This window comes from Streptomyces chattanoogensis (assembly GCF_001294335.1).
Lineage (GTDB): Bacteria > Actinomycetota > Actinomycetes > Streptomycetales > Streptomycetaceae > Streptomyces > Streptomyces chattanoogensis.
In genome coordinates this window covers 57,672-113,766 of record NZ_LGKG01000101.1, presented here as the reverse complement: position 1 = coordinate 113,766, position 56,095 = coordinate 57,672, and the positions used below count along the sequence as shown (strand labels likewise).

At 68.5% G+C, this 56,095-nt stretch carries 50 protein-coding genes, 10 pseudogenes and 1 riboswitch (2 of these 61 only partly in view); of the genes and pseudogenes, 19 read left to right on the top strand and 41 right to left on the bottom strand.

Features of this window, described 5'->3' with window-relative positions; translation table 11 throughout:
- The 5 genes and pseudogenes from ADL29_RS40845 to ADL29_RS12260 form a co-directional block, all read right to left on the bottom strand.
- A pseudogene (locus tag ADL29_RS40845) lies at window positions 1-144 on the bottom strand (RidA family protein); its annotated part reaches 185 nt to the left of the window's first position; the annotation flags it as partial.
- A gap of 482 nt (window positions 145-626) precedes the next feature.
- On the bottom strand, window positions 627-1,049 hold the full coding sequence (locus ADL29_RS45130) for a hypothetical protein (RefSeq protein ID WP_107094947.1): 423 nt from the start codon (window positions 1,047-1,049) through the stop codon (window positions 627-629).
- Between the two features lie 359 nt (window positions 1,050-1,408).
- The gene (locus ADL29_RS46555; protein ID WP_425424229.1) at window positions 1,409-2,086 is read right to left on the bottom strand and encodes a hypothetical protein; all 678 of its coding nucleotides are present in this window, start codon (window positions 2,084-2,086) and stop codon (window positions 1,409-1,411) included.
- A gap of 690 nt (window positions 2,087-2,776) precedes the next feature.
- Entirely contained in the window at window positions 2,777-3,451 is a 675-nt protein-coding gene (locus ADL29_RS12270; RefSeq protein WP_053923699.1) for a TVP38/TMEM64 family protein, read from the bottom strand.
- 1,218 nt (window positions 3,452-4,669) lie between these two features.
- Entirely contained in the window at window positions 4,670-5,464 is a 795-nt protein-coding gene (locus ADL29_RS12260) for an oxidoreductase (protein WP_053923799.1), read from the bottom strand.
- 591 nt (window positions 5,465-6,055) lie between these two features.
- Here ADL29_RS12260 and ADL29_RS12255 point away from each other — a divergent pair.
- A pseudogene (locus ADL29_RS12255) lies at window positions 6,056-6,741 on the top strand (sulfatase-like hydrolase/transferase); the annotation flags it as partial.
- A 160-nt stretch (window positions 6,742-6,901) separates the two neighbouring features.
- On the opposite strand, the gene ADL29_RS12250 reads toward ADL29_RS12255, so the two are convergent.
- From ADL29_RS12250 to ADL29_RS12180, 16 genes are all read right to left on the bottom strand, one after another.
- Window positions 6,902-7,801 carry a TauD/TfdA dioxygenase family protein gene (locus ADL29_RS12250; protein ID WP_053923696.1) on the bottom strand — a complete coding sequence of 300 codons (900 nt, stop codon included), beginning with the start codon at window positions 7,799-7,801 and terminating at the stop codon, window positions 6,902-6,904.
- 65 nt (window positions 7,802-7,866) lie between these two features.
- Window positions 7,867-8,235, bottom strand: a complete 369-nt coding sequence (locus ADL29_RS12245; RefSeq protein WP_053923695.1) for a 4Fe-4S dicluster domain-containing protein — start codon at window positions 8,233-8,235, stop codon at window positions 7,867-7,869.
- On the bottom strand, window positions 8,232-9,824 hold the full coding sequence (locus tag ADL29_RS12240) for an FAD-binding protein (protein WP_053923694.1): 1,593 nt from the start codon (window positions 9,822-9,824) through the stop codon (window positions 8,232-8,234). Before ADL29_RS12240 ends, ADL29_RS12245 begins: the two co-directional genes overlap by 4 nt.
- Window positions 9,821-11,179: an LLM class flavin-dependent oxidoreductase gene (locus ADL29_RS12235; RefSeq protein ID WP_053923693.1), complete on the bottom strand. Its 1,359-nt coding sequence runs from the start codon at window positions 11,177-11,179 to the stop codon at window positions 9,821-9,823. Before ADL29_RS12235 ends, ADL29_RS12240 begins: the two co-directional genes overlap by 4 nt.
- Window positions 11,180-11,216: 37 nt before the next feature.
- Complete coding sequence (locus tag ADL29_RS12230; RefSeq protein WP_053923692.1) at window positions 11,217-12,143, bottom strand: ABC transporter permease; 927 nt, start codon at window positions 12,141-12,143, stop codon at window positions 11,217-11,219.
- Window positions 12,140-12,997, bottom strand: a complete 858-nt coding sequence (locus tag ADL29_RS12225; protein ID WP_053923691.1) for an ABC transporter ATP-binding protein — start codon at window positions 12,995-12,997, stop codon at window positions 12,140-12,142. Before ADL29_RS12225 ends, ADL29_RS12230 begins: the two co-directional genes overlap by 4 nt.
- 2 nt (window positions 12,998-12,999) lie before the next feature.
- Complete coding sequence (locus ADL29_RS12220) at window positions 13,000-14,085, bottom strand: ABC transporter substrate-binding protein (protein ID WP_053923690.1); 1,086 nt, start codon at window positions 14,083-14,085, stop codon at window positions 13,000-13,002.
- A 289-nt stretch (window positions 14,086-14,374) separates the two neighbouring features.
- A complete protein-coding gene (locus ADL29_RS46550) occupies window positions 14,375-14,458 on the bottom strand; it encodes a putative leader peptide (RefSeq protein WP_388262187.1) in 84 nt (27 codons plus the stop codon).
- Between the two features lie 144 nt (window positions 14,459-14,602).
- Window positions 14,603-15,727 carry an LLM class flavin-dependent oxidoreductase gene (locus tag ADL29_RS12215; protein ID WP_053923689.1) on the bottom strand — a complete coding sequence of 375 codons (1,125 nt, stop codon included), beginning with the start codon at window positions 15,725-15,727 and terminating at the stop codon, window positions 14,603-14,605.
- On the bottom strand, window positions 15,724-17,133 hold the full coding sequence (locus tag ADL29_RS12210; protein ID WP_053923688.1) for an NtaA/DmoA family FMN-dependent monooxygenase: 1,410 nt from the start codon (window positions 17,131-17,133) through the stop codon (window positions 15,724-15,726). The genes ADL29_RS12215 and ADL29_RS12210 overlap by 4 nt, the downstream gene beginning before the upstream one ends.
- A gap of 17 nt (window positions 17,134-17,150) precedes the next feature.
- Window positions 17,151-18,401, bottom strand: a complete 1,251-nt coding sequence (locus ADL29_RS12205; protein WP_053923687.1) for an LLM class flavin-dependent oxidoreductase — start codon at window positions 18,399-18,401, stop codon at window positions 17,151-17,153.
- Window positions 18,402-18,481: 80 nt separating this feature from the next.
- Window positions 18,482-19,069, bottom strand: coding sequence for a flavin reductase family protein (locus ADL29_RS12200; protein ID WP_078970923.1), 588 nt, complete (start codon window positions 19,067-19,069; stop codon window positions 18,482-18,484).
- Window positions 19,070-19,082: 13 nt separating this feature from the next.
- Window positions 19,083-19,820, bottom strand: a complete 738-nt coding sequence (locus ADL29_RS12195) for a GNAT family N-acetyltransferase (RefSeq protein ID WP_053923686.1) — start codon at window positions 19,818-19,820, stop codon at window positions 19,083-19,085.
- A 129-nt stretch (window positions 19,821-19,949) separates the two neighbouring features.
- Window positions 19,950-20,975, bottom strand: a complete 1,026-nt coding sequence (locus tag ADL29_RS12190) for an ABC transporter substrate-binding protein (RefSeq protein ID WP_053923685.1) — start codon at window positions 20,973-20,975, stop codon at window positions 19,950-19,952.
- Between the two features lie 54 nt (window positions 20,976-21,029).
- Window positions 21,030-21,794, bottom strand: coding sequence for an amino acid ABC transporter ATP-binding protein (locus ADL29_RS12185; protein WP_053923797.1), 765 nt, complete (start codon window positions 21,792-21,794; stop codon window positions 21,030-21,032).
- Window positions 21,795-21,865: 71 nt separating this feature from the next.
- Window positions 21,866-22,915 carry an amino acid ABC transporter permease gene (locus ADL29_RS12180; RefSeq protein WP_053923684.1) on the bottom strand — a complete coding sequence of 350 codons (1,050 nt, stop codon included), beginning with the start codon at window positions 22,913-22,915 and terminating at the stop codon, window positions 21,866-21,868.
- A 341-nt stretch (window positions 22,916-23,256) separates the two neighbouring features.
- A riboswitch (SAM riboswitch) is annotated at window positions 23,257-23,364 on the bottom strand.
- A gap of 265 nt (window positions 23,365-23,629) precedes the next feature.
- Here ADL29_RS12180 and ADL29_RS12175 point away from each other — a divergent pair.
- The 5 genes and pseudogenes from ADL29_RS12175 to ADL29_RS12165 all read left to right on the top strand — a co-directional run bounded on the left by ADL29_RS12175 (window position 23,630) and on the right by ADL29_RS12165 (window position 28,335).
- Window positions 23,630-24,308, top strand: a pseudogene (locus ADL29_RS12175) (GntR family transcriptional regulator).
- 62 nt (window positions 24,309-24,370) lie between these two features.
- Window positions 24,371-24,517, top strand: a pseudogene (locus ADL29_RS44065) (4Fe-4S dicluster domain-containing protein); the annotation flags it as partial.
- Window positions 24,483-24,677: pseudogene (locus ADL29_RS45125) on the top strand (ABC transporter substrate-binding protein); the annotation flags it as partial. The pseudogenes ADL29_RS44065 and ADL29_RS45125, both read left to right, overlap by 35 nt.
- A 527-nt stretch (window positions 24,678-25,204) precedes the next feature.
- A complete protein-coding gene (locus ADL29_RS12170; RefSeq protein ID WP_053923683.1) occupies window positions 25,205-26,881 on the top strand; it encodes an NAD(P)/FAD-dependent oxidoreductase in 1,677 nt (558 codons plus the stop codon).
- Window positions 26,878-28,335, top strand: a complete 1,458-nt coding sequence (locus ADL29_RS12165) for an ATP-binding protein (RefSeq protein WP_053923682.1) — start codon at window positions 26,878-26,880, stop codon at window positions 28,333-28,335. Before ADL29_RS12170 ends, ADL29_RS12165 begins: the two co-directional genes overlap by 4 nt.
- A 103-nt stretch (window positions 28,336-28,438) precedes the next feature.
- Here ADL29_RS12165 and ADL29_RS46825 read toward each other — a convergent pair whose 3' ends face one another.
- The 7 genes and pseudogenes from ADL29_RS46825 to ADL29_RS12135 all read right to left on the bottom strand — a co-directional run bounded on the left by ADL29_RS46825 (window position 28,439) and on the right by ADL29_RS12135 (window position 35,023).
- A complete protein-coding gene (locus ADL29_RS46825) occupies window positions 28,439-28,792 on the bottom strand; it encodes a hypothetical protein (RefSeq protein ID WP_470622140.1) in 354 nt (117 codons plus the stop codon).
- 84 nt (window positions 28,793-28,876) lie between these two features.
- A pseudogene (locus tag ADL29_RS46820) lies at window positions 28,877-29,455 on the bottom strand (GMC family oxidoreductase N-terminal domain-containing protein); the annotation flags it as partial.
- A 1,007-nt stretch (window positions 29,456-30,462) separates the two neighbouring features.
- Window positions 30,463-31,863: a carotenoid oxygenase family protein gene (locus tag ADL29_RS12155; protein ID WP_053923681.1), complete on the bottom strand. Its 1,401-nt coding sequence runs from the start codon at window positions 31,861-31,863 to the stop codon at window positions 30,463-30,465.
- Window positions 31,860-32,495 carry a TetR/AcrR family transcriptional regulator gene (locus ADL29_RS12150; protein ID WP_053923680.1) on the bottom strand — a complete coding sequence of 212 codons (636 nt, stop codon included), beginning with the start codon at window positions 32,493-32,495 and terminating at the stop codon, window positions 31,860-31,862. The genes ADL29_RS12155 and ADL29_RS12150 overlap by 4 nt, the downstream gene beginning before the upstream one ends.
- Before the next feature lie 157 nt (window positions 32,496-32,652).
- Entirely contained in the window at window positions 32,653-32,844 is a 192-nt protein-coding gene (locus ADL29_RS12145; protein ID WP_157878471.1) for a hypothetical protein, read from the bottom strand.
- A gap of 99 nt (window positions 32,845-32,943) precedes the next feature.
- A pseudogene (locus ADL29_RS12140) lies at window positions 32,944-33,216 on the bottom strand (transposase); the annotation flags it as partial.
- A 433-nt stretch (window positions 33,217-33,649) separates the two neighbouring features.
- Window positions 33,650-35,023, bottom strand: a complete 1,374-nt coding sequence (locus ADL29_RS12135) for an alpha/beta hydrolase family protein (RefSeq protein ID WP_245689342.1) — start codon at window positions 35,021-35,023, stop codon at window positions 33,650-33,652.
- A gap of 325 nt (window positions 35,024-35,348) precedes the next feature.
- Here ADL29_RS12135 and ADL29_RS12130 point away from each other — a divergent pair, with 325 nt between their 5' ends.
- Window positions 35,349-35,795, top strand: coding sequence for a hypothetical protein (locus ADL29_RS12130; protein ID WP_053923676.1), 447 nt, complete (start codon window positions 35,349-35,351; stop codon window positions 35,793-35,795).
- Between the two features lie 12 nt (window positions 35,796-35,807).
- On the opposite strand, the gene ADL29_RS12125 is transcribed toward ADL29_RS12130, so the two are convergent.
- The 3 genes from ADL29_RS12125 to ADL29_RS12120 all read right to left on the bottom strand — a co-directional run bounded on the left by ADL29_RS12125 (window position 35,808) and on the right by ADL29_RS12120 (window position 37,628).
- On the bottom strand, window positions 35,808-36,314 hold the full coding sequence (locus ADL29_RS12125; RefSeq protein ID WP_211274299.1) for a YkvA family protein: 507 nt from the start codon (window positions 36,312-36,314) through the stop codon (window positions 35,808-35,810).
- Window positions 36,299-36,658, bottom strand: coding sequence for a hypothetical protein (locus tag ADL29_RS44510; RefSeq protein ID WP_211274298.1), 360 nt, complete (start codon window positions 36,656-36,658; stop codon window positions 36,299-36,301). Before ADL29_RS44510 ends, ADL29_RS12125 begins: the two co-directional genes overlap by 16 nt.
- Before the next feature lie 244 nt (window positions 36,659-36,902).
- Complete coding sequence (locus tag ADL29_RS12120) at window positions 36,903-37,628, bottom strand: TetR/AcrR family transcriptional regulator (protein WP_053923675.1); 726 nt, start codon at window positions 37,626-37,628, stop codon at window positions 36,903-36,905.
- 95 nt (window positions 37,629-37,723) lie between these two features.
- Here ADL29_RS12120 and ADL29_RS12115 point away from each other — a divergent pair, with 95 nt between their 5' ends.
- From ADL29_RS12115 to ADL29_RS12105, 3 genes are read left to right on the top strand one after another with little or no spacing between them, the layout of a single operon-like run.
- Complete coding sequence (locus ADL29_RS12115) at window positions 37,724-38,074, top strand: darcynin family protein (RefSeq protein ID WP_053923674.1); 351 nt, start codon at window positions 37,724-37,726, stop codon at window positions 38,072-38,074.
- Complete coding sequence (locus ADL29_RS12110) at window positions 38,071-38,517, top strand: COX15/CtaA family protein (protein WP_053923673.1); 447 nt, start codon at window positions 38,071-38,073, stop codon at window positions 38,515-38,517. The genes ADL29_RS12115 and ADL29_RS12110 overlap by 4 nt, the downstream gene beginning before the upstream one ends.
- A gap of 11 nt (window positions 38,518-38,528) precedes the next feature.
- Complete coding sequence (locus ADL29_RS12105) at window positions 38,529-40,076, top strand: multicopper oxidase family protein (protein ID WP_053923672.1); 1,548 nt, start codon at window positions 38,529-38,531, stop codon at window positions 40,074-40,076.
- A gap of 196 nt (window positions 40,077-40,272) precedes the next feature.
- Here the strand turns inward: ADL29_RS12105 and ADL29_RS12100 are convergent, their stop codons facing one another.
- Complete coding sequence (locus ADL29_RS12100) at window positions 40,273-40,845, bottom strand: hypothetical protein (RefSeq protein ID WP_053923671.1); 573 nt, start codon at window positions 40,843-40,845, stop codon at window positions 40,273-40,275.
- A 271-nt stretch (window positions 40,846-41,116) separates the two neighbouring features.
- Window positions 41,117-42,025 carry a ferredoxin reductase domain-containing protein gene (locus ADL29_RS46545; RefSeq protein ID WP_425424228.1) on the bottom strand — a complete coding sequence of 303 codons (909 nt, stop codon included), beginning with the start codon at window positions 42,023-42,025 and terminating at the stop codon, window positions 41,117-41,119.
- Between the two features lie 151 nt (window positions 42,026-42,176).
- On the opposite strand from ADL29_RS46545, the gene ADL29_RS12090 reads away from it, so the two are divergent.
- Window positions 42,177-42,779: a hypothetical protein gene (locus ADL29_RS12090; protein WP_053923669.1), complete on the top strand. Its 603-nt coding sequence runs from the start codon at window positions 42,177-42,179 to the stop codon at window positions 42,777-42,779.
- 196 nt (window positions 42,780-42,975) lie between these two features.
- Here ADL29_RS12090 and ADL29_RS46250 read toward each other — a convergent pair.
- Window positions 42,976-43,241, bottom strand: a pseudogene (locus tag ADL29_RS46250) (Tn3 family transposase); the annotation flags it as partial.
- A gap of 155 nt (window positions 43,242-43,396) precedes the next feature.
- Between ADL29_RS46250 and ADL29_RS12080 the strand changes: the two are divergent.
- Complete coding sequence (locus ADL29_RS12080; protein ID WP_053923667.1) at window positions 43,397-43,993, top strand: DinB family protein; 597 nt, start codon at window positions 43,397-43,399, stop codon at window positions 43,991-43,993.
- Window positions 43,994-44,261: 268 nt separating this feature from the next.
- Here the strand turns inward: ADL29_RS12080 and ADL29_RS12075 are convergent.
- Window positions 44,262-44,884, bottom strand: a pseudogene (locus ADL29_RS12075) (DinB family protein).
- A 569-nt stretch (window positions 44,885-45,453) separates the two neighbouring features.
- Between ADL29_RS12075 and ADL29_RS12070 the strand changes: the two are divergent.
- A complete protein-coding gene (locus ADL29_RS12070) occupies window positions 45,454-45,675 on the top strand; it encodes a DUF305 domain-containing protein (RefSeq protein WP_053923666.1) in 222 nt (73 codons plus the stop codon).
- A gap of 108 nt (window positions 45,676-45,783) precedes the next feature.
- Here the strand turns inward: ADL29_RS12070 and ADL29_RS12065 are convergent, their stop codons facing one another.
- Complete coding sequence (locus tag ADL29_RS12065) at window positions 45,784-46,626, bottom strand: methyltransferase domain-containing protein (protein WP_342671153.1); 843 nt, start codon at window positions 46,624-46,626, stop codon at window positions 45,784-45,786.
- Here ADL29_RS12065 and ADL29_RS12060 point away from each other — a divergent pair.
- Window positions 46,625-47,038 (top strand): MerR family transcriptional regulator, encoded by a 414-nt coding sequence (locus ADL29_RS12060; protein ID WP_245689340.1) that lies wholly within the window; start codon window positions 46,625-46,627, stop codon window positions 47,036-47,038. The two genes, ADL29_RS12065 and ADL29_RS12060, sit on opposite strands and share 2 nt — an antisense overlap.
- Before the next feature lie 42 nt (window positions 47,039-47,080).
- On the opposite strand, the gene ADL29_RS12055 is transcribed toward ADL29_RS12060, so the two are convergent.
- Window positions 47,081-47,929 carry a class I SAM-dependent methyltransferase gene (locus ADL29_RS12055; protein WP_053923664.1) on the bottom strand — a complete coding sequence of 283 codons (849 nt, stop codon included), beginning with the start codon at window positions 47,927-47,929 and terminating at the stop codon, window positions 47,081-47,083.
- 136 nt (window positions 47,930-48,065) lie between these two features.
- Between ADL29_RS12055 and ADL29_RS12050 the strand changes: the two genes are divergently transcribed.
- The 5 genes from ADL29_RS12050 to ADL29_RS12025 all read left to right on the top strand — a co-directional run bounded on the left by ADL29_RS12050 (window position 48,066) and on the right by ADL29_RS12025 (window position 53,238).
- Complete coding sequence (locus tag ADL29_RS12050; protein WP_053923663.1) at window positions 48,066-48,674, top strand: TetR/AcrR family transcriptional regulator; 609 nt, start codon at window positions 48,066-48,068, stop codon at window positions 48,672-48,674.
- 20 nt (window positions 48,675-48,694) lie between these two features.
- On the top strand, window positions 48,695-49,369 hold the full coding sequence (locus ADL29_RS12045; protein ID WP_053923662.1) for a class I SAM-dependent methyltransferase: 675 nt from the start codon (window positions 48,695-48,697) through the stop codon (window positions 49,367-49,369).
- A gap of 873 nt (window positions 49,370-50,242) precedes the next feature.
- Window positions 50,243-51,385: a methyltransferase domain-containing protein gene (locus ADL29_RS12035; protein WP_053923660.1), complete on the top strand. Its 1,143-nt coding sequence runs from the start codon at window positions 50,243-50,245 to the stop codon at window positions 51,383-51,385.
- Window positions 51,386-51,796: 411 nt separating this feature from the next.
- Window positions 51,797-52,677, top strand: a protein-coding gene (locus ADL29_RS40825; RefSeq protein WP_107094951.1) for an IS5 family transposase whose coding sequence is annotated in 2 segments (ribosomal slippage) — window positions 51,797-52,154 and window positions 52,154-52,677 — 882 coding nt in all. Because the reading frame shifts where the segments join, the coding sequence is not laid out codon by codon here.
- Window positions 52,678-52,791: 114 nt separating this feature from the next.
- Window positions 52,792-53,238: a GNAT family N-acetyltransferase gene (locus tag ADL29_RS12025; protein ID WP_053923659.1), complete on the top strand. Its 447-nt coding sequence runs from the start codon at window positions 52,792-52,794 to the stop codon at window positions 53,236-53,238.
- Window positions 53,239-53,385: 147 nt separating this feature from the next.
- Here the strand turns inward: ADL29_RS12025 and ADL29_RS44500 are convergent.
- The 4 genes and pseudogenes from ADL29_RS44500 to ADL29_RS43430 all read right to left on the bottom strand — a co-directional run.
- Window positions 53,386-53,764 (bottom strand): annotated as a pseudogene (locus tag ADL29_RS44500) (PP2C family protein-serine/threonine phosphatase); the annotation flags it as partial.
- A 405-nt stretch (window positions 53,765-54,169) separates the two neighbouring features.
- A complete protein-coding gene (locus tag ADL29_RS12010; protein WP_053923794.1) occupies window positions 54,170-54,658 on the bottom strand; it encodes a hypothetical protein in 489 nt (162 codons plus the stop codon).
- Between the two features lie 43 nt (window positions 54,659-54,701).
- Entirely contained in the window at window positions 54,702-55,775 is a 1,074-nt protein-coding gene (locus ADL29_RS12005; RefSeq protein WP_053923656.1) for a hypothetical protein, read from the bottom strand.
- A 144-nt stretch (window positions 55,776-55,919) separates the two neighbouring features.
- A protein-coding gene (locus ADL29_RS43430; protein WP_157878470.1) for a hypothetical protein crosses the window boundary here: on the bottom strand, window positions 55,920-56,095 show its 3' portion. Its footprint extends 106 nt past the window's final position; only the last 176 of its 282 coding nucleotides appear in the window; its start codon lies beyond the right edge, outside the window; the stop codon is at window positions 55,920-55,922.

The window sequence follows — 56,095 nt, the reverse complement described above, 5'->3', positions numbered from 1 at the left end:
CACGTCATCGAAGGAACCGCCGGCCGCGGTCAGGGCGGTGCCGATGTTGAGGTAGCACTGCTCGACCTGGGCAGCGAGGTCGCCTTCGCCGACCGCGAGACCGTCGGCGTCCCAGGCAACCTGCCCGGCGATGAAGACCAACTGGCCTGCGCGGCCGTCGCCCCGACCGCTCCCGCTGCAGCACCGGCCGACAACGCCACGAAATTCCGACGGCTTATCCCCACCACGCACTCGCTCCTCATCAGTCCGATCCGGTCTGCCACTCGGCTGACGAGAAGAGTGCCGGGGATCGGCGAGGTTCAACAGATGGTTGACGATGACACTGGGTGAATCGAGGATGAACGGAAGCCCGTCGCCAGCCGTGGGGTGAATTGCCCGGGTTGGGGATGGGACTGCGGGCTCTGGTCCACCCTCCCGCCAGATTCAGCTCGGACGGGAACGGGCATGTGGCCTACCTCTTCGCGCTGTCGCGCGGGATGTCCGAGCACGGCGCATCCATCGGGAAATCTCCACAACCTCACCAGTACCCAACTCCTGGTCGCCGTCGCTCTTGTCATCGGCACCGTCGAGCTCCTCGGACTCCCTGCCGAAGAGCTCGAGGTGCACGGGTTCTTCTGCCACGCCCGTTACGAAGGCACCAAAGCGCCGTAGATCGAGAGCGCTGTAATCCCGACCACGCAAGCAACTATCACCCAGTACCCGAAGCCCCTCCCACCCACGCTTCGCCCCTTTCGCGCGGCGGAGTTGGTTGCTTGATGAGGTGCCGCCGGTCTGGATGTGGCTGTGGTGGGACCGGAGGCCGCTTCGGCGAGCAGGCGGCGGCAGGTTGCCGCCAGCTGGACGGTTTCAGCGGAGAGCGACACCACAGCTTCTGATCGCGCCGGCGCGGTGGTACCGCCATCGAGGATGCGCCCCGCACGCACGAGGATCTCGTCCCTGCCTCCAGTCGGCGCGAGACTGATCCAGCGCTGCACATGCTCGCCCCGGATGACCACTCCCCCGGACCGCTCACGGTAGACGGTGTGTTCCCGCCAAAGCGTCTGCGCCAAAGCCTGTGCAGTTTCTCGCAGTTGGGCTCTCACGGTCTCCCCCTACACCACTTATCGAATCAAACAAACATCGCACTGTAGTGGTAGCCCCATGCTCTGGGCCACTTCATCGGAACCCGTCCGAGCTGCGGGACGATCGTGAGGGGCGGTCATGCCCACTCGGTCCAGCCGGACTCGCGGCGTGAGGTCGTCCCGCGGCGTGCTACGAGACGATCGAAGCCCAGACTGCGTGGCCCCGGGGCCACTGGTGTCGCGTCAGGCATCGTTCGTCTCGTCCTGTCGCCCGCGGCCGCGCCCGGCACGGGCTGACGCAGACGGAACGTTCACCCTGCCCGAGCACCGGGCGATCTAGCGATGGCTCATTGGATCAGGTCGGTGTGCGGATGCTCGGGGGAGGTAGGGCAGACGTAGAGCTGCATGTTGTCGGTGCTGCCCACTTCGACCCCAGTCGGCTGCGAGGGGTGTTGGCCGGCGTAATGGGCGGCGTAGGCGGCGGCCTGGTCTTCGCACGGCGCCCAGCTGCGCCCCTCATCACCGTCCCATTCGAAGGAAGCGATGGTCAGCAGCGGGACCATCTGCACATCGCAGACAGTGCAGTATCGGCGATACGGGTCGGTGCGGCCCCACGGGGGCCAGCCACCGACCTTCCAGCCGGGAGCATCAGCCAGCTCACAGTCATAGAAGTCCCGCGGATAGTCCCCGTAGGCGCTGTCCACGCCCACGCCGGCTGCCTGCCATCTGCTCCGGTCCTCCACCATCAGCCGCATCTCCGGGCTCAGATCGAGGCTGTCGGGGTACTCGGTGATCGATTCTGGTGCCAGCACGCACGGCTCCGGCACATAGCCCGGATAGTTCGCCTCGTACGGTTCCGGCGGTGTGGCGAGGATGTCGACAACCGCGGCGGCGGACCGCCAGAACAGCGCGGTCGACGGCTTGTTATCCGGTTCGTGGTCGTAGGGGCACCAGAGAATCTGGAGCAGATCGGCCTGGCCGGGCGGCCGCAACAGGGGTATGTCGCGCAGATACAGCTGGGCCACGGGCAACATGGGGACCGGGCACTCCGCAGGCGGAGGGCTGGCAGCGAGTCGCTCCGCGAGCCTCGCGGCGCTCCGTTCCTTGAGCGCCTCCTCCTCGGGCGTCAGCTCGAAATCACCGGAATCAGGGTGCCACCGGGCCTGCATGCGTCTCTCAAGCCGCACTATGGCCGGCGACTGGCGGAACCCACTGTCAAAGTGCAGGTGCGAGCTTTCACAGTGCGGCCACGGCTCCTCGGCCGGCCACAGCAACGGCCCCCCGACCGAGCTCTCCCTGACCGAAGGCGACCCCGGACGGGGATGCAGCCGAATCGCAGGACGCGCCAAAGAAGCCAGCTCAGGAAAGACCGCGGTCACAGCTACCGGCCGCGGCGGAGTCGTACGTACAAAGACCATGCCGGTGATCCTGCCACCAGCCACCGACAGTCCCCTGCCGCCTCAATCGGCGTCGTGTGCGTCGATGCTCAGCTGGTCAAGTCCGACGCACGCAGACTGGGCACGGTGACAGCAAGCCCGCCCGTGTGACACCTATCGTGCTTCGGCTCAGCCACACGAACCTCACACACATGGGACAACCTGTTAACCAGTGGCGCTGGCTTACCTTGGCGATCCATTTCAGCGGCAGCGTGGGCGACCCCCAGCGCCGAAAGGACCGGCGCACACCCCATGCCTTGGTTTCTCTGCCGCGAATGGTCAGGCCGGCTCCCCCGCGTTCGGCGGGGCCGTTCGCCGGCCTCGCCGCAAAGCGGCGAGGGTGAGCACCGTCACGGCAACAATGGCGGCGGTCGAGAGGATGAAGGCGGGCGAGGAGGGTACGGAGGCCGTGGCTCCGGCGATCACGTAGGCGGCGGTGCCGGGCAGCACGCCGAGTGCGGTCGCAGTCGTGTAAGGACGAAAGCGCACCCCTGAGAAGGCCGCGGCAAGGTTGACCCCCTGGAACGGCAGCCCAGGCACGATACGGAGCACCAGCACGCTGCCGAATCCCTGGTCGGTGAGGCGACGGTCGAGGCCGGCGAGGATCTTCCCCTTCAGCAATGGCCTGAGCGCGTCCCGGCCGAGACTGCGGCCGAGGCCGAAGGCCAGTACCGCGCCGAGGGTGGTTCCGGCCACCGCCACAGCCAGTCCCACAGGGATTCCGAAAAGAGCACCGGCGGCAACGTTGAGTACCGGCTTCGGAAAGAAAGCGAGGGTAGTGATCGCGAACAGGACGGCAAAGGCTGGTGCTGCCCAGATCCCAGGCAAGAAGGAGGTGAAGTCGTGCGGGAGCAATCGCTGCGGGCTCCACCACAGCACGCCGCCGACCGCGGCCGCGAGCAGCGCGACGAGCGCTGCGAGCCGGGCCCTCGGCGACGGTGGTCGAGCAATCACCCGGCGAGCTTACCGGCCGTCTGCCGCGCTTCGCGGTCCTGGTCAGGCGTGGGCCGCGACCGCGAGGGAAGCCTCGATGCCCCCCTGAAAGTCGAAGCTGACCAACGCGGTCCGACTGCGGAGACAGGAGGGTGCTGGGGTCGGCGTACTTGGTGAACTTGACCGTCTTCTCTGCCGCGGCGGCTTCAGCTCGGTCCTGACGGCTGTGAGCGGCCTTCAGGTACCCGGCTTTTGGCGTTGCCTCTCAGTCGTCTCGCAGCGACTGGAGTATGGCCGACCGACCGGCGAGCTGGGCCTCATTTCGCGTAAATCGGAACATGCTGACGCGCGAACGGTGGCAGATTCAGCCACCTCACCAGTAGACCACCGGCGCTGTGTGGACCACACCGCTCAAGGCTCATGAGTGGGCGGCCGGACAGGTCCATGAAACTGGAGCCCATAACCGAGGAGAGAAGCGAAATCGAGAACAGCAACCAGACGGCAACGCCGACGTCAGCCATTGCCGGAGCGCGCTCACCTGGGCCAACGTCCCATCCCCTGGACCACTTTCCTCAGAACTTCGCAGGGGCAAGGAGCCGGCACTGTGCCCACAGCAGCCGCCACCGTCTGAGAGGACTTCGAGGTCCCCGCCCACGCCCGCGGCGGTCAAGTCACCCTCAACCTCTACGACCACCTCGCCGTCTACGCCCCGAAGCGCCCGGGGGCGTACTTGCGCATCTCCTTGGACCGCTTCGGGCTCGAAGCGGACGGCGCCCCCGGCTCGAAGACGCCGAGGCCCCCCGGGCATGCCTGCGCTGGGGCTCCTTCGTCAAGATCTACTGGGAAAACGACACCTCGGCCCTCAAAAAGCGCAAGGTCATCAAGCCCGACGGCGCCATCGACTGGATCGTCCTGCGCCCCGAGTTCCGCCAGCTCTTGACGGACCTGGCCAACGGCGTCATCGACGGCGTGATCTTCTACGACCTCGACCGGCTCGTCCACCAGCCCGGGATCTCGAAGACCTCATCGACATCATCGAATACGTCAAGCGCCCGGTCACGGGCGCCACCGGCGGCCGCATGAACCTCATCAACGACAGGCGACCGCCACATGGCCCGTGATGTGCGTGATGGCGCTCAAGTCCTCCGAGGACACCGCCCGCCGCGTCGCCCGCCAACACCTCCCTCGACCAGGCACCGACCTCAGCGTGACGCGAACCTCTGTTCGCTGTTACCTGTGTCAGGTGGTCTTGATCTGGCCGCCATCGATGACGAACTCGGCACCGGTGATGTTGCCGGCGCGTGGGGAGGCCAGGAAGACCACGAGATCGGCCACCTCCTGGGGTTCGGTGATGCGTCCGGTGGAGATACCCATCTGCTGGGGTACGACCTGGTCCAGGGCCTCCTGTGCCGTGCCGCCCGCACTGGCCGCGACGGTGTCGGCGAAGGCGCCGGGGGCAGTCCAGAACGGGGTGCGCACGGGTCCGGGAGCGACGGCGTTGACGCGGACGCCACGGGGAGCGAACTCCTCCGACAGAGCCTTGGTGAGGTTGCTGAGGGCGGCTTTGGCCGCTGAATAGTCCACCACCATGGGGAAGGGCAGCCGGGCGTTGACCGAGGTGATGTTGACGATCGCCCCCTCGCCGTGAGCCAGCAAGTGCGGCAACGACGCACGGCTGGCGCGCACCGCGCCCAGGAACGTCATGTTGAGGGCATGCACCCAAGCTTCGTCACCGATGTCGAGGAAGCTGGAGCGTGGGCTGGTGGCACCGACGTTGTTGACCAGTACGTCGATTCCGCCATGTCTTTCTGCTGCCTCCCGGACCAGGGTGCCGGCACCGTCGGCGTCGGCCAGATCGACGGGGTGGAAGGCGACGTCGTACCGCTTGCGCAGGGCCGCCAGCTCAGTTGTTTCGGTGCGGCTGCCAACAACCACGCGCGCGCCCTCACGTCCGAGTGCCTCGGTGACGGCCAGGCCGATGCCCTTGCTGCCTCCAGTGACAACGGCGACCTTGTCCGTCAGGCTCAACTCCACCGGATTCTCCTCCCGCATCACGCTTCCAGCATTGCCAAATGCACCCAAAACAGCTGCTTGGTCGAGTATCGCCCCTCGATTCGGAGCAGCACCGTCACCACGCGCCCTGCGCTGAGGATTCCCGCGCGCCACCGCCCTCGTGGGCCTGAGACGGTTCCGTGGGCAGCGGGGTTGTGACGGCAAACCTCGCCGGACGCCTCCTGACGCAGCACCGGCTGAGGGTGTTTCGAGCATCCAGGGGCGTTGGCAACAACTCATGAAACGTCAAACTCGCAGCGCGAACGGCGGGTGTCGCCGTTGCGTTGGTGGCGATGACGACCTGGCGCTGTCGTGTGAGTTCACGGCGCCCCCGGAACAGATCGGAGACGCTCTCCGGGCCCGCGGCCAGTGCGTCGATGGGCACCGCCGCATCAGGGGCACCGAGGAGGCCGATGACGAGGGACCCCTGCATCGCGAAGTCGCGGGCGGTGCGAACCCCTTGCGGGGCGGTACTGAAGGCGTGTTGGGCGAATGTCGCACGGGCGGGTCCTTTGCCGCCCGTGGCGGGAGGAGTGTGGTGGTCCACGCTCGCCGCAGCGCCCCGGCTCGCTGAGCGTCAGCCGGCTCACCGACACACTGGCCGCGCTCGGCGAACTCGACGACACCATCGCTGTTCACCTCCGACAACGGCGGCACCGGCGAGGGCGGCGCCGAAGGCACCCGCAGCCACTTCAGCCGCTTCGTCCACCAGCCCGTCCCCGAGGACTGGGACCAGGACGTGGAACGGGACACCGAGCTCATCGGCGGACCGCGGAGCCTGGTGCACTACCCGCGCGGCTGGGGCATGGCCTCCAACACCCCGTTCCGGCTGTACAAGGGCCAGACCTACGCGGGCGGGGTGCGCGTCCCGTTCGTCCTCTCCTGGCCCGAGGGGCTGCCGCGGGCCACGGAGGACGCCGGTGTACGGCACCAGTACGTCACCGACGTGACCCCGATCCTGCTGGACCTGGCGAGCGTACCGAGGCCCGAGCGGTGGCGCTCGCGCCCCGCCCAGGAACCCGACGGGGTCAGCTTCGCGCCCGTGCTGCGCGACTGGCGGACGGAGAGCGCCCACCGGGAGCAGTACTGCGAGATGTCGGGCAACCGCAGCTTCTACCGCGACGGCTGGAAGCTGGTGACCCTGCACCGGCCGGGCACCCCATACGACGACGGCGAGTGGGCGCTGTACGACCTGCGCACCGATCCGACCGAGACCACCGACGTGGCCGCCGACCACCCGGAGGTGGTGAAGGAGCGATTTCCCTGGCCAGGTGCGTCGTCGATGAGCGCGGTGGGGGTGCCCTCGAAGCGGACCCGGTATGGACACTCAGCTCTACGCCGGCGTACTCCAAGCACCTCCTGGGGGATGCTCCCAGGAGGTGCTCCACATGGACCTTGGCCGCCGACAGGCCGTGGGCGTCAAGCCACAGCGGGTGTGTAGTGGCCCGTGTCACCGCCCTCGATGGCGCGGCTGGAGGTGCCGTCGATGCCCACCGGAGCATCTCCGGCGACGGTCACCCGGTGCAGCAGGCGCGGCAGGTCGCCGTAGTCGTCGGGGGCGTAGTGCTGGGTGATGCGATTGTCGAAGAGGACGAGGTCACCCGGTGTCCAGGCCACTCGGACGATGTTCTCGGGCCGCGTCACGTATGACTGGAAGATGCGCAGCAGGTCCCGGGACTCGGAGGGGCCGAGGCCCTCGATGGTCTGCGCGAAGCCGCCGATGAACAAGCCGCGCTCCCCCGTCTCGGGGTGCACGCGTACCACCGGGTGGGCGGTGCGGTACGTGCGCGAGACGAACTGCTTGCGGTGCTCGGCCGCCTTCTCGTTCTTCGGAGCGGCGTAGTCGTAGTCGTTGGTGTGTACCGCCCACAGCTTGTCCGCCAGCTCGCGCAGCGGCTCGGGCAGGTCCCGGTAGGCCCCGGCCGAGTTGGCGATCAGCGTGTTGCCGCCGTAGGGCGGGACGACGATGCTGCGCAGGGTCGACGCCTTCGGGGGTGTGCGGACGAAGGTGACGTCGGTGTGCCAGTGGTTGGCGCGGATGCCCTCGTCCCCGTCGACAGGCAGGACGTTGGGCTGCCCGTCGACGGACGGGACGGTGGGGTGGGCGGTGGTGAGTTCGCCGAAGAGGGAGGCGAAGCGCAACTGCCCTGCGTCGTCCAGCTGCTGGCCGCGGAAGACCAGGGCCTTGTGTTCCAGCAGAGCCGCGTTGATCTCGGTGACGATCGCCGGGTCGAGGTCGGCGGAGAGGTCGACGCCGACGATCTCGGCGCCGATGCGTCCGCCGATCCGACGGATGTCGAAGCCTGTGCTGGTGCTCATGTGCGGGTTCCTTTCGGGAGTTTCGGCAGTTCAGGAGTTCGGCAGTCTCAGAGGTTTCGGTCGTGTCAGGAGGTGATGGGCAAGGCGGTTCCGTTGGCGTCGGGCGGGTTGAAGGGTGGTCCCACGGCCAGCCGGGCGCCGGGGGTGCGGCCTCGCCCCCAGCCGATGCGGCGGCGGTAGCTGCCGAGCAGGCCGGCCCGGTCGAGACCGTCCTCGTCCCGTACCGCGGGTTCATCGGGCAGCGGATATGACTGCGGGGCGACGTAGAGGGCGTCGGCGGGGCAGTTCGCCTCGCACTGGAAGCAGGTCTGGCAGTCCGTGTGCCGGGCAAGGACCGGGATGCCGTCCTCGCCTCGGTCGAAGACGTTGGTCGGGCAGACCCTGATGCACTTGTCGCAGGCGATGCATCGCTCTGCGGAGATGAATTCGATCACGAGGCTGCCTCCAGGAGTACGGCCACGGGCTCGGGCCGGGTCCACACCTCGTCGAGTCCGCCGGTGACGATGCGGTGGCGCTGTGCGGGGTCCTGACCGGGGAAGTCAAGGCGCCGTGCCATGCCGCGGCTCTCGGTGCGGGCGAGTGCGGAGGCGTACATCCAGCGGGCGTGTGCGGTCATCGCCGCGGCCTCGCGGGCTCGTACGACATCGGGCCCCCCGCCGTGCAGTGTGGAGCGGGCCTCGGCCCAGGTCGCGTCGAGCGCTGCCAGTGAGGTGGCGAGAACCGCGCCATGGCGCAGGTAGTTCTTCTCGTACGGCAGGACCTCGGACTGAGCCGCCGCGATCACCTCGCGGTGGGCGCCTGTCGGGCCCGCTGCCCCGGTCGGCCGGACGCCCGCCCCGCCGGTCGGTGTCAGCCGGCGGGTGGCGCCCCGGCGGCCGAAGGACAGAGCGTACCGGGCCGCTCCCTTGCCCGCCCAGATGCCCGAGGAGAGGGCCCAGGCGGCATTGTGGCTGCCACCCCCGGTGAAGCCACCGCAGATCAACTCGCGGGTGGCGGCGTCCCCGGCCGCGTACAGCCCGGGGACGGTGGTGGAGCAGTCGTCACCAGTGATGCGGATGCCGCCGGTGCCGCGCACCGTGCCCTCGGCGAGCAGCGTGATCGCGAACCGTTCGGTGAACGGGTCGATGCCGAGCCGGTCGAAGGTGAGGAAGAAGTTCGGCTGGGCCAGTCGCATCGCCCGCCGGGCCGAGGCGTCGGCGCAGTCGAGACGGCAGTACACCTTCTCGTTCAGCAGCGCGCGGGCGATCACCGACCGGCCGCCCTGGCTCGCCGCGCCTTCCAGGAGGGCCCCGTCCTCGTGGTAGAAGGTCGCGAAGGAGTAGAACGCGGTCTTGGTGACCGAGGTGCCCTCGGGTGCGATGCCGTAGGCGTTGGAGAACTCCATGCCGGAGAGCTCGGCGCCCGTCTCGGCGGCGAACAGGGCGCCGTCTCCGGTATTGACGTTGCAGCCGAGCGCTCCGCTGAGGAACGCACAGCCGCCGGTCGCCAGGACCACCGCACCCGCGCGCACCCGGTACGCCTCCCCCGCCTGTCGCCGGTAGCCGCGGGCCCCGGCGACCGTCCCGGACGGGTCCGTCAACAGCTCGGTGACCGGACTGTGGTCGAGAATGCGCGCCCCGGCCCGCTGGACGCGGATGCGCATCCGGCGCATGTACTCGGGGCCCTGCAGGCCGTTTCTGAGCTGGGTGCCGTCCGGTCCGGTGGGGAAGGGGTACCGGCCCGCTGCGGCCAGCTCGTTCATGCCTGCGTACGTCTGGTCCAGGACGCGTTGCTTCCAGCGGCGGTCGTCGAGGTATCCGCCGAGCTTCTCCCGGCTCGCCATGGCCGCCTCCCGCGCGGCCGGGTCCGGCGGAACGTACCAGACGCCGGTGCCGCCGGACGCGGTCGCGCCGCTGGTGCCGCAGTAGCCCTTGTCAGCGAGGACGACGTCCGCGCCGGCCTGGGCCGATTTGAGCGCCGCCCAGGTGGCCGCGGGGCCGCCGCCCACCACCAGGACGTCCGTGATGAGGTCGAGCCCGGTCATGACGGCTGTCCCTCGGCGGCGGTGACGGAGGGGGCGAGCCGGCCTGCGGGGCGGGGCAGGCCGTAGTGCTCGCGCAGGGTGCGGCCGGTGTACTCGGTGCGGAACAGGCCGCGGTCCTGGAGGACCGGCACGACGTGGTCGACGAAGTCCTCCAGGCCGCCCGGCAGATGCGGCGGCATGATGTTGAAGCCGTCGGCGGCGCCCTGGGTGAACCACTCCTGGAGCTGGTCGGCGATCTGCTCCGGCGTCCCGGCGAAGACCCGGTGGCCGCGTCCGCCGCCGAGGCGCGCGATCAGCTCGCGCAGGGTCAGGCCGTCGCGGCGGGCGAGTTCGGCGACCAGCGTGAAGCGGCTCTTGTTGCCGTTGATGTCCCGCTCCTCGGGCAGCTCGGGCAGCGGCCCGTCCAGCGGCAGCCCGGTGAGGTCGGTGCCGAGCATGCCCGACAACTGGGCGAGGCCGTACTCCGGCACCTGGAGGTCGGTCAGCTCCTGCTCGAGGGCGCGGGCCTCCGCCTCCGTCGAGCCGACGACCGGGCAGATCCCGGGCAGGATCTTCAGGTCGGCCTCGGCACGTCCGTAGCGGGCGAGGCGGTTCTTCAGGTCCTTGTAGAAGGACTGCCCGTCGGCAAGGGTCTGCTGTGCGGTGAAGACGGCCTCGGCGTACTGGGCGGCAAACTCCTTGCCGTCCTCGGACGAACCGGCCTGCACCAGCAGCGGATGACCCTGCGGGCTGCGCGGCACGTTGAGCGGTCCTTGTACGGCGAAGTGCCGGCCGCGGTGGTCGATGGGCCGCACCTTGTCGGGGTCCGCGTAGATCCCGCGCTCGCGGTCGAGCACGATGGCGTCGTCCTCCCAGCTGTCCCACAGCTTGGTGGCGACCTCGACGAATTCCCGCGCCCGGTCGTAGCGCAGGCTGTGTTCGAGGTGTTCGTCCTGCCCGAAGTTGCGGGCCTCGTCGACCGTGCCGGAGGTGACGATGTTCCAGCCGGCGCGCCCGCCGCTGAGGTGGTCGAGGGAGGCGAACTTCCGGGCGGTGTGGAAGGGCTCGTTGAAGGTGGTGGAGACGGTGGCGATCAGGCCGATGTGCTCGGTCACCGTCGCCAGGGCAGACAGCAGCGTGAGCGGTTCGAAGCCGCCGAGCGCGTTGTGTTCGACCTTGCCCCACAAGGTCAGACCGTCGGCGAAGAAGATCGAGTCGAGCTTGCCGCGTTCGGCGGTCCGGGCGAGGTGTTGGAAGTACCGCACGTCGGTGACACGTTCGGGCTGGGTACGCGGATGCCGCCAGGCGGCGTCGTGGTGACCGGCATTCATCAGGAAGGCGTTGAGATGAAGGCGGCGGGGGTTGGATGCGGACACGGGAAGGTCCTCTCTTCGACAGTGGCCGGGGCAGACGTCAGCCCGTCGCGGGGACGCGCCATGCGCTGAGCCGCTTCTCCACGGTCACCAGCAGTTGGTTGAAGGCCACGCCGATGACGGAGATCGTGACGATGCCCGCATACATCTGGGGAATGGCGAAGTTGTACTGGGATGCGTTGATGAGATAGCCGAGACCGGCCTTGGCGCCGATCATCTCGGCGGCGACCAGGACGACGATGGACACCGCCCCGGCCAACCGGATTCCGGTGAAGATCGTCGGCACCGAGGCCGGCAGGATCACCTTCTGGAACAGCCGCGGGGCGGACAGGTCCATGGACTTCGCCAGCTTCAGCAGGGTGGGGTCGACGGTGCGTACCGCGCTGATGGTGTTGAACAGGATCGGCCAGGCGCACGCGTACACCACGATGGAGATCTTCGACGTCTCGCCGATGCCGAGGAGCAGGACGAACACCGGCAGGAGGGCCAGGGCGGCGGTGTTGAGGAAGACCTGCAGCAACGGGTTGAGGAGATCGGCGACCGGCCGGTACCAGCCGATGAGCAGGCCCAGCGGTACGGACACGCCGACGGCAATCGCGAATCCGCTGAACGAACGCACCAGGCTCGCCTGTGCGTTGTCGGCGAGCTGGCCGTTGGCCACCAGTCCCCACCATGCCTGGGCGACCTCGCTGAACGGCGGCAGGAAGGTGCGGTCCACCAGGCCGAGGCGGGGGGCCAGCTCCCACGCGAGCAGAAGGGCGAGGATCGCGACCGACCTGGTGATGCCGGTCAGTACGGCGCGCAGGATGCGGGCCGGTACGGGAGGGCCAAGGTGTCGCGGCCTGCTGGGCCTGCTCGGCAGGGCCGTCCCGAGCTTCTCGGTGGGCACTGGCGCCGTGCCGGTGGTCGGTGCGGAGAGTTCCTTTGGGGTGTCGAGCCGCGTGCTCGAACCGCTTGCGAGGCTCATACGGAGACCTCCTCCTTCTCCAGCAGTTGGGCCCTGGTCACCTCGTCGTGCAGCAGCGTCCAGATCTCGTGCCGGTACCGTGCGAACTCGGGGCTGGACCGTAGGTCGTCCGTCTCCGTGCGGGAGTCGAAGCCGATCGGCACGGCCTGCTTGATGCGGCCGGGCCTGGAGGTCATGACGGCCACCCGCTGGCCCAGGTAGACGGCCTCCTCGATGCCGTGGGTGATGAAGACAACGGTCTTTCCGGTGCGCTGCCAGATGCGCAGCAGCTCGTCCTGGAGCGATTCCCTGGTCTGGGCGTCCAGTGCGGCGAACGGCTCGTCCATCAGCAGGACGTCGGGGTCGTAGGCGAGGGAACGCGCGATGGCCACGCGCTGGCGCATGCCGCCGGACAGCTCGTGCGGGTGACGGTTCTCGAAGCCGGAGAGCCCGACCAGGTCCAGGTAGTCGCGGGCACGCGCGGCGCGCTCGCGTCGTGGTACGCCGGTCGCCTCCAGGCCGAATTCGACGTTGCCCAGGGCGGTGCGCCAGGGCAGCAGGGCGTATTGCTGGAAGACGATGCCGCGGTCCAGGCCGGGCCCGGTCACCGGTTCCCCGTCCAGGAGGATCCGTCCGGCGGTCGGCCGGGCGAGCCCGCCCAGCAGGTCCAGGAGCGTGGACTTGCCACATCCGCTGGGGCCGACCACGACGACGAACTCCCCCGCTTCGATCCGCAGGTCGACAGCGTCCAGAGCGGTGAACTCGCCGTCTCCGTCCCCGTAAGCCGATCCGCGGCCCGGGGACCTCCCCTTCTTGGCGGGAAAGGTCTTGCGCACCCGCTCGAACTCGATCTTTGGTGTGGCGGATCCCGGCATGGTCAGCTCCCGCTCTTGGAGGTCGGCTTGGCCGCGGACGACTGGTCCTTCGACTTGTCCTTCCGGCTGTACGCGTTGAACTCGTTGGTGTAGAGATCCGACGCCTTGACCTGGCCCTTCTCGATGTCACCGCGTTTGGCGAGCCAGTCGATCCACAGCTGGAGGTCCTTGTCGGCGATGCGCCCGGCGGTCTCGGCGACGCCGAAGGACTTCCAGTACTTCAGCGGGCCGGTGTCCTCGTTGCGGCCACGCTTCTTGACGATCTCGATCTGCCGGTCGATGACCTCGTCGCGCGGTCTGGCGCGGGCCCACTCGATGGCGCGCGCGACGCCCGTGACGAAGGTGCGCGCGGTGTCGGGGTTCTCCTTCAGGAACCGGTCGTTCACCACATACGTGCCGGCGGAAAAGTTGCCGAGCAGCTGGTGGTCGGTGAACAGCGGCCTGATGCCGCCGGTCTGCAGGGCCTTGTCGCGCAGGATGTCGCCGAGGACGCCCACCTGGATCTGCTTCTGCCGCAGCGACTGCTCGATGTTGACCGGGGGCACCACCAACGGCTCGACCTTCTTGATGTCCGCCTGTGACAAGCCGTGGCGTTGCAGGTAGATGTCGAGCATCGCCTCGGAGTGCGCGCCGAGGGTGTTCATCCCGACCTTCTTGCCGATCAGGTCACGGGCCGAGTGGATCGGGCTGTCCTTGAGGACGTAAAAGCCGTTGTAGGCGGCCTTGTCGACGCCGTAGTAGCTGATGACCGCCGTGATGGGAGCCTTTCTCGCAGCAAGTTTGACGACGGCTCCGTTGAACGCGCCGCCGAAGTCGACCTGCCCGGTGGCCGCCGACTGGATGTCCTGCGGCCCGCTGATCGTGTTGCCGACCCACTTCAGCTTCACGTCCTCCAGGAAGCCGAGGTCCTCGGCCAGTTCCGGCAGGATGACCGACCCCGCCCAGCCCTGGTATCGCAGCGTCTTGGCCTGATCCTTCGCCGAGCCGCCACCCCCGGTACCGCAACTGACTGCAACCGCCGAGAGGCCCAGCAGGGTGAGGAACTGTCGTCGGCTCGAAGGGGTCGTCAGCTTGCTTATGGAGCTCATGGAAGGGTCCTGTTCGCGTTGGTGAGTGCAGCAGCGGCGGTAGACGTACGGGGGGATGACCGCCGACTCGGGACGTAAAGAAACGGCCTGGGGTGTGAAGACAGCCCGAGGTGCGAAATCCGAAGAGGAAATGCGACGGGTGAGGTGAAACAAACCGGCACGCGCACCGGTCCCGGCCTATTCCAGGTGTGTATGCGGCGAGAAACACCTGGCAACGGGGAAAATCCCGGGCCGGAAAGTGCGCCGGAATCGAAGGGCGCGAAGGAGCAGCTGACGCTGGCCGGCAGCCCTAACGGCCAGCGGCACAGATGGCACTGGCCTGGCGTCGCAGATCGACGTGCAGGCGTGCGGTGAAGTTCGCCGAATGACTCACACTCGGGAGGCTGACAGCGAAAATCGGCCACGTCAATGACACAACAGCCCTCGTCTCACTTTCTGATTCTCCCGCCACGCGCGCGCAGCATGTCGTTCACAATCGCAGCCGCAGACAGCCGACAGGACGCGTACGGCTTCCCGCTCATCTGCGCTGCCACTCCTCCGCCAGCAGTTCGTAGGACCGCACCCGGTCGGCATGGCCGTGCGTGATGGTGGTGATCAGCAGTTCGTCGGCGCCGGTGGCCTCCTGAAGCTGCTCCAGCTGGTCGGCCACACGGCCCGGGGAGCCGGCGAACTGGGTTTCCACACGGTCGGCGACCAGTGCCCGGTCCGCGTCGGTCCACACATGGGAGCGGGCCTGCTCGGGCGTGGGGAACTCGATCGCGCCCTCGGCGCTGCGGATGCTGCGGACCCACAGGCCGTAGCCGGTGGCGAGTTCGCGGGCGGTCCCGTCGTCCTCGGCGACAACGACATCGGCCGAGACGCTCACGTACGGCTTGTCGAGCACGTCGGAGGGCTGGAACGCGGCGCGGTAGCCGTCCGCCGCCTCCAGCACGGTGGCCGGGCTGACGTGGTAGTTCGCCGCGAACCGCAGACCGTTGCGGCCGGCGGCCTCGGCGCTCTGCCCGCCGCTGCTGCCCAGGATCCACACCTGTACGTCGGCGCCCTCCCCCGGGACGGCGTGTGCCTCGATGCCGTCCGCGGAGCGGTACGTGCCGGCCAGCAGCGCGAGGATGTCATCGATCTGCTCGCCATAGTCCTGCGACTCGGCGCCTGGCAGCTGGAGCAGTCTGCGCTGGAGCGCGGCCCTCGGTGAGCCGAGCAGGTGCGCGAAGGAGAAGCGCTCCGGGATCCGCAGCCCGTTGGGGGCCCGGCCGTCGACGACAGGGGTCTCGGCCGGCAGCGGGGCGGCGGGCGGTCCGAGCGGACGACCGCCGGAGCGTCCGAGGCCCAGGTCGAGGCGCCCGGGGTGCAGCGTGTCGATCAGGCCGAATTCCTCGACCGTGGACAGCGCGGTGCGGTGACCGAGCTGTACGGCTCCGGAGCCGAGCCGGATCGTCGAGGTCGCGGAGGCGGTCAGGGCGAGGACGACGGCGGGTGAGGTGCCCGCCACGCCCGGATTGAGATGGTGTTCGGCGAACCAGTAGCGGGCGTAGCCGAAGCGTTCGGCCTGCCGGGCGAGGTCGATGGAGTTGTGGAGCGCCTCTGTGGCCGTGCCGCCGGACGAGATCGGGACCAGGTCGAGGACGCCGAGGGGTGTGCTCATGAGGCGGCCCGCCCGGCCGGCACCTCGGCGTCGGGGTGCTCCAAGCCAAGGTGGTCGCGCAGAGTGGTGCCCGCGTACTCGGTCCGGAACACTCCGCGCTCCTGGAGCAGCGGAACCACGGTGTCGGCGAAGGCGTCGAGGCCGCCAGGGGTGAGGTGCGGGACGAGGATGAAGCCGTCGGAGGCGTCCGCCTGGACGAACTCGTTGATGGTCTCGGCGACGGTGGCCGGGGAGCCGATGAACGACTGGCGGGTGGTGGTCTCGATGACCAGCTCGCGGATGGAGAGGTTCTTCGCTTCGGCGCGCTCGCGCCACTCCTTGGCGACGGCGAGCGGGTCGCGGAACTGCCGTACGCTGGCGCGGCCGAGCGCGATGGTGTTCTCGCCGGGGATCGGGTCGACGTCGGGCAGCGGGCCGTCCGGGTCGTAGGCGGACAGGTCCCGGTTCCAGACGTGCTCCAGGTACTTGATCGCGGTGGCTCCGCTCACCTGCTGCCGTCGTACCTCGTGGGCGAGTTCCCGCGCCTCGGCGTCCGTGTCGCCGAGGACGAACGTCGCGGCCGGCAGGATCAGGAGCTGGTCGTGTCTGCGCCCGTAGCGGGCGAGGCGGCCCTTGACGTCCTGGTAGAAGGCCTGCCCCTCCTCGAGCTTGCTGTACCGGCTGAAGATCGCGTCGGCGCTGGAGGCCGCGAACTCGCGCCCCTCGTCGGAGGCGCCGGCCTGGAAGATCACCGGGCGTCCCTGGGGGCTGCGCGGAACGTTGAACTGTCCGCTGATGTCGAACTGCTCGCCCTGGTGGATGAAGGCTCCGGCCTGGGCATCGCGCAGGAAGGTGCCGGTCGCCTGGTCGGCGATGATCTCGTCGCCGCGCCAGGAGTCGAACAGTTCGTGGGCCGTGGTCAGGAACTCCTTGGCCCGGGAGTAGCGCTCCTCCTGCGGCAGGAAACCACCGCGGCGGAAGTTCTCGCCGGTGAAGGCGTCCCAGGAGGTCACCACGTTCCAGGCGGCGCGCCCGCCCGACAGATGGTCGAGGCTGGCGAACTGTCGGGCGACCTCATAGGGCTCGTTGAAGGTGGAGTTGATGGTGCCGGTCAGGCCGAGGTGTTCGGTGACGGCGGCGAGCGCGGAGAGGACGGTGAAGGTGTCGGGGCGGCCGACGACGTCGAGGTCATGGATTTTCCCGCCCTGCTCACGCAGTCTGAGTCCTTCGGCGAGGAACAGGAAGTCGAACTTGGCTCGTTCAGCGGTCCGCGCCAGGTGTGCGAAGGAGCTGAACTCGATGTGGCTGCCGGCTTCGGGGGCGCTCCACACGGTGGTGTTGTTGACGCCGGGAAAGTGGGCCGCGAGGTGAATCTGTTTGAGCGGCTTGTCCGTTGAGGACGGCTTGTCCGTTGACGACGTGCTCATGAGTGGGTCCCTCCGGCTCAGGCGGTGGCGGCGGCGTAGCGGTTGGCGGGGCGGGCGAGCCCGAGCAGCCCGCGCAGGGTGTCGGCCTGGTAGGAGCTCCGGAAGGCGCCTCGGCGCTGGAGTTCGGGGACCAGACCCCGGGTGATCGCGGGGAGGTCGTGTCCCAGGACGGCGGGGCGCAGCCGGAAGCCGGACAGCCCGTCCGCCCTCAACTCCAGCAGCAGATCAGCAAGTTGGGCGGGTGTGCCGGTGAAGATTCGGGCGTCGCCGGCGTACGCGTATCCGGCAAGGGCGTCCAGGCGGTCCCGGCGGTCCTCCGCCGCGGCCGGAGTGTCGTCCAGGAAGACCACCAGGTCACCGAAGAGGTGCAGCGGCTCCCCCGTGCGCCCTGCCGCATCCTGCTCGGCACGCACCGCGGCGACGACGGCGCGCGCCTGCTCGGTGTCGTGCGGCGTGACGTATCCGACGTCGGCGGAGCGGGCGACCAGCCGGAACGGGGCACCGGTCGAGTGCTCGTGGGCGAGCGCGCTCACCAGGGGCTGGCCCTGCGGCGGCCGAGGCGTGATCGAGGGGCCCTTGACACTGAAGTGCTTGCCCTCGAAGTCGATGTAGTGCAGCTTGTCGCGGTCGATGAAGCGGCCGGTGGCGACGTCCCGGATCTCCGCATCGTCCTCCCAGCTGTCCCACAGCCGGCGCACGACGTCGACGTAGTCGGCGGCCTCGTCAAGGAGGTCCGTCGTCAGCTCCCGCACGGCCGGTCTGTCCAGGTCCCCGAGGCCGAAGGGCGGGATCGTGCGGCGTCCGAAGTGCCCGGCCTCGTTCGGGCGCGCCGTCACCTGCACACGCAGGCCCGCGCGACCGGTGCTCACATAGTCGAGCGTGGCGATCGCCTTGGAGATGTGGAACGGCTCGGTGTGGGTGGCCACCACGGTCGGCACGAGACCAATGTGCCTGGTCAGCGGGGCGACACGGGCGGCGATGAGGACGGCGTCCAGCCGTCCGCGCACCTGGTCGGTGCGGCCGTCCGGTTCCAGGAAGTGCGCGGACTGGAGTCCGAGCGAGTCCTCGATCGTGACGAAGTCGAGCAGGCCGCGTTCGGCCTCGGCGACGAGGTCGGCCCAGTAGCCGGCGGTGAACAGGTCCCGGGGCCGGGCCACCGGCTCGCGCCAGGCGGCAGGGTGCCAGCCCGCGCCGTCAAGCGCCACGGCCAGGTGCAGCGGGGCGGATGAAGGGGGCGAAGCAGGCAGCGAAGAGGATGACGAGGACACGGTGGGGCGCCTTCCTTATGGGACGTACGTACCGGGAGTGTGGGCTCATCTCGTCGCGATCGTCGCGGTCACTGTGACCGTCATGAAGCGCGACGGATCGGTTGTGGGAGCAGTGGACGGGCCGCGGCGAACGCCCTGTCGTGATGCACCAGTGCCGTCGCCTCCTGATGCACCGCGCCGGTCTCGACCTCGCCGACGACCAGCAGATGGTCGCCTACTGGCTGACGCAGCGTCACCCGAGCAGTGAGCCAGGCGGGTACGTCGTCGAGTATGGGCAGGCCGTCCTCGTGCGCGGTCCAGGCGATGCCCTGGTAGCGGTCGACGCCACTGCGTGCGAACTGCCGTGCCACCTCGGCGTTCTTGGCGCCGAGAAGGTGGACGGCGAACCGGTCGGTTTCCCGTACGGCCGGCACGGTGGATGCGCCGAGGCCCAGACAGAAGGACACGAGGGGTGGCTGCAGTGACACGGAGGTGAAAGAGGTGGCCGTGAAGCCGGCCGGGCCCGGGACGGTGATCACCGTGACTCCGGCTGCGTGGCGCCGCAGGACGCGAAGGAGTATGTCGTCGTCTGCAACGGCCGTTGAGTATCGCGCGGGGCGGTTCTCGGAGGTGACCATGTCGGTTCCCTTCGGCGTCTGGGCGTGGTCGGAGATGGCGTCGTCGGGCACGGCGGCCGCCTGTTCAAGGTGTCGGTGCCGACTGGCGGCCCGGGGTGCGCACCAGCAGGAAGTCCGTACGGCGGCGCAGGGTGAAGCCGATCGACTCGTAGAGGCGGATGGCGGGGGTGTTGCTTGCGAGGGTGTGGAGGAAGGGGGTCTCCCCGCGTTCCCTGATCCCGGCCGCCACCGCCCGGACCAGTCGCGTGGCCAGGCCCTGCCCACGGTGTGCCGGATGGGTGCAGACGGCGCTGATCTCCGTCCAGCCCGGCGGATGCACGCGTTCCCCGGCCATGGCGATGAGCCGTCCGTGGTGCCGGATGCCGAGGTAGGTGCCGAGTTCGACGGTGCGGGGCAGGAAGGGACCCGGCTTGGTCAGAGCGATCAGGTCCAGGATCTCGGGGATGTCATCGAGCCCGAGCCGTACCGCTTCGGGGGCGGATTCGGCGCGCAGCCCGGTGTCGACCAGTTGGACGCCCTGCCCTCTCTCCACGATCTCCCATCCGTCGGGGACGGCCCGCGCTCCCGTGACGGCGGTGACCGTGTCCGGGCCGACCAGCGCGGTCAGGTCGGCCCAGGCCCCCGGGTCGGCCGGGTCGGCGAGGGCGGTGAAGGGGCACACGTCCAGGGGGTAGCGGGCAGCGTGGCCGCGGCGCTCGGCGAACCGGGCGTGCGGGCCAGTCAGCGCGGCCCAGACAGCGTTGTCCAGGACGTGCGGTCCGGCCGGGCTCTGCGCGGGGGAAGGCGAGACGCTGGTGGACATAGTGGTGAGAAGGCTCCGTGGGATCCGTGTCATCCGTGACGGACATGGCGGGCCGGGGTGCCCGGGACTCCGACGTGACGCCGGAGTCCCGGGGCGGTCCCGGGCGGCAGACGCCCGTGCGAGCGTTGATCAGGAGTTGTCGAGCGGCAGGCCGGGCGGGTTGACCTGGGAGGTCCTGACGGCCTCGTTGGAGAGGTTCCAGGCGTCCAGCCACTTGGCGTACTGGCCGTGCTTGATCAGGTAGTTGATGGCCTCGGCGACCGGCTTGGCCAGCCCGCTGTCCTTCTTCGACGTCGCGGCGATCAGACCCTGGAGCTTCGCGCCCGCGCCGGAGAACTTGCCAGCGCTACGGGTTGCGTTGGGGGTATTCGCCGTGTGGGTGGTGTGGTAAGCGATGCTGGGGTTGGGGCCGAAGTGGGCATCTATCTTCCCGCTGTTCAGCGCCAGGTAGACACTGTTGTTGTCCGGGTAGTACTTGACGGTGAGGTCCTTGCCCTCCTTCTTCAGCTTCGCCTTCCACTCCAGCAGGACCTTCTCCTGGTTGGTGCCCCGGCTCACCGAGACCGTCTTGCCGGCCAGGTTCTTGTAGTCGCCGTCGAAGTTCCAGGGGCTCTTCTTGGGCACCTCGAACCCCAGGTTGTCCTGCCGGTAGGTGGCGAACTCGTACTTCTTCTTGCGCTCCTCGGTGTCGGTGACGTTGGAGAAGGCCACATCGACCTTGCCACTGTCGATGCCGACGAACAGGTTCTCCCAGGTCGAGTTCTTCAGCTCGGGCTTGAGGCCGAGGACCGCGGCCACCAGTCGACCGAAGTCGGGCTCGGATCCGGTGAGGGTCTTCTGGTCATCCCCCACGTACTGAATCGGCACGGAGCCGGTGGGCAGGGCGCCGACGCCGATGACCAGCTTGCCTTGCTTGACGATCGACTTGGGCAGCTTGGCGCTGATGGACTTGACCTCGGAGACCTTGAGGTCGGTCTCCTTGGCGGCCCCGTTGGAAAGGGCGCCCACGGTGACCGTCCCGGACGGCTTGTTGTCAGACTTGCCGGCCGCTTCGCTGTTGCCCCCGCAGGCGGCGAGGCCGGTGGCGAGGGTGGCGACGGCGGTGCCTGCGGTGAGGCTGCGGAGGAGTCTGCTGCGAAGGTTGGCGGTGCGCATGGCTGTCCTTGGTTCGGTGAGTGATTGTGGTGGCGTGTTGCTTGTTCGGCGGGGTCAGAGCACCTTGCTCAGGAAGTCCCTGGTCCGCTCGTGTTTCGGGTGGTCCAGCACCTCGGTGGGCGGGCCCTGTTCGACGATCCGACCCTCGTCAAGGAAGACGACCTGGTCGGCGACCTCACGGGCGAATCCGATCTCGTGGGTGACGATGATGAGGGTGGTGCCGCTGGTGGCCAGGTCCTTGATGACGGCCAGCACCTCGCCGACCAGTTCGGGATCAAGCGCGGAGGTGGGTTCGTCGAAGAGGATGACCCCCGGCCCCAGGGCGAGCGCGCGGGCGATGGCCACCCGCTGCTGCTGGCCGCCGGACAGCTGCCGCGGATAGGCGCCGACCTTGTCGGCCAGGCCCACCCGGCCGAGCAGCTCGCGGGCCAGCTCCTGGGCCTGTGGCTTGGTCAGCTTCCCGGTGGCAACGGGAGCGGCTGCCACGTTGTCCAGCGCGGTCAGATGCGGGAAGAGGTTGAAGTTCTGGAAGACGAAGCCGATCCGGCCGCGCTGGCCCAGGATGACCCGCTCGCTCAGCTCCTTGAGCCTCTCACCGTGCCGGCGTACGCCGATCGGCTCGCCGTTCACGCTGACGTACCCGACCTCGGGCTTCTCCAGATGGTTGATCACCCGCAGCAGGGTGGACTTGCCGGACCCGGACGGCCCCAGAATCACGGTGACCTCGCCCGGCCGCACGGTCAACTCGACGCCGTCCAGCACCCGGTGAGCGCCGTACCACTTGTGCACGTCGTGCACCTCGACGGCAGCCGGCCGTATCTCGGTGGCGTCGGTTGTGTCGGTGGCCTCGGTGGTCTCAGTCAGCTCGGTGCTACCAGCAGTCTCGGTCGTCATATCGCCGCCTCCCTCCGGGCTCGGACCCGCAGATCACGCAGACTCGTCCGCAACTTCTGCAACGGCGTCGGCGGAAGGGTGCGCGTTGCGCCCCGGGAGAAGTACCGCTCGACGTAGAACTGGACGACGGAGACCGCACTCGTGAGGATCAGGTACCAGACGGTGGCGACCAGTAGCAGCGGGACGATGTCACCCGGGTAGGTGCTGCCCATGCTCTGCGCGGATCCGAACAGGTCGAGCAAGGACACGTAGAAGACGAGCGAGGTGCTCTTGATGAGATTGATCAGCAGATTGACGTAGTTCGGGGTGATGGAGCGCAGTGCCTGCGGAAAGACGATCTTCGTGAACTGGTAGCTCTTCGGCAGGCCGAGTGCCGATGCCGCCTCGTGCTGCCCCTGGTCGACCGCGAGGATGCCGCTCCGCACCACCTCAGATGCGTACGCCGCCTCGTTCAGGCTGAGTCCGACGACCGCAACGACGATGTCGGTGGCGAGCCGGGACTCGTCGAAGCTGAAGAAGGCGGGCCCGAACGGAACCCCCAGGCTCAGCGTCTTGTACAGCGCGCTGAAGTTGTAGAGGAACAGCAGCACCACGATCAGCGGGACCGAACGGAACAGCCATGTGTAGGTCCAGCTGACCGCCCGCAGTACCGGGCTCCGGGACAGCCTGCCCAGGGCGACCAGGATGCCGCCGAGCAGACCCAACACGGCACTGTACGCCGTCACTTCGAGGGTGATGAGCAGACCGTCGAGGATCGTCGGGCGCAGGAACCAGTACTGGAACCGGTCCCACTGATAGAAGGGGTTGGTCACCAGTCCGTGGGCGATCTGGGCGACCAGCACCAGCACGATCGCCGTGGCGATCCAGCGGCCCGGTCTGCGCAACGGCAGCACACGCTGGGCCGCCAGTGGCCGCGGTGCGGTGTCGTCACCCGGCCGTTCGGCCTCGGCGAGGCGTGCGGTACGAGGCGCGGAGGAGAGTTCGGGGGTCTCCTCGGCAGGAGGCGCTGAGGCAAGGGATACCGCAGCGCCAGGAGATTGACTCATGGAGGGCTCCAGCGAATTCGGACACCCCGGACCACGGATGCGGCAACGACACCGCAGAGCCGGCAGGACTCTGCGTGACGATGCGCACGGGGCATGCGGAACGGGGGCTGGGCAGGAAGGGCGCACACCACGACAGCGGTGGCGTCACAGATTCAGAAGACCGTCAGCCTTAGCAGAAGGCACAGCAGGTGCCTGTGCCGGTACCGGTACACAGCGCGCTGTTGACGCGGAGTAGATCGACCGAACGGTTCGCGCACAGCAACAGGCAGCCGCGGCGCCGCCATGCGGCCGTCCCGAAAGCTGCGTACATTCCGTCACCGTCACCGTTCCGGCCCCTGAGGGCCTCGCGCTTACCGAAAGTCTCCGGCCCGGTCGTCACCTGGGGCACCCCACCGCGGCGCGAGGGTTGCCGGTCAGCAAGCCAGGGCTTGTCGCTGACACTCATGACCGATCTGCGGCGTAAGTTAGACAGACCTCGGACATGGTTGTCAAAGCCTGCCCGACCTGTGGGATGACAAAACGGGTCGGGGTGAACCTGGTGAGATGCCGACGAGTCCCGGCGTGGACCGGAATCGCTGCCGATTCGCGCGTCCGGTGTGGCGGATCTCCCTCAGAAATGCGCAGCCACGCAGTCACAGCCCCGCCGTGGCAATACGACATGGCGTAATACTCCGGCAACACACCTGGTCGGCAAACGCGGTTACGGTCCCTGCCATGCCTTCCACCCAACGCCGCCGCCAACAGCAGGGAGCCGACCCGACGAGCCCGACCACAGCCGCCGCGCGGCGCCGGCGGCTGCGCGCGGACCAGGCACGGCAGCTCGCGGATCTGCTACGGCACCAAGTGCTGGGCGGGGCGTTCCCGGACGTCGCGCTGCCGCACGAGTCGGCCCTCTGCGCCGATTACCTGGCCAGCCGCAACACCGTGCGCCACGCGCTGGATCTGCTGCGGCAGGGTCAGCAATGAGGTCCGCACCGTCGGGCCAGTCGTGGCTCCCGCCTGTGTGGCAGAGCGGCTGGGCGTGCCGGACGGCAGCAAGGTGCTGTACGTGGAGCGGCTGCGGCGGCTCCACGGGCTGCCGCTGTCGCTGGACCTCACCTACATACCGCTGGACATCGGCGTGCGGCTGCTCGGCGCCGACCTGGAGAACACCGACATCTTCCGGCTGCTGGAGGAACTCACCGGGCAGCCGCTCGGCACCGCCGAGATCACCCTGGAGGCGGTCAACGCCGACGCGCACTCTGCGGCCATGCTGCGGGCGCCGCGCGGTGCGGCGGTGCTGATGCTGGAGCGGCTGACGCATCTGGCCGATGGCCGGCCCGTCGACCTCGAGTTCATCCGGTTCCGCGGTGACCGCATCACCATGCGGGGGCTTCTGCACCGCTCGCTCTGATCCGCCCGACCCGCCCGATGCAGTCCTCAAGGGGCCCATGGCGCTGGTGCCGCAGCGAGCCGATGTGCCCGCTCGACTCGCTCGCCATCAACCCCGACACCGACAAGGCGTGTATGCACATCGCCGAGTACTGGTACTGCGGACCGTGCGCCGCGCACTGTCCCACGGATGCGGTCCCTGCTGCGCTTCCTCGGCTACTTCGAATGTGAGCTACGCGCGCTCGGCAAGTGGGGGGGCGGCCCACGAGATGACGTGGCAGGACTACGCCACCGGTGCGCCCATCACCGCCCAGATGGCCGCCGGAAAGCGGGAAAGGTGGATATCGGCTCGATGGGCAACTTCCTACTGCTGATCAGCGCGGCACGCGGGAAGCTGTCACCGACGGGACACAAGCGACTGCACTCGGTTCACCGCGGCGATGGAGGCGATACGAGTGGCGCGCAGCGGCCCAGGGCGGCCGCGATCCCGACCCGCCCAGGTGGCTGGGTGACAAGGCCTCCGGCGAAGGTCGTGCGGCGCCCGCCGTGGCTGCTGCACCGGAGCCCGGTTGCAGGTCCGGCAGCTGATCACCGCAATCCAACAGGGCACGCCGAGGAGCTGACCAGCCCTGGCGGCATGATGCTCGACAATGCCGCGCCGCTGAAGCCGTTCGCCGAGGGGGCGCGGGCCGGCAGAGTCAGTGGCGCAACGAGGTGGATGCAGCCGCACGACGAGCACCGTCACGCCGTCGCGCGGCTGAAGCGTCCCCGGCAGCTACCGACAGCGAGCCGCCCGCCTGATCTTGCATCGCCAAGCATGATGAGCGCCCATAAAATGGGGATTGCTGGCGCACTGGCGTGCCAGACAGGCACGTGAAGTCGGTGCGGAAGAGCGATCGACTCGGGGACGGGGTGCCTATGGATCCGGCCGCCGGTCCGGAGCGGGCCGTCATCCTGACTGTGGACGACGACCCGGGCGTGTCGCGTGCTGTCGCCCGCGATCTGCGGCGACGCTACGGTGCGTCGTACCGCATCGTGCGCGCGGAGTCCGGCGAGTCCGCCCTTGCCGCCCTGCGCGAGCTGAAGCTGCGTGGCGGCCCCGTCGCGGTGATCGTGGCCGACTACCGGATGCCGAAGATGAACGGCGTCGAGTTCCTCGAGCAAGCCCTCGACATTCACCCCGACGCCCGGCGAGTGCTGCTGACCGCGTACGCGGACACCAACGCGGCCATCGACGCGATCAACGTCGTCGACCTCGACCACTACCTGCTCAAGCCCTGGGAGCCACCCGAGGAGAAGCTCTACCCCGTCCTCGACGACCTCCTGCAGGCCTGGAGGGCCACCGACCACCGGCCAGTGGCCGTCACCAAGATCGTCGGACACCGCTGGTCGGCACGTTCGTCGGCCGTGCGGGAGTTCCTGGCCCGCAACCAGGTGCCGTACCGCTGGTACTCGTCCGACGAACCGGAAGGCCGACGGCTGCTGTGCGCCGCGGGCCAGGAAGGCCTACGGCTCCCGCTGGTGATCACTCCGGACGGCACGGCTCTCATCGAGCCCGAGGACCAGGAGCTCGCCGCCCGGGTCGGCCTCGCGACGACCCCGGCCACCGACTTCTACGACCTGGTCATCATCGGCGGCGGACCGGCCGGTTTGGGTGCGGCGGTGTACGGGGCCTCCGAGGGCCTGCGGACCGTCCTCGTGGAACGCTCCGCGACCGGAGGCCAGGCGGGCCAGAGCTCGCGCATCGAGAACTATCTCGGCTTTCCGGACGGAGTGTCCGGAGCACAGCTCACCGACCGGGCCCGGCGGCAGGCTGCGAAGTTCGGTGCCGAGATACTGACCGCGCGCGAGGTCACCGGGCTGGAGGTCAACGGCGCGTCGCGCGTCGTCCGCTTCTCGGACGGCTCCGCTGTCGCCGCGCACGCCGTGATTCTCGCGACCGGTGTGTCGTACCGGCAACTGGATGCACCCCACGTGACCGAGTTGACCGGCTGCGGAGTGTTCTACGGCTCGGCCCTGACGGAAGCGGCTGCGTGCCAAGGCCATGACGTGTACATCGTCGGAGGCGCGAACTCCGCGGGCCAGGCCGCGATATACCTGGCCCGGAGCGCCAAGTCGGTCACCATACTGGTGCGTAAGCCGTCCTTGTCCACGTCGATGTCGCACTACCTCGTCCAGCAGGTCGAGGAGACGGCCACGATCTCCGTGCGCACCAACACGGTCGTCGCCGCCGCCCACGGCTCGCGCCAACTGGAACAGATCACCCTCCGCGACACAGCGAACGGCCACACCGAACTCGTGGATGCCCAGTGGATGTTCGTCTTCATCGGCGCGGCCCCGCTGACCGACTGGCTGGAAGGCACGGTGCTCCGGGACTCCCGCGGGTTCATCCTGACCGGCCCCGACCTCACCGCGGACGGGCGCCCGCCGGCCGACTGGGAGTTGGACCGACCGCCCTACCACTTGGAAACAAACGTCCCGGGCGTGTTCGTGGCCGGAGACGCCCGCGCCGAATCCGCCAAGCGTGTCGCTTCCGCGGTAGGAGAGGGAGCCATGGCGGTCATGCTCGCCCACCGGTATCTGGAGCAGTCATGAACGGCCGTCCGATGCCCTGCAATCGGGAGGAACTCGGCTCGCTGTTCCTTTTCGAGAAGCTGGCCCCCGGCCAACTTGCCCGGCTCTGCCGCGAAGGCCGCGTGGAGGAGTTCGAGCCCGGACCCGTGTACGGGGAGGGCGACGCCGCCACGTGCTTCTACGTGTTGCTCGAAGGGACCATCGTTCTCTCGCGCCGGATCGGGGACTACGACGTGGAGATCAACCGCAGCTCCAGCCGCGGGGTGTACGCGGGAGCCTTCCAGGCCTACCTGGGTGACCGCCTGCGGCAGGTGTACAACAGTTCCCTGCGCGTCATCGAGCCCTCACGCTTCTTCGTACTCCCCGCGGAAACCTTCGCCGCAATCATGCACGAGTGGTTTCCCATGGCCGTGCACCTGTTGGAAGGCCTCTTCTTCGGCACCAAAAGCGCCCAGGAGGCCGTCGGCCAGCGAGAACGGCTCCTGGCTCTCGGATCACTGTCCGCAGGGCTGACCCATGAGCTGAACAACCCCGCCACCGCGGCCGTGCGCGCCACGTCCGCGCTCCGCGAGCGGGTTGCAGGAATGCGCCACAAGCTCGGCATCCTCGCGGCACGCCCGTACCGGCGCGACAGCCTGGAGGCGCTCATCGACGTCCAGGAACGCACGGCGGAGCGCGTCGCCAAGGCCGCCACCCTGAGCCCGCTGGAAGCCTCGGACCGGGAGGACACCATCTCCGACTGGCTGGACGACCACGGCATCGGCGACGGATGGCAGCTCGCGCCGGCCTTCGTACAGGCCGGCCTCGACACCGACTGGCTGGACCAGATCGCCGCAACCGTGGACAGAGACACCCTCGAAGGTGCCGTGCGGTGGCTCAACTGCACCGTCGAAACCGAGCTGTTGATGAACGAGATCGAGGAGTCGACCAGCCGCGTCTCGGCCCTCGTCACCGCGGCCAAGCAGTACTCGCAACTCGATCGAGCGCCCTACCAGGTCGTCAATGTGCATGAACTGCTCGACAGCACCCTGCTGATGGTCTCCGCGAAGATCGGCCCCCACATCACCGTCGTCAAGGACTACGACCGCAGCCTGCCGAAGATCCCGGCCTACCCCAGCGAGCTCAACCAGGTATGGACGAATCTGATCGACAACGCCGTCTCGGCGATGAACAGCACGGGTGCCGACGGCACGTTGACCATACGCACCGCGCGCGAGGGAGACCATCTGCTCGTCGAGTTCTGCGACACCGGCCCAGGAGTCCCCGCGGAGATTCGCGACCGCGTCTTCGACCCGTTCTTCACCACCAAACCGGTGGGTGAAGGTACAGGTCTCGGCCTGGACATCTCGTGGCGCATCGTCGTCAACAAACACAACGGGGACCTGCGGTTCCACTCCGTCCCCGGTGACACCCGCTTCCAGGTACGCCTCCCGCTGGCCTCCTCCGACCCCCATCCCCCACAAGAGCCCTCATGAGTTCCCCGAACGGAATCGACCTCTCAGCCACACCCAGCGGAACCGGATGCGTCGAGTGCGACGCTGCCGGCCTTCGGGCAGGTCGGCCCCGGAGCAAGGAGGGTCAGGTCCGCTGGGGCGCTCGGATGCCGCGGAACTCCCAGTCGCCTCCCAGGGCGGTGGACAGGACCTCTTCGGAGGCGGTGGGCTGGGCCCCGCAATTGGACGGCTGGTTCTGGTCGTGGGTCCACCGGAGCTTCACCGCGTCGGTCGCCCGGTCGTAGGCGAAGCTGCCGCGCTCGAGGTTCCGGGTGATGGCCAGGTAGAGGCTGATCCAGTGTTCCAGGCCCATCGGCAGCGGGGCGATCTCGGCGAACACAGGCGTGGTCGGGTTCGCCGAGTCGTCGATGGCCATGACGGGAATCGTGGACTGACACTCGCCGGTGGTGTCCCATACATGGTTGGCTCGCGCGGTCATGACATTGCCGTTCGTGCCCCAACCCAGGCCCACCTCGACGGGCAGGTCGGGGAGCGCGCCCGCCTCCCGGGCGCGCAGCAGGAGTTCCGTGGTGCCGAGGCTGCCCGCGCCGAGGAAGAGGTGACGACAGCCGATCTCCCGAGTGGCGATGACCCGGCCTGTCTCGTCGGTCCGGTCCACGGTGAGGACATGGCCGCCGTCCGGTTCCTGCCGGATCGCGCGGACGCGGTGGAGGGTCTCGATGGTGACCTCGCCTGTGCCGAGGGCGGCAGCCAGGTAGGTGCGGTCCAGGCTCCGCTTGCCGTGGTTGTTGCCGTAGATCACCTCACCGGCGAGCGCCGACTTGATGACCTCCCTCGCTTCTTCGCGCCGCATGTACGAGAAGTCGTAGACGCCCGGCACGAAGGTCGTGCGCAGGCCTGCCCGGTGGGCGTGGGTGCGGGAGACCCGGGCGAACCGGTACCACTTGGTGCTCTCGAACCAGTCCGGGGCAACGGTGTTGACGCCCAGCATCCGGTGGGCGAGCGGGAAGTACCGGTCATACATCTCGGCCGCGTCGACCTGCGGAAGAACCTTGGAGAAGTACGCACGGGCCGGGGTGACAGCCATGCCGCCGTTGACCAGCGATCCGCCGCCGACGCCGCGTCCGACGTACACGGACATGGCGTCGAAGCGGACCCGGTCGAGGACCCCGGGGTACGGGGTGATGTCGCGGTTGACGACGTCCAGCCACAGGAATGTCGCAAGCGGTGCCTCCGTCCGGGCCCGGAACCACATGGACCGGCGGTCGGGGACACGCATCGGGCAGAACACCTTGCCGTCCTCGGCCGGCTGGTTCCACAGGCGGCCCCTCTCCGGGACGAGGGTCCGGCCCACGCCGCCACCGAGGGACGGCCGCTCGTCGGCGAGCTGGGATGTTCATGGGCCGGGGCATCCGGGAGCTCGGATACTGGTCACATGCGTATGCGCCTTCCTACGACGGCGGGGCATGAGGGGGTGCGGCGGCGGTTGCGGCACAGACGGGCGGTGGCCCGGTGCCAGTGCCTCTGACGCGGGAACGGTTCAGCGTGTGCCGGCCTGGGCAGTGGCAGGCCGGCACCCACAGCTGGTGAGTCGGAGGTCACCGGCGAAGTCCGGAGCGGGCGGCTACCCGGCTACGTGGGCGGGCGACAACTGAAGCGCACCAACGCGAAGACGTCAGCCAGGTCGCGCCGGACGCCATCGCTGGGCGCTCTCCAAGCCGGCCCGCGCAATCTCCACAACCGCCAGGCCCGTGACGAAGTCACCGAAGCGCCGTAGATCGAGAGGGCTGCAATCCTGACCACGCAAGCAACTATCACCCATTACCCGAAGCCCCTCCCACCCCACTTCGCTCCTTTCGCGCGGCGGAGTTGGTCGCTTGATGAGGTGCCGCCGGTCTGGATGCGGCCGGCGCGGGACCGGAGGCCGCTTCGGCGAGCAGACGGCGGCGGGTAGCCGCCGGCTGGACGGTTGCAGCGGAGAGCGAAGCCTTGTCGCCGCAGTCACGTACGTGGGCGGGTACGCGGGCAGGTACGCCTCAGACGACGCCGCAGCCTCATCCGGCAGCTACAAGCGGCTCCCAGGCGACCTACGACCCCTCATTCCGGAGCGCTACGGCCAGGCCGGGCAGCCGGGACGGCGGTCCCCATTCACCGGTCTTCCCCCGGAACCCAGCTCCCGTGCAGACCCAACGGCACCCGCACCGGCAGGTGGATCCGGGCGAGCGGTGCGCCGCTGAAGTCCTGTGCAGGGAGGATCACCAGGTCGGTTGCGGACCGCTCCGGGTTGAAGACGTACGCCATGACGTACCCGTCATCCTCCGCCGCCGGCGACTCCGCCGCGACGAACACCCCCTCCCCCACGGCCGCGTCCCGCCCGAACTCGTGCGCCTCCGTCGTTCCCCGGCGCAGATCGTGTTTGAGCAGCGCATTGCTGAACCCCTCGTCCGGCCGGTCGTCTTCCGGGCCGGCGGGTGGGGCGTAGAGCTCGACCGCTGCGGCGTAGCCGTACCGGTAAGGGCGGCCCGTATAGCCGGAGTTGAGGCGGGGGAATTCCTGGACCCGGTCATCGAGGCGTTCTTCCCGGACCGTCCCCGCCGTCAGGTCGATCGTCCACCGGTCCAGCGTGGGCCTGCTGGACCCGACGTCCCTGATGTCGAACCCTTCGGGATGCCGGATCACGTCGACGACGATGTCACAACCCCCCGTGCCCGACCCGCGCAGGTCCTCGTGCGGCCTCTCGTACGCGTTGAGGGTGTGCCCCACCAGGCTCGGTGTGAGCCCGAACCAGCGCACCTCGCCACCCTCGCGCGGCAGTACCCCCACGCGCGCCCCACGGCGGTCATCCCAGGTGAACGGCACCCCGGTGGACAGATGCGCGGGGCTGAACACCACGGGTGAGTCGAAGAGCAGCACGTAGTGGTCGGTCAGCGCGAAGTCGTGCATGTACGGGTTGCCGGGGACCGGGATGGTGGTGGTCCGCCGCACCGTGCCGGAGTCGTTCATCACGATGTGCTGGACGTTGTCGGAGCCGTAGCGGAAGGCGAGCGAGTGCAGTTCGCGGGAGCGCGGGTCGAAGAGCGAGTGGGCGTTGGCGCTGTACCCCTCCGGGGTCGCCCCTAAGGCGCAGGGCCCCACCGTCTCCAGCTCGTAGGTGAGTTCGTAGGGGCGGATGCCGCCCTCGATGAGTGCGAAGGTACTGCCCGCAAAGCCCACGACCTGCACGTTCGGCGAGATGTCCAACTGTTCGTCGATCGGGGTGCCGCGGCGCGGCTCGCCAAGGTGGTCGGCGACCGTGCTGGAACGGACCCAGCGGTTGCGGTACCACTCGGCGCGCCCGTCCCGTATGCGCACCCCGTGGACCATGCCCGCGCCGAGGGTCCAGATGTGCGCGGCGGCGTCCTCGATGCCCAGTGGGTTGGGGCCGTTGCGGAGATAGCGGCCGTTGAGATGGGTCGGAATCCGCCCGGTCACGGGCAGGTCGTAGGCGGTGACTTCCTCGGTGACCGGGGCGAAATTCCCCGACAGGTAGCGGTTGCGTGTGGTGGTCATGTTCCTTGCCCTTCGTTCTTCGACTCGTGCTGGGTGCTGAACGCCCGTGCCACGGCCGCCATCAGCGCGTCATAGCGCCGACCACCGTCCTCCGGCGTGAAATGTCCGGCGATCTCCAAACTCACCGCGCCGTGCGATGCCGCCCAGAAGATCTTTGACATCTCACGGGCATCGCCAGGCTGGAAGATCCCGGCCTCCATGCAGGCGGCCACGGCAGCGGCCGAGGTGTCGAAGGCGGTCTCGGCGATGGCGAGTGCCTCCGCGCTCGGCCGGAAGCCCGGTACGGTCTGCTCGAACATGACCCGGTAGTAGGCCGGTTCGGCGAGCGCATGCTCCCGATAGGCCGCCCCGAGATGGGTGAGATGCGTCAACGGGTCTTCCGTACGCGGTACTTGTTCCTGAACCCGGCGCAGCCGCGCGAAGCCCTCCCGGTACAGCGCATCGATCAGTCCTTCCTTGCCACCGAACATGGTGTAGAGGACCTTGGTCGAGGAACCGATGTCGGCGGCGATCCGCCGCATGGTCAACGCGGCGGGCCCGTCCGTGACCAGCAGGTTGATGGCGCAATCGAGGATCGTGGTGCGCACGGCGTCCTGGCCGGCCCGTAGCGCGTCTTGATAGAGCGTGCTCATGAGTAACACTGTAGCGCATCGGTAACAACGTTACCGGGGCCGTGTCTGGTTGGCCTACCTTGCAGGTGCGGCGTTCGGCAATGTCCGCACGACCGGTGGGCCCATACGGCCATCCCGTACGGGCCGGTGCGGCAACAGGCACCTGTCGGTAAGGGACCTACTCGGCCAAGTCCGCGCTGAGCGTGGTGCGCGGGACGCTCACCACCGCGTCATAGGAGTCCAAGGCGGGCGCCGGCGGGAAGAAGTCGTCGTCCATGCGGATGCGGGTCGGCTCCGGCGAACCGTGTCGTCGGGCGCGCGTGCGCAGTGCGCGGGTCTCGCCCATCGCCGGCGCTTCCGGCACACCCACGAACAGGGCCTCCACGCTGTCAGGCGGTGCCTGAGGAGCATCCGCAGCGGACTGGCGCGTCCCCGCCGGAAGCGGAGCACCGGCAGGGCTTCGCCGCCCCTATGCCGGAGGTTCTGCGGCTGCAGGCCGGATCAGGTTGAAGACCTCTCGGGTGGCATAGCGCTTGAGGCAACGGATGATCTCGCGTCGGGCCTTGCCCTCCTTGATGCGGCGCGCGGGGTAGTCCTGGGTGCGCGGGTCGAAGCGCAGCCGGGTCTGCACGATGCGGTAGACGGCGGCGTTGGCCTGCCGATCACCACCACGGTTGAGTCGACGGCAACTGCGGCCGCCCGAGGAGTACTCGACAGGGCTGACCCCGCACAGCGCGACGAACGACGTCCGGACGGCCCCGACGACCGCAGGGCCTGCTCCCCGCCGCTCTTCCACTTCTCGTGCCAGACATGCACCGCCTGCCGGGAAGCACCCAACCGCCGGGCAACCTCCGCCTGATGTGCTCCCTCTTCGAACCACTCGGCTGCCTGCAACCAAGAACGTCTCCCGATACAGACGCCCCTCCCGTGTCAGCCCCGGCTCCTCCATATCCACGGGATAGCGCAACCAGACACCGCGTCAACCCAAAATCAAGCCTCAGTAGCCTCGCGCTTTCGCAAGGTGACCTGTCCGAAGGCTGATCAAAAACGTGGAAAGTGCTCTTGAACTGCAACGATAGGAATTGCTGAGGGCCCTGTTGTCTGCACGGGAAGAAGCACTTCCCAGGTGAACCAGGCAGAAAATAGCTCGGGCACGACGGTGACCTCCAGCCAGTTCAGCGTATGAAGTCGACCTCTGGGTAATGGTGTGAGGGGCCGTCGAGCAGGTGGCTGTGCCGATGGCGCAGGTGCTTGTCGAAGAAGGCGGCGACGTAGGTGCGCTGGACCTCGATGGAGCGATTGGGGTCGATCGTGCCGAGTGCCTGCTGCATCACTTCCGGGGTTATCCCGAATGCGCCCGGCGCCTGGGGGAACAGGACCTGGTTGTCGACGAAGGAGTTGTGCCCGGAGCCGCGCAGCTTCAGGTCGAGCCGCTCTCCGTGCAGGTTCTTCCACAGCCGCCTCCAGCTCTGGTCGCTGTTGCGGTTGTGGTGCTCGGAACTGAACAGCATGTACGGGCGGTCGAGCGGCTTGTCGGCCGACGAGCCGAAGAGCTGGCCGTCCAGGTTCACGCCGGCGTCGATCCTGGAGTCCGCGTGCATGGCAGCGGCCACCGATCCTCCACCGAGGGAAGCGCCGAACATCCCTACGTGTTTTGTGCTCGCGGCCTGGGTCAGCCCGTGGGGTAGCGGCTTGTGTTCCACATCCGGGTTGTGGCCGCGGGCGATCTCGGCCAGCTGGTCGATGACGAAGTGGGTGTCCGCCGCCCGGACATCGATCAAGTCGCGCGACTTGGTGCCTGGCGGCAGCATGCTCACCTCATGTCGCCCGTCGGGGAACGCCACGTCGCCGGTGTCGTGGGTGTGGTCGATGGTGACGACCAGGTAGCCGCGGCTGGCCAGGTCCTGAACCAGTGCGGTACCCGTCGCCCGGTTCCCGCGCCCACCGGGCGAGTACAGCAGCACCGGCAGCTTGCCGGCCTTGCGGGCAACCGGGGCGCCGGTGTGCCCGGCGGTGGTGGGCAGGGTCACCCCGCCCGGCAGCACCTGCTGACTGTTGGGGAGGAGCGCGGCGGGGTAGCGGGAGGTGTGCGTAGCCGGGTACCACAGCGAGACCATCAGCTCGCGCTGCTGTCCGGGCACCCATGGATCCATGCGTTTCGCGTCGCGCAGATGAAGGTCGACCGTCCCGACGCCATAGCGCCCGGTCGGGGCGGGCAGCGTCAGCTGGCCCGGGGCTGGGGCTGGGGTCGCGTCCGGGGGCGCTGGGGTCGCCTCCGGGGGCGCCGCCTGACCCGGGGCTGGGGCCGCCTGACCCGGCGGGACGTGCGCCTCGTCGTCCAAGGCCGCGGCTTGCGCCGCGTCCAAGGCTGCCTGGTGCGGGGCTTGCGCCGCGTCGTCCAGAGCCGCCGCCGCGGTGACGGGCGTACCGGTGCCCTTCCCGGCGGCGGCAGCCGACCCGACTCCGGCACCCAGGATGACGGCCAGCGCTCCAGTGGTGCTGGCGACCCGGGCGCGCAACCGGTTGTGGCGCCTTCGTGCGTGTTTCATGGGCAGCCCCCTCCGTGGTGGCAATCGCCACATGACCGGCGATCGGCTGGCGATCATCGTAAACACAGATTGCCGTGTCCGCGCCAACCTCCCGTATTGCGCAAGGAGTTCTTGCCCCAGGAATTGGAGAGATGGGCGCTGCCGGCGATCCAGAAAAAACGGCGTCGACTTCGCGCTCCGTTCGTTGCCGGGCCAAGCTCCGCCGAACCCCGACTGACCAGCCACTTCGACCGTCCCGCGACAACCCGCACCACACAAACACGCAGTCTCCGTCAGCGAACTGACGTCGCCCCATGAACGATAGAGGCTAGCGCAGACGGCCCGCGTGATCGTCCCTAAGCTCGCCGACCAGGTCGCAGGCTGGGACCTGCTCAGCCAGACCATCGACGGACTCACCTCACGTATCGCCCTGCGCGACCCGAGCGCCAACTCCCACCCCGGCAAGGAACCCTTGGCCAAGCTCATCGGATCGGGCCACCACGCAACCCCCGTCCCAGGCGATCTGCCGCCCGTGGCGAGCAAGTGGGTGGAGTCAACGTTCCTCCAACTGCGCGCCGGACAGTTCCACTTCAACCGCATCGCCGTCGTGGACTTCAGCCAGGTCTGCGACGCCATCAACCCCCAGGGCAGCGGCAGCTCCGCCGACAACGACAAGAAGCCCCTCGCCCTGTCAGCAGGCGTACACCTCGGACGGACAGGTTCACGAGGTCTACGGTCACACCACATAGCGGTGAAGATTCGGCGCTGTGAAGCTCTGAAGGTCACCACTTAACGATCTTGCTCATCAATCGGTCGAGTGGCGCAACATAGAGAACGCAGGTGTCGTAGGTCCGTTCGGCGTGCGTTCACGCATGTAGCTCAAAGGGGAGCGACCTTTCGGGTGCGTCTCGGGGTGAGCCCCGCGCACGGTGCGGCGGACCAACCGGGGCCGGGGGGCGGCCCGGTGAAGTCCGGTCAGGCAGGCCAGGGCGGCGAAGCCGTCGTCGGTGCCGGTCCAGTGAGCCTGGACCGCCTCGATACCGGCCAGGCGCACGACGGAGCGTAGGACGAACGCAACGATGATGGCGTCGTCTGCGTAGCCGATCACGGGCAGGAAGTCAGGGACCAGGTCGATCGGCAGGGCCAGATCGACCGTCAGCAGGCCGAGCCGAACACGTACGCCCCGTGGGAGCGTCTTGTCGGCGGCGAGGCGGCGCAGCAGCCGCACCAGATCCGGCAGCAGGCGTACGGCTTCGGAGAGCAGGGCGCCCTTGGGGCGGATCAGCAGCAGCGCGATCAGCAGGCCAGCCATGCGGCGAGCAGGCCCGCGCCGATCGCGATCAGTACGTCCCACCGCATGGGGTGCTCCGATTCACTCGACGGTGCGCAGCCGCGACGATGCCGGTGGCGCGTTCGCGGACGGCCTGTGGGCCGGTCGCCGGCCTGTGCGGCGCCCGTACCGAGGCGAGCGGCCGTGCCACCTGGCGCCGTACCGGTTCGCGATCCGGCAGCAGGCAACACCGGCTGCTGCAAGTACAGCGCGCCCAGCGAGCGCAGCTTGCGCCACACCCGTACCCGGGTCGCCGTCGAGGCGTCGGTCGTGCTCACGGATACCAGCAGCAACCGCGCCCCGCCCACCACCGTCTCGGCAGTCATGTAACGACCGTAACGTCTGAAGTGAAACGCAGACTACGGGCAGCCGTCATGGTGTGGCCGCCCACCCGCACCGCCACGAAGGACCTGCGGTCCAGCCGCTGCCAGTCGCGTCTGCCTACGCGTCCACTGAGCCACCGACGTCACCGCCGGGTTCGCCCTCGGCGTCGCGGCCACCATCACTCTGGCCACCGCCGACCTCGGGTACGGCATCCGGGCCCGCGGCCGGGACCGGGACGGACTGGCCTCATGAACCGGGGCTTGGCTCTCCCAGTGTCGTGAGGATGTCGCGGACGGTGTGGTCGAAGAGCGGCCCGGGGTCGGTCAGGGCGAAGTCGAGGTGGCCGAAGACCTCCACGGCCACGGCACCGTACAGGCGGGCCCAGCAGGAGACGAAGACGTAGATGACCTCCAGGGGCACGGGTTCGCCGTCGAGGTGCTCGCGCACCTCCTCCAACTGGACGGTCCAGGCCGGGTCCAGGCCAGTCGGCGGCTGGATGCTTCCACGGCGCCACAGCTGGACCATCAGCTCCAGGAGGATGCCGCCGAAGCGCCAGCTGGGGTCGTGGGCGGCGGCTCCGGGTGCGGTGTCGGCGTCCGTGAGCGGTTTGGCGAACAGCAGCCCGAACTCCTGGGGATGCTCGAGTGCCCAGCGGCGCAGTTCGCGGCACGCTGCGCCCAGTTGTCGCCCCGGTTCGGAGGCCGGGTGGCGGTCGCGTGCCGCCGCCAGGGTTGCGGCCAGCTCGTCGTAGAGGGACGAGGTCAGTGCCTGGATCAGGTCCCGGTGGGCGGCGTAGTAGCGGTAGAGGCCAGGCGCCGTCATGTTCATCTCGCGGGCGATGGCCCGCAGCGTGACGGCGGCCGGTCCTTCCTCGACCAGCAGTCGCCGGCCGGTGCGCAGGATCTCGGCCAGCGCCTCTTCGCGGACGCGGTGACGACGCCTGCCCGTGGAGGTTCCCGGAGTGCTCGGCACAGTGGCCCGCCTGCCTTCTGCTTGACAAAGTTAACGCCTATAACTTTACCTTCTCCCAAAAGTTAACGGCGTTAGCAATCTCTTCGGGGAGCCTCATGAAGTACGGCATCGTCCTCACCTACACAGTCACCCCGCGGTGGCTGGCGCTCTCGCGCGAGGAGCGCAACGCGATGCGCACGGCGCATCTGGAGCCGGTCTTCACCGCCTACGCGGACCGGGTGACGGCCCGGTTCTTCGACGCCGAGGCATTCACCGGACGGATCTCGGACTTCGCCGTACTGGAGACCGACGACCTGGGCGCGTACTACTTCCTCGTCGAGGCCCTGCGCGACACCCCCGTCATCAGCAAGGGCTACCTCACCTTCGCCGACATCTTCCTGGGCGTCGAAGACGGCTTCCAGGCGTACGAGCAGGCCGCCCTGTCGCACGGGGCCGGATCCCGGTGACCGCACGCGACGATGACGAGCGGCTCGATCGATACCAGCGGCCGTGGCCGATGAGGCTGATGCGGGGCACGGCCGCGCTGCTGCTCCTGGACACGCTCGTACAGGCGGTCCTGGCCGGCCTGTTCGTCACCGGGGACCTCGACCTGCTGGCCTGGCACGCGGCCAACGCCGGCGTGCTGAGCGCGCTCACGGTCATCCAGACCGTGCTCGCGGTGGTGGTGTGGCGTCGGCTGCGCGGACCCGGCTGGCCCGCGGCCGCCAGCGCGGCGCTTGTCGGGCTGGTGAGTGTGCAGCAAGGCTTGGGTGAGGCGCGGGTGCTGGCCGGGCACATGCCTGTGGGCATGGCGATCTTCGGCTGCGCGACGGCCCTGACGTACTGGGCGTTCACCGCGCGCATCCAGCCAGCGGTACAGGTGGGCCGGTCCGTGGGGGTGGCCGAGTGAGAGCCCCCGGCGTGAGTCGGCGCGGATTCCTGGGACTGGCCGCCGGTGCCGGTGCGGCGGTGACGGTGGGCGCAGCCGGCTGGTCCTGTCTCGCCGGGGCGTCGACCGGGCGGGTGCTGGCCGGCAGAGGGCCGTTGCCCAAGCCGTTCGGCGTTACGCTGCCGGTACCGCCCGTCGCCCGACCGGTGCGCAGCGAGCGGGGCGCGGACATCTACGACGTCGAGCAGCGCGAGGGCCGCGTCGAGATCCTGCCCGGCCGGAAGACCACGGTGTGGGGGTACGAGGGGATCTTCCCCGGGCCGACCTTTGCCGCTCGCTCGGGGCGAACGACCGTGCTTCAGGTGCGCAACAACCTCACCGTCCCCACCGTCACGCATCTGCACGGTGGCGTCACCCCGCCGGAATCCGACGGGTACCCCACTGACCTTCTGTTGCCCGCAGACCGCTGCTCACCCGGCCAGGCACACAAGGCACACAACGACATGACGGCCCGCCACGGCGGTCGGCTGGCCGTCGGTTACCGCCGATACGAGTACCCGCTGCCGCAACGCGCCGCGACCCTCTGGTACCACGACCACCGCATGGACTTCAGCGCCCCACAGGTCTGGCGCGGCCTGGCCGGCTTCTTCCTCATCGCCGACGAGGAAGAGGACCGGCTCCCGCTGCCCGGCGGCAACCGCGACATCCCGCTGATGCTGTGCGACCGGTCCTTCGAGGAAGACGGCTCCTTCCGCTACCCCGCCCACAGCCACCACGCCTTCCCCGACGGAGTACTCGGCGACGTCCAACTCGTCAACGGCGCGCCCTGGCCCGTCCTGGAGGTGTCCGCCACCCGCTACCGCTTCCGCCTCCTCAACGCCTCCAACGCCCGCCGCTACCGACTCCGCCTGGACACTGAAGGGGGCAGGCCCGGGCGGTTCGTCCAGATCGGCAGCGACGGCGGACTGCTGGCCGCTCCCAGGCCGCTCGCCACGTTCGACATGGCGCCCGGCGAACGGTTCGACGTGGTCCTCGACTTCGCCGACCACCCCGTCGGCAGCCGGATCACGCTGCGCAACACGGCAGGCGAAGGAGACATGCGTAACGTCATGCGTTTCCACGTGGTGCGCAGGGGCAGGGACGACAGCCGCATACCGGCCCGCCTCTCCCCCTCCTTCGAGCAGCTCACGCCGAGCTCGGCGATGCCCGTGCGGGTCTTCGACTTCCGCCGGACGAACGCCGGTCACGACGAACAGCAGATGTGGACCATCAACGGCCAACCGTTCAGCACCGATACGGTCTTGGCGTCCCCGCGGCTGGGGAGTATGGAGCGGTGGCGGTTCAGCAGCGACTTCCACCACCCCGTTCATGTGCACCTGGCCCAGTTCCAGGTCGTCGCCCGGGGCGGCAGGCCCCCGGCTGCCTGGGACGCCGGCTGGAAGGACACCGTGGATGTCCGCCCCTACGAGGTGGTGGAAGTCCTCGCGCGGTTCGCCGGGTACAAGGGGCGCTACATGCTGCACTGCCACAACCTCGAACACGAGGACATGGCCATGATGGCCAACTTCCAGGTCACCTGAGCTCGCTCAGGGGCGTGCCGCAGTGCCAGAAGCCCAGCAATCCGACGTCGACGAGCGAGGGACAGCCGATGCTCGCGGCGAAGGCGCGGACGGGCCTGGTGAAGGCGCACGGGGCGACGTGAGGTGCTGGGCGAGCGGGCATCGTCTCATGTGGTTCGTCTTCACCAGGCCGCAGCTATCTCTGTTCAGCAGGCAGCTACGAGGCCGGAAGGATGGAGAAGTTCGCCATCTTCCCGTGTGCTTCGGAGATACCCGTCAGGCAGGTGTTCGGGTTGGTGGCTTCGATGTTGTACTCGCCCGTGCCGCTGAACGTGCTCGACTGGAAGGTTCCCTGCGTGACGTCCCCAGCCCACGTGAACACACGGTTGCCATCAGCGCGTGGCAGAGCGCTGATCTTGCCTACGAGCTTGCTCGTCGAGGTCCTGGGGGGATTGACGTAGTTCCAGGTGTCGTCCTCCTCGAGACCTTGGGCGACCACGTTGCTGCCGATGCAGCTGGCGTTCGGCACCACTGTGGAGCCCTGGAACGATCCCGTCTCGATGTCCTTGTGGTTGGCGTCGGGTGACGTGCAGTTCTGGTAGCCGCCCGACCAATGGACGGTCACTGCGTGCGGGTCTCGGGTGATCGGCGGGGAGTAGGTGTAGTCGATGTTGCCTGTCAGGCACGTCAAGGTGCCTGGGTCGGCAAGGGGAGTGTCCTCCGCTGTCGCGGTGGCCGGTCCGGCGAGCCCGGCAAGAAGCAGGGTCGTCACCCCGAACGCGGCGCGCATAACCCGCATGTGGTTCCTTCCGCTTTTAGCACGGCACGTGTGGGAGGCATCACGCATCGTGTCGTCGAGGCGAGAGGGCGTCCAGGCGCATTTCGGCCACTTCTGCACCACTTGCAGAAGAAAGGTTTCGCCCGGCGTCGGGGCGGCCTGGACGTCGGCGGGCCCTGCAACACACGGGGGCAGCGTGCGCCCCGGAACCGACGCGAACGGCGTCCCGCCCGGACGAGCTGGGCCCCGGGGACTGGGCACCCCAACTACCCACGACGGAACGTCAGGACGCGATGGCGACTTGCCGACACGCGCCGTGGCCTGGCTGTGGTTGGCCGCAATTTTCAAGGACGGCCAACCCATCAGACCACCAACTTCTCCAACATGCCTCAGCCCTGGTCGAAGTCCAGGGTGACGCCGGGACCGGCGGCTCGGGTGCGGCAGGCCAGGGCGAAGCCGACTTCCGCTTCGGCTGGTTCGAGGTCGCTGGGGTCGCGGTGGATGGGGCCGCAGATGCCTTCCTGGCAGGAATGGTGGGGTGTGTGGTTGAGGTGAAGCGTTCGGAGTGGATGCGGGAGGAGTCCAGGCCCTGTTCGGTGAGGACCGAGCGCACGTCGGATGTCATGCCTTCCGGGCCGCAAAAGTACGCGTCGTCCACATCGGCGAGCCCCGTGCCCGGGTCGGTCGCGAGGGCGCGGAAGCCTGCGGCGTCGAGGCGGCCTTCGTGGTCGGCGATGCCCTCGGGCGTGGGGCGGCTGTGGACGTGGAGTACGCGGAGCCGCCCACTGAAGCCGTCACCGCGCTCCCCAGCGAGCGCTGCAGCTGGGGAGAATCTGGGGAGAACGAAGCCGCCTTGGGGAGCGCGTGGGGAGAATCGGCTGCGTAAGGCGGCATGAATCTGAAAGACCGTGAAAGGCGGATATCCGCAGGCCAGACAGGCACTGAGCCACAAACCTACCCTCTTCACCACCCCACGCCTCAAGAGGTCTTCATCCGGCGTGGTACGGACGGCGGGTACAGCACGGACCCCGCGTTCACTCGCCACGCTATTGGCCTCCCCGCTGACCTGGGCTAACGTCAGCCCGACCGCCCGGTCCCGCTTCCACCGCCGCATGCTCTCGGGATGGATCCCCAGCTTCCGTGCGATCTCGGCATGAGGGTGTCCCAGCTTGAACAGCTCGACCGCCCGCATACGCCGGGCCTCGGCCAACTGCGGTCGCGTCAAAGGAGGAACGGGGGCTTCTGAAGCCACAGACCCAGACTTGAAAGACACGGCAAGATACTCCCACCGACGAGCCCACCACACCCACTGAACTGACGAAAGCCTCAGTAGGATCGTTGTCATGGGGGCAGACATCGACGGCGTGATCGAGACGCGTGAGTCCGGCGGTGGCTGGGAGACCGAGGCCGATCTCCTGGACTTCGAGCTCGGACGGGAGCGTGATGCCTGGGAGTTCCTCTTCGGCTTCGGCGGGGGTGTTGGTGTGGAACGGCCGCTGTTCGACCGGCGGGGGCTTCCGGACGACGTCTCGAAGCCTGTTGTCGAAACGGGCAGGGAAGAGTGGCAGCACAGCCACTCGTACGCCCTGTGGGCCGAGGTCGCGGCGGTCGACTGGGACGTACCTGTAGGCAACTGCCCCGACTACACCCGCGTCGGGGTGTGGCGACCGGGCCCCGGCGGTGAGCTCGCCCTGGACGACGTGGTCCCGGTGCCCATCGAGGTCCTCGACGCGGCGGAGGAGCTCTTCGACGAGGACCTGATGCCGTCGGAATGGCCACCGGGTGGCGAGGTCCGTCTGAACGGCGCCGTGTACCGCCCGGTGATTCTCACGCCCCGTATGTTCGCCCCGCCGGACGGAAGTTGGGGACCGGTATGGACGGCAATGCGCGAACTGGCGGTCGTGTACGGGGGCGAGAACGTCCGCCTGGTGGTCTGGTTCGGCTGATCCGGGCAGGAACCGGAAGACAGGCTGTCCGAGTTCGCATAAGGTCTCCTTGCTTTGAGCGGTCAGGATGGTCGCGGCCGGCGTCGCGCCCACACAGCGCAGCTGCAGATCGCCGGGCCCCGTACCCCAGACGTGCACCCGCCCCGGAAGCTGCGATACTCCTTCATCACGACCCGATAGGCGCCCTGACGCGGCGTCATGCGCCGGTGCCCTCGACGTCCTCGTCGAGGTGGACGGTCGCCGGGTCACGCAGTGGGCGCAGACCCTCGCGTGGCGGGCGGGCGGCCGGGCGGCGAAGCTGTAGCGGCCCAGGCAGTTGAGGTTGGCGTGCTTCAGCGGGGAGACCCTGGCCACGTCCTCGTCCAGGACGTCATGCTCCCGCTCCTCGGGCGGCAGGGCCCGCAGGTGTTCGATGGCGGCGTCGAGGTAGCGGGTCGTCCAGAACACGGCGGCATTGAGGACTGGCTGTGTCACTTGCGCGGGGAGTCGTTTCGAGGTGACTTGGAGGGTCGTTTCGAGGTGACTTCGGGAGTCGTTTGACGGCGACAGGCAAGATCAATGTCAGTGGCTTTTGATGTCACTGCCGACTGTCAGTGCCGGGTGGAAGACTGCGCAGCATGATCGAACCGAATCCGAAAGCGGACCTTCTCCGGTACTTGCAAGAGGCGCGTGACGCCCTGGTGTGGAAGCTCGATGGGCTCTCGGAGTACGACATCCGACGCCCGCTGACCTCCACGGGCACCAACCTATTGGGTCTGGTCAAGCATGTCGCCGGCGTGGAACTGGGGTACTTCGGCGACACGTTCGGACGGCCGTTCTTCGACGAGGAGCCGCCACCCTGGTGGTATACCGAGGAGTCAGAACCCAACTCGGACATGTGGGCCACTGCAGACGAATCACGGGACCAGATCGTTGGGCTGTACCGCCAGGCGTGGGAACACTCCAACAACACGATCGCGACGCTGACCCTTGACGCGATCGGTCACGTCCCGTGGTGGCCTGAGGAACGCCGAGAGGTGACGCTGCACCACATCCTGGTGCGCGTGATCTCCGATACGCAGCGGCATGCCGGCCACGCCGACATCGTGCGAGAGCTCATCGACGGATCCGTCGGATCCTTGCAGGGCAAGGACAACATGCCACCAGAGGATCAGGCGTGGTGGGAGAACCACCGGAACCGACTGGAGCGTGTGGCTCGGGAAGTCAACAGCTGATCTCGCCTCGCCCCGCTGCCGACCCCGCTGGCTCCGGGGTCGGCCGTGCGCCGCCGTTCAGCCGGCTGCGGTCTGCTCGGCCAGTCCGACGCCGTGATCACACCAGCCACGGCCAAGATCGTCGCATGTGCATGAGCGGCTCCACTGCCCGCTCCGGACGCGAGGTCGCTTCCTGGGGCACGGGAGGCAGAACACTTCGGCTTCGCACGGTTCTTTCCGTGAAACGAGACCTGGCTGCCGCGCCGTGTAAGCCGCTGGGTGACGAGGGTCAGCGCGGTCGGGCGCGGTAGAGGTCACGCAACAGGGCGATCTCGGCCCCGTGGTGCAGCAATTCCTGGTTGACCCACCACACGATGTCGATGAACGGCTCCTCCGAGTCGCTGCCGTGCGGGGAGGTGCAGTACCCCACGGTGTCGAGCGCGGCGTCGTCGACGCTCAGCAGCGCCTTCCGCCAGGCCGCGGCACCGGCGTCGAAGGCCGCGACCGCCCCTGCGGAGTCCCTACTGACGGGGTAGTCGTCCCGGGTCAGCGCGTGTCCGCCGACGGTGTGGTCGGCGCGCAGTGCCAGCATTTCGCTGAGGTGGCTCAGGCGCCACGCGATGGTGGTGTGAAGGGCGGCGGCCAGGGATGCGGGTCGGAGGCGGCGTCGCGTCCCCAGTCGCCGGTGCCGGCCAGGAAAGTCGCGCGCGGTCCTGGCCCGTCCACGCGTTGCCGTACCGACCAGCAGTCAGGCACCGGTTCCCAGAGGTATTCCTCGTCGGTCATGGGGCCAACCTCGGTGTCCGCCCCATCGCCGCTGTCCATGACCGGTCCTGTCATGCGGTCGGCGAGACGTTCGCGTGTGAAGTCGAACTGCTCCAGCAGTGGAGACAGGCGGGATGGTGTCGTCATCAGATACTCCTGTGTCGAACTGGTCCAGGGACGATCCGCCAGCCTGGCACAGCCAGCACTACGGCCACATCTCCCTTTCTGAGGACCCTCACCAGAGCTGACCGAAGAGACTCACCCGCCGGACTGCGTGTCAGCGAACGACACCGCGGGGTCTCGCCCAGCAGTTGCGGGAAAGCCCTTGGACGGCAAGATCAGCCCTTAGCGCCAACCGCTGTTCCGTTGTTCCCCGGGGCCGCTCTCCACTGCCGGATCAACCACGCCACCACGCAGGCGGACATCCCAAAAGAAACCACCCTCGTCAAGGCTAGGCACCGGCCAGCGACGACCGCATCACCGAACCCCTTGGCCTTGTCCCTGAGGGAAGGTTTCAGTGTCGCCGGCATAGGCACAGAGCCAGACGGAGGTCCCCTCATGGCATTCGTCGAAGGCGAGGGGTACCGCTGCCTGGACCTCAAGTGCGGCTGCGAGATCACCGTGACCAACCTGGGGCAAGCCGGAGTCGGCGTCGATGGATCACTGCATGCCCGGCATGCATCACGGCTCCGGCGGCTCGGGCATGGCTGGGGATCATGTCCGACAAGGACATGGCCGGTCTCAAGGCGTCCAAGGGCACGGACTGCGACAAGAAGTTCGCGACGATGATGACCGCGCACCACAACGGCGCCATCAGCATGGCCAGGGACGAGCGGAAGAACGGCCGCAACGCAGCCGCCAAGAAGCTCGCCGGCGCCATCATCAAGGGGCAGACCGCCGAGGTCGAGAAGTTCAAGAAGATCCTCGACCGGCTCTGACGCTCTGAGCGCGAACGGGCTCCGCTCCCTACCCATCCCGTTCGCCGGGTGCGGGCCTCTCCCGCGAGGCCCGGCACCTGGGGTCCCTGCTCGTCCAACGGCCGGCGATCAGGCCCTGGTCGCCGAGGCAACGAAGAGGGGAAGGGCGATGAACAGCCTGTCCGCACCGGCCCGGACCTGCTGTTCGGCAGCCCAGGAGCCTGCTGCCTCACGGCTGATCGCACCCGCCGCACACGCCGCTTCAGCGAATCCGGCCAGCATTGGCAGCATCACCTCGCCCGTGAACACCGCGGTGCGTACCTCAACGGCCACATCCTGGAACCCCCCATCAAGCAGCAGATTCCGATAGCGACGGGCAGTGCGAGGCCCCTTCGTCCGGTCGGCGCGAGCGTGGACGATGGTGCGGGTGAGCTCCGCGTCGTCGGAGTCGATGACGAAGGTGTCCCAGTCCTGGCCGATGAGCACGGCGCGTCCGCCAGGACGGAGGATGCGCCGCGCCTCTTCCAAGGCTCGGGTGGGGTCCTCCAGCTCGTGGTACATCTTCTCCGCGCGGTAGCCGTCCAACGCTCCGTCATCGAAGGGCAGTTCATACGCGCCCGCAACCCGGAACCCGGCCTCGGGCCAGCGCTTCCCCGCTATCTCGACCATCTGTGGGTCGACGTCCACCCCAGTGGCACGGGCGCCACGATCGGCCATCTCCGCGACGGCCCGCCCGGCGCCGCACCCGACGTCCACGATCCGTGCGCCAGGCCCTACCCCCAGCAAGGTGTAGGAGTCGAGCCGGAGTTCCTCCGCTCCCGGCAGGCGATCGACGACATCGAGAACGGCGATGAGCTCCTCGGCCGGACTGGACGCGCTGACTGCTTTCGCTTGTTCCTTGAACATGCGCATCAGGCTGCGACTTAATGCCGACATGAAGTCAAGCGACGAAACGCACCCATCCTCGACCATGACCATCGGCACGGTGGCGGAACGCTTCGGCCTGGCCACGCACGTGCTGCGGCACTGGGAGGCGATGGGGCTGCTCGTACCCGACCGCGACGGGAACGGTCATCGCCGGTACGGACAGGACGACCTGTTCCGAGTGGCCGCCATCCTGCGGGCCAAGGAGGCCGGACTCGGCCTGGAGGACATCCACGCAATGATCACCGCCGACGGACCCCTCAAGCGCCGGAAGGTCCTCAAGGAACAGCGCACGGCACTCGAGCAGGTAATGGCCGCGGCCCAGGCGCAACTGGAGCTGGTCCAGTGCGCGCTGGACTGCGATCACGACGACTTCACTACGTGCCCGCACTTTCGCCAAATGACTGCGGACACGATCGGCGTGCACGTACCACGGCACATCCCCGTGCACACGGCGTGACTCCGAGGGCCTACTGGCGACGGCCCGTGCGTGCAGGACCCCTCAGGCCGGGCGGTCCGCCGTGACCAGCCACGATGTGCTGCGCAGCCGGACCGTGCCATCCGCTGCCTCGTGGGTGCGCAGATGGTCCTCCAGCGTCCGGTGGGCGCGGGTCCGGGTCGTCGCGTCGACCTGCTCCATCAGGTGGCGGCCTGGGCCCGTGTCCAGCAGGAACTCCGCTGCTTCCCGGGCTCCGCGTCCCCAAGTCCCATACATTTCGGCCCGGTTGAGGGTTACGCCGGTGAATCCGGCTGCGGCGAGGACTTCGCGGATACGGCCCGGGGCGGCCAGTGAAAACATGCCGGGCAGCCCCGGTCGCCCGAAGTCACCGACCGGCAAGAGATCTCGTAGGGCCACCATCACCTCCACCCACCCATTGAGCGCGGCATCGGCCGGACAGACGAACGCCAGGCGCCCGCCGGGCCGCAGCGCCCGGCCGATGTTGGCGAACGCCGCGACGGGGTCGGCGAAGAACATCACCCCGTAGCGACTGACCGCCGAGTCGGACGCGCCCGCCTCGAAGGGGTGCACCTGGGCGTCCCCCTGCTCGAAGGCGACGTTGGCGATCCCCTCCCGCTCCGCGCGGGTACGCGCCTCGGCCAGCATCGGGCCGGACAGGTCGAGGCCCAGCGCACACCCTCGGGACGCCCTGAGTGCGGCGAGCCTCGTGGTCTGCCCGGAACCGCAGCCGATGTCGAGGACCCGATGGTCTTCGGTGATCCCGGCGGCGTCGAGCAGCGGCTCGTTGAAGCCATCGTTCACGGCGTTCCAGCGGTCCTGGTTGCGGGCCCAGTGGGTGCCTTCGGGCCCGTTCCATGCCTGCGCCTGCTCGGTGTTGACGAGGTCCAACACGGGTGCCTCCTGGGATGACAACGAAGAATGGGCGTGCGCCCAAATAGTATGGGCGCACGCCCATACTGGCAATCACCGCTAAGATTCACGGAGGATCCAGCCACCGACGACGACACCAGCAGCACGGGAGAGGCCCATGTCACCGCGCGGAGTGACGACGCCTGACGTACGTGAGCGGCTGTTCGCCGCCGCCGAGCGGGTCCTTGAGAAGGACGGGCCCGGCGCGCTGACCAGCCGGGCGATCACCACCGAGGCGGGCTGCGCCAAAGGACTGCTGCACGCGCACTTCGCGGGGCTCGACGAATTCGTGGCCGAGCTCTGCCTCGACAGGTTCGCGCGTACGGCCACGAAAGCACAGGCCCTGGTCGAGCTCACAGGGCAGGGCTCAGTGACAGCGAACCTCGACGCCGTCGCCCTCGCGCTGCTCGACTCCGGCGGCCCGGTCATCGCGAGCCTCGCCATGACCCGCCCCGCTGCCGCCCTGCGCATCAGCGAGGCTCTGGAGGGCGGGGCGCCCGGCTTCACCGCGATCCAGGAGGCCATCACCAGCTATCTGGAGGCCGAGCGCCGGCTTGGCCGAGTAGCGGATACCGTCGACCCGCCCACCGCGGCCCTCGCCATCGTCGGCACCGCTCACCACCTCCTGATGACCAGTTGGCCGGGCACACCCGAGCCACGGGCCCAGATCACACGCCTGGTGACCGTCCTGATGGGCTCACGGCCCGAAGAACGCCCGGCTCCCTGACCGGCGACACGGAGGCACCGATGCGAAAACCGGGCAACGACAGGCTCGGCGAGACACAGCGACGTCACTGGCAGCAGACCTACACAGCGCACCCGGACATGTACGGGACGGCCCCTTCCGCGCCCGCGACCCACGCCGCGGAGCTCTTCCGATCCGCCGGCGCCCGTACGGTACTGGAACTGGGGGCCGGGCAGGGCCGCGACAGCCTGTTCTTCGCCCGTTCCGGATTCGACGTCGCAGCCACCGACTTCAGCCCCGCCGGCCTGGAACAACTGACTGCGCACGCAGCCGAATCCGGCCTCACCGGCCGGGTCACCACACTGCTGCACGACGTACGGAACCCGCTCCCCCTCCCCGACGACAGCATCGACGCGGCCTTCGCCCACATGCTGCTGTGCATGGCGCTGTCCACCGAGGAGATCCACTCCGCGGTCGCGGAGGTCCGCCGGGTACTGCGTCCCGGCGGCACCTTCGTCTACACCGTCCGCCACACCGGCGACGCCCACTACAGCACCGGCATCCCCCGCGGCGACGACATCTACGAACACGGCGGCTTCGCCGTCCACTTCTTCGGCCGGGCGTTGGTGGAAGACCTCGCCACCGGCTGGGATCTGCGCGAGATCCACCCCTTCGACGAGGGCGACCTCCCACGCCGCCTCTGGTGCGTCACCCAGACCGTCCCGTGGAACACGTGATGCGCCAACGGCGCAGGCGCGATGCGTGGGTAACGACCGACAGGGAGCTCGCCGCCATCGCCACGGCGGCGATCATCGGGCCCCTGCCAGACGAGCCTGCCGGACCGGGCCGCGCGGCCGGCGGCGGTCTTCTCCAAGAGGCCCGAACGGCCCCCGCCTCGGCGGGGGCCATTGTGTTGGCGTTGTGAGTCAACAACCATCAGGCAGGGTTGACGCGACGCCCCGGGCGGGGTCAAAGAAGTCGAGTTCGTCGAGGACCAGAGCGCAGCCCTCGCGCATCAGCGCCCCAAGACGCGTCATGTTCGCGAACCGGATGCCCTGGCCGCGGCGGGTCACTGTGTCGGTGAAGTACGCACCGGGGTGAAGCTCACGCCCGTCCTGGAACGCCCGGCACTGGGGATGCGACAGGCCGCGGCGGCCAGTGAAGGGGGCTGATGTAAGTGCTGTGGCGCCCCGCTCTCTCGAACGGACGTACGCAAGGGTGTGAATGAGCCCGCCCTGGGCACACCGGGGGCGGGCGCGAATGGACTCACCCCGACGAGCTGAGGTGGGTGATGCACCTGCGGGCCACGTCGTCACCGAGCGGGTGGGAGGGTCGCGCCCGTTGACGGTGGCGAACATGTGAACGCGGATCATTGCAGGTCACGACACGACAGGATTCGGCCACAGCGCGCGGAGCCGTGTCACATCGGCCGGGACGTACACCACGATGGCCCTGACGCGTTCACCGCGACGAGAGGACTGCCCGTGGGCTCTCACAGCAAGCCGGATAAGCCGTTGAGCGAGGGTAAACCGCCTCCCGGGAACAGTGACGGCCGGGTGGAGAAGCCGCCGCCTCCGTCGGGCACACGCCGGAAGTAGGTATCGACCGACATGGAACTGCCCGAACTCCAGGCGCGCTTGGCACGCGTCATGGATGAGCGTGGCCTGTGGCCGGCGGACTCGCCGTGGGTCCGGCCCACCATGGAGACGTACGCGCGGCACTTGTTCGCTCCCGACCGGCTGTGGACCTGGGACGGTGAGGCGTACGTCAACGTCGACCGGGCTTCCGACGCCAAGGCGTGGGCGGATCTCGTCTACGCGGACCCGGCTGACTCCACGATCACGCAGGTGTCCGACGGCCTCCCTACCTCCAGCTTGAGCTGCGAGGAGGTCGTAGCCGACATGCTGGACTCGCTGATGCTGGAGGCGGGTCAGCCCACGCTGGAGCTAGGCGCCGCGACCGGCCGCAACGCCCGGCTCCTGGCCGAGCGGGCCGGGCCGGGCATGGTCACCACCGTGGAGTACGACCCACGGCTGGCGGCCACCGCGGCCGCCAACCTTGCTGCGACCGGAGGCGGCGTCGAGGTCATCACCGGCGACGGCGTCGCGGGCGCACCCGGCCGGAAGTTTCTGCGGGTCATCTCCACGTTTGCCGTCGAGGAGGTGCCCTGGGCCTGGGTGGCGCAGACAGCCCCGGGCGGTCGCATCGTCACCCCTTGGGGCCGGCTGGGGCATGTGGCCCTGACGGTGGCGCCGGACGGGCAATCGGCAACCGGTTGGGTCCAGGGTCTCGCGACCTTCATGCCGGCCCGCGGCACCAACCAGGGGCTGGAATGGGACCAGATCCGCGGCAGTCGTCCCCCGGCCGCCGAAGAGCCGTTCGCGCGGGACGTTCAACAGCTGCACCAGAACGCGAGTCTGCTGTTCGCCTTGCGAGTCATCGCCCCCGACATCAGGGTCCGCACAGCCACCGACAATTCGGCAGTCACCATCTGGCTGCACGATGGCCACACGTCCTGGGCAACGATCGCATCCGACATGGGCGAGGGCACGGGTGTGTCCCGGCAGGGGGGCCCGCGCCGCCTGGCCGCCGAGCTGGATGCAGCCTGGAAGCAATGGGTGGCTGCCGGCGCCCCGTCTCTGTACGACTTCGGCATGACACGCACCTGGGAAGGCCAATACATCTGGGCGCACGACCCCGAGACCGGCCCCCGTTGGTCAACCGCCGAGACACCCCCGCTCCGAGCCGCATAACGGTGCGTACGCGGCGGACCCCCATACGGGGTCCACGGCACCGGCAGTCCTACCGGCGCTCCCACCGAGTAGGGGCCACGGTCCCGGTTCCCGTGGCCAGCACGGGATGCAGGGTGGAGCACCTGCGATTTTGCCGGGCAGAGGGTCGGGAGATCCCATATGGCGAGGTTGGTAGGGACGCCGAACTTTCTTCGCGTGCTCGTGCATTCGGCGCCTGCTCCCGCCTCGTGGCGCAGCCGCGGTGGGTGGTGGGGCAGGGGTACGGCGACCTCACCGCACCTGGATCACCACCGTCTGCGAGACATGCCGCACCCCAAGTCGAGCCGACACCGTCGTTGCCGACAAGCGGGTTGACTAGGGCCTGTCCGGCGGATCATGTGACTTCTCGCGTTCCGACGCGTTGGCATGTCCATGGGGTGGGGAGATCTCACGAGCGAGGAATGGGCCCGGCTGAAGCCGCATCTGCCCAAGTCCGGGCAGCGCGGTGGACGTTGGGCCAGTCACCGCAGGATCATCAACGGGATCCTGTACCGGAACCGGACTGGGGTGCCGTGGCGGGATCTGCCCGCGCGGTTCGGCAAGTGGAAGACCGTGTACGAGAGGCACAGACGCTTGTCGGCGGACGGCACGTGGGACAGCATCTTCGCGGCCGTCCTGGCCGACGCGGATGCCGAGGGCCGCATCGACTGGTCCATGGTGAGCGTGGACTCCACCACCTGCCGGGCTCACCAGCACGCCGCCGGAGCACGCAAGAAACCACCGCGGCTGCTGGGAAAAGACGCACGCCCCGGCAGCACCGCCCCGACGAGGGACTCGGACGCTCCCGGGGCGGCCTCACCTGCAAGGTTCACCTCGCCGGTGAAGGCGGACGCCGTCCTCTGGCCCTGCTGATCACCCCGGGCCAGTGGGGCGACGCCCCGCAGCTCATTCCCGTCATGGAACGAATTCGTGTCGGCCGGCACGGCGGTGGGCGCCCGCGCACCCGACCGGACCATCTCGGCGGCGATAAGGCATACTCCTCCCGCCGTAACCGCCGCTACCTGCGACGACGCCAGATCAAGCACACCATTCCCGAACCGAGGAACCAGCGAGCCAACCGTCGGCGCCGCGGCAGCAAGGGTGGACGGCCTACCGGCTTCGACAAGACGATCTACAAGCGCAGGAACGAAGTTGAGCGAACCATCTGGGCGCTCAAGAACTCCCGCGCCGTGGCCACCAGATACGACAAGAGGGCCTACGTCTTCCACGGCACGGTCACCCTTGCCGCCATCCGACTCTGGCTTCGCCCATGACTCGCCGGACAAGCCCCAGTCCCGACCTCGACCCGCCGCCAGCGGCCCTGACCTGCGTTCCCTGCACGGCAATCGCAGTTGACGCATCATGGCGCGCACCGGTTTGCTGGGCCGATGACCGACCTGCGCATCCAAGCGGTGGGCGACGACGCCTCGATCCACGATTGGCAGTACGTCCACAACTTGATCATCCCTGGCGACGTGCTGTCCTTCGACGACGTCCGTGACCGCACCGGCCGCAACCGTATGGAGGTCGCCTATCTCGGCGACGCCCTGGTCGGCTGTACCACCGTGCGCCCACCCACCAAGGACAACGGCGCCACCGCCACGGTCATCGCCCGCGTGCTGCCCGAGTATCGCCGCCGCGGCCTCGGCACCCGACTCTACGAGCGCGCCCTGGGCCAGGCCCGCGCGTTGGGTGCTCAGGCCGTCGAGACGGTGGTGCTGGCCAGCAACCCGGATGGGCTGCACTTCGCCGAACAGCAAGGCTTCGTCGAGTTCGAACGCTATCTGCTGCGCGAGGGTGACACCGTGCCCTGGATCGACCTGCGCCTGACCTGATCCGCCGGACAGGCCCTAGTGTGCTGCGCCAGAAGAGGCCGAACCGCGGCCGGCGAAGGCGCGTGCGGTAGCCGCGCCGATGCCCGAACCGGCGCCGGTGATGACGATGAGCGGCTGTGCCATCAAGAAGCTGGAGCGCCGATTCGGCGCGGGCAGAATGTGGCCGGCGCGGGCCACGGCGCAGGTGCGGGAGGCGGGGTCGTAGAGGGCGCACAGGCAGGTGGCGCCGGTGATGGCGGCTGCCGGGTCGGCCGATGCTCCGCCCTGGTCGATGCGGGTGACCAACTCATCGATTTGGCTGAGGAGTTCGTCGGGCGGGAGGTCGAGGGAGGAGAAGTTGTGGATGGCGGTGCGCAGCCGCCCGCCCTGCTCGGCCTGCCCGGCCGGCCCCTGCGGCCCGGCGCCGCCCCATGGTGACGGCGGCGTCCAGCCCGTGACCTACGACGTCGCCGACATCGAGGGCGACACGGGCGCCCGGCAAGGGAATGACGTCGAACCAGTCGCCGCCGACCCCGGCCGCGGTCGGCGATGTAGAGGGTGTCGACGCAGTCCGCAGCGAGCCCGAACGGCTTGTTCAGCTGGGCCGAAGCGGCCGGAACGTCAGCACCGCCGAAACCCGCGGTGCCTGTGCCGACGACCGTGCTGATCTCCCCATCGGCCGTGACATTCCGGACCCGGTGGTTGCCGGCATCGGCGACGTAGACAGCGGCTGAGCGGTCCACCGTCACCTCACCCGGCAGTTCAACTGGGCCGAGACAGCAGGGCCATTGACCCCGCCGAATCCCGCGACCTCGGTCCCCGCGACCGTGCTGATCGGAGAGGCGGAGCGCTCGTCACCTGTGGTTGCCGCGTGGGCAGTGCTCATCGTCATCCCCTTCGCCCACCGACCGCCTCCTACAGTCAGTTGTCAACTGATTCCAGACCCCAGGCACTACTGGTAACGGGACGGCTTCTCGGCGGTTGCCTTGGGTGCTTCGGGGGCCTTTGGTGCTTCGGGAGCCTTGGTGCAATCGCTCCTCTTCGACCTGTTCTCCAGGTCCTCGTCCTTCTGAAGGCCGCTGTGTTCCGTCACCGTCGGACTCGACGCGTTCATGCGGTCGGCCGCCGCTGTGGACACCGAGCTGGGAGTTCCGGCGTACTTGGCCTGCGCACCGGCCGACGCCTGCGTGGTCTGGATGAAGGAGCCGAGGAAGCCCAGGACGGCCCGCGCTTCGGGCGACTGCTCCTGCACGACCTTGGCGCGGGAGGAAGCCCCGTGGATGGCGCTGTTGAACAGGCTCGTGCTCGTGTCGTCGTATGTGTCGTCGTCGGCGTCCTCGAAGTCGACGCCTGCACCCGGCTGCGGCTTGTCGCTGTCGGTGGTCACGGAGAAGAGCCCCGCGCTCGTGCCCGCGAAGCCGAAGATGTTGTCGAACACCATGGTCGTCATCCCTGGTCGTCGTCGTGGCGGCGCCGCCCGCCGGTCAAGGCTGCTTGTACAGCGTTCGTTGGCTGTCGGCCAGGCTCTCGCCGTCGAACATCGTGTGGTCGACCTCCAGGGCGGAGACGACCTCGGCCAGTCCCTTCATGCGGAAGCCGCCGCCCGCCAGGTCGATGTCGCCGATGTCACGGGCGACCACCTGCTCGAGGCCGGGGTAGTCCCCGGACTGAGGGGGAGACAGAACCGCCACCGGCACGTCGTACTTCACCGCGATCAACCCGGAGAAGGTCACCGGGATCTCGTAGCTGTACTGCTTGCGAGTACGCCGCTGCGTGACCATGGTCTGCACGCGGGAGTCCGGAGGGACATCGCCGGAGATCTGCGATTTCGAGTTCCAGGTGGTGGTCAGGGAGCCGCCGACGGAGGCCGTGATGCCCAGCATCAACTGGGCGTTGAGCGTGGCGGTGCCGGTGGCGGTGCCCTGGGTCGTGAACGCCACCGAGTCCGTCACAGAGTTCGTCGCCGCGTTCCTCACGCTCGCCTCGGTGGCGTTGGCGTTGTCCACCCCGGTGCTGTTGGGGCTGTTCTTGTTGGTCACCGTGTTCGTGTTCTTGCTCGCCACCTCGTTCTGAAGCTGCTTCTGGAGGTCCATCTTGAGCTGGTTCTGCAGCTGCAGCTGGAGCTGCGCGCTGACGCTGCCGCCGAAGGTGAGCTGGGTCTGTCCCTGGAGCGACCACGTGACCGCGTTCGACACGGTGAAATCAACCGAGTCGGTGAAGGTCATCTTGGAGTCCTTGCTGCGGTTGGCGTAGGTGCGCGAGGAGAACATGTCGGGCGGGGGCTGGGTGATGTTGCCTCGCTCCTCGATCAGCGGCTCCCCGAGGTTCATGTAGGCGAGCCAGCCCAGCTCAGACGCAGTCCCGGGGAAGGCGCCGAAGCTCGACTTGTTCACGGAGAACCCGACGGGCTTGTGCCGCACACCGTAGTCGTCGACGTAGACCAGGTTGGGATGGTCCAGGATGGACTGCCAATTCTGCTCGATGTCGAGTTCTCGGAGGTTCTTCTTCGTCAGCGGTTGGCGCTTGGCATGTTCCAGGTTGTATGCAGTGGAAGGCATTCCCCATCCTCGACTGATTCTGGTCGAACCATGCTCGGTGAAGTGGAAAAACAGATTGCGCACGTTCCGGCAAGCGAAGTTATCACGAGCCACATTGCCCGGAAAGGTGCCCCCGTACATCACGCTGCAGTTGGCTGATTAAGGTCACCGGCCGTTGACCATGCCCCCAACTTGCTGAAGGCTACGGCATGTTGAAGCACCGTCGGTCACTCGGTCGATGACTTTTCGATAGTCCCGCCTGCGGGTGTTGCAGCCTCGGCCGTTGCCGTGGGTGGGGGCATCCGAATCGGTAATCCATTCGTTTTCGAATTCGTTTCGAA

Coding starts and splice junctions, on each gene's coding strand:
- ADL29_RS12250 (WP_053923696.1), bottom strand. CDS start 7,801: ATGAGCACCAGCACAGGCTTCGACATCCGTCGGATCGGCGGACGCATC.
- ADL29_RS12240 (WP_053923694.1), bottom strand. CDS start 9,824: ATGACCGGGCTCGACCTCATCACGGACGTCCTGGTGGTGGGCGGCGGC.
- ADL29_RS12230 (WP_053923692.1), bottom strand. CDS start 12,143: ATGAGCCTCGCAAGCGGTTCGAGCACGCGGCTCGACACCCCAAAGGAA.
- ADL29_RS12225 (WP_053923691.1), bottom strand. CDS start 12,997: ATGCCGGGATCCGCCACACCAAAGATCGAGTTCGAGCGGGTGCGCAAG.
- ADL29_RS12220 (WP_053923690.1), bottom strand. CDS start 14,085: ATGAGCTCCATAAGCAAGCTGACGACCCCTTCGAGCCGACGACAGTTC.
- ADL29_RS12215 (WP_053923689.1), bottom strand. CDS start 15,727: ATGAGCACACCCCTCGGCGTCCTCGACCTGGTCCCGATCTCGTCCGGC.
- ADL29_RS12210 (WP_053923688.1), bottom strand. CDS start 17,133: ATGAGCACGTCGTCAACGGACAAGCCGTCCTCAACGGACAAGCCGCTC.
- ADL29_RS12195 (WP_053923686.1), bottom strand. CDS start 19,820: ATGTCCACCAGCGTCTCGCCTTCCCCCGCGCAGAGCCCGGCCGGACCG.
- ADL29_RS12190 (WP_053923685.1), bottom strand. CDS start 20,975: ATGCGCACCGCCAACCTTCGCAGCAGACTCCTCCGCAGCCTCACCGCA.
- ADL29_RS12180 (WP_053923684.1), bottom strand. CDS start 22,915: ATGAGTCAATCTCCTGGCGCTGCGGTATCCCTTGCCTCAGCGCCTCCT.
- ADL29_RS12170 (WP_053923683.1), top strand. CDS start 25,205: ATGGATCCGGCCGCCGGTCCGGAGCGGGCCGTCATCCTGACTGTGGAC.
- ADL29_RS12165 (WP_053923682.1), top strand. CDS start 26,878: ATGAACGGCCGTCCGATGCCCTGCAATCGGGAGGAACTCGGCTCGCTG.
- ADL29_RS46825 (WP_470622140.1), bottom strand. CDS start 28,792: ATGACCGCGCGAGCCAACCATGTATGGGACACCACCGGCGAGTGTCAG.
- ADL29_RS12155 (WP_053923681.1), bottom strand. CDS start 31,863: ATGACCACCACACGCAACCGCTACCTGTCGGGGAATTTCGCCCCGGTC.
- ADL29_RS12150 (WP_053923680.1), bottom strand. CDS start 32,495: ATGAGCACGCTCTATCAAGACGCGCTACGGGCCGGCCAGGACGCCGTG.
- ADL29_RS12135 (WP_245689342.1), bottom strand. CDS start 35,023: ATGAAACACGCACGAAGGCGCCACAACCGGTTGCGCGCCCGGGTCGCC.
- ADL29_RS12125 (WP_211274299.1), bottom strand. CDS start 36,314: ATGGCTGGCCTGCTGATCGCGCTGCTGCTGATCCGCCCCAAGGGCGCC.
- ADL29_RS44510 (WP_211274298.1), bottom strand. CDS start 36,658: ATGACTGCCGAGACGGTGGTGGGCGGGGCGCGGTTGCTGCTGGTATCC.
- ADL29_RS12115 (WP_053923674.1), top strand. CDS start 37,724: ATGAAGTACGGCATCGTCCTCACCTACACAGTCACCCCGCGGTGGCTG.
- ADL29_RS12100 (WP_053923671.1), bottom strand. CDS start 40,845: ATGCGCGCCGCGTTCGGGGTGACGACCCTGCTTCTTGCCGGGCTCGCC.
- ADL29_RS46545 (WP_425424228.1), bottom strand. CDS start 42,025: ATGCGGGCGGTCGAGCTGTTCAAGCTGGGACACCCTCATGCCGAGATC.
- ADL29_RS12090 (WP_053923669.1), top strand. CDS start 42,177: ATGGGGGCAGACATCGACGGCGTGATCGAGACGCGTGAGTCCGGCGGT.
- ADL29_RS12080 (WP_053923667.1), top strand. CDS start 43,397: ATGATCGAACCGAATCCGAAAGCGGACCTTCTCCGGTACTTGCAAGAG.
- ADL29_RS12070 (WP_053923666.1), top strand. CDS start 45,454: ATGTCCGACAAGGACATGGCCGGTCTCAAGGCGTCCAAGGGCACGGAC.
- ADL29_RS12060 (WP_245689340.1), top strand. CDS start 46,625: ATGACCATCGGCACGGTGGCGGAACGCTTCGGCCTGGCCACGCACGTG.
- ADL29_RS12065 (WP_342671153.1), bottom strand. CDS start 46,626: ATGGTCGAGGATGGGTGCGTTTCGTCGCTTGACTTCATGTCGGCATTA.
- ADL29_RS12050 (WP_053923663.1), top strand. CDS start 48,066: ATGTCACCGCGCGGAGTGACGACGCCTGACGTACGTGAGCGGCTGTTC.
- ADL29_RS12045 (WP_053923662.1), top strand. CDS start 48,695: ATGCGAAAACCGGGCAACGACAGGCTCGGCGAGACACAGCGACGTCAC.
- ADL29_RS12035 (WP_053923660.1), top strand. CDS start 50,243: ATGGAACTGCCCGAACTCCAGGCGCGCTTGGCACGCGTCATGGATGAG.
- ADL29_RS12025 (WP_053923659.1), top strand. CDS start 52,792: ATGACCGACCTGCGCATCCAAGCGGTGGGCGACGACGCCTCGATCCAC.
- ADL29_RS12010 (WP_053923794.1), bottom strand. CDS start 54,658: ATGGTGTTCGACAACATCTTCGGCTTCGCGGGCACGAGCGCGGGGCTC.
- ADL29_RS12005 (WP_053923656.1), bottom strand. CDS start 55,775: ATGCCTTCCACTGCATACAACCTGGAACATGCCAAGCGCCAACCGCTG.